Source organism: Streptomyces sp. NPDC059850 (genome assembly GCF_042731515.1).
GTDB lineage: Bacteria > Actinomycetota > Actinomycetes > Streptomycetales > Streptomycetaceae > Streptomyces.
In genome coordinates, this window is the sequence record NZ_JBHWJI010000077.1 from 1 (window position 1) to 40,941 (window position 40,941).

The 40,941-nt window shown below is 71.9% G+C and carries 38 protein-coding genes and 1 pseudogene; 24 read left to right on the forward strand and 15 right to left on the reverse strand.

Annotation, left to right across the window (positions count from 1 at the left end):
• Positions 1 to 523 precede the first annotated feature (523 nt).
• Positions 524 to 880 (forward strand): hypothetical protein, encoded by a 357-nt coding sequence (locus ACFV9T_RS38375; protein ID WP_385447352.1) that lies wholly within the window; start codon positions 524 to 526, stop codon positions 878 to 880.
• 114 nt (positions 881 to 994) lie between these two features.
• On the opposite strand, the gene ACFV9T_RS38380 is transcribed toward ACFV9T_RS38375, so the two are convergent.
• Complete coding sequence (locus ACFV9T_RS38380) at positions 995 to 1,291, reverse strand: GYD domain-containing protein (protein WP_385447354.1); 297 nt, start codon at positions 1,289 to 1,291, stop codon at positions 995 to 997.
• Between the two features lie 266 nt (positions 1,292 to 1,557).
• On the opposite strand from ACFV9T_RS38380, the gene ACFV9T_RS38385 reads away from it, so the two are divergent.
• The 3 genes from ACFV9T_RS38385 (at position 1,558) to ACFV9T_RS38395 (ending at position 4,570) form a co-directional block, all read left to right on the forward strand.
• Positions 1,558 to 1,764: a hypothetical protein gene (locus ACFV9T_RS38385; protein WP_385447356.1), complete on the forward strand. Its 207-nt coding sequence runs from the start codon at positions 1,558 to 1,560 to the stop codon at positions 1,762 to 1,764.
• 62 nt (positions 1,765 to 1,826) lie between these two features.
• Entirely contained in the window at positions 1,827 to 3,251 is a 1,425-nt protein-coding gene (locus tag ACFV9T_RS38390; protein WP_385447358.1) for a glycosyltransferase, read from the forward strand.
• Positions 3,248 to 4,570 (forward strand): UDP-glucose dehydrogenase family protein, encoded by a 1,323-nt coding sequence (locus ACFV9T_RS38395; protein WP_385447360.1) that lies wholly within the window; start codon positions 3,248 to 3,250, stop codon positions 4,568 to 4,570. The genes ACFV9T_RS38390 and ACFV9T_RS38395 overlap by 4 nt, the downstream gene beginning before the upstream one ends.
• Here ACFV9T_RS38395 and ACFV9T_RS38400 read toward each other — a convergent pair.
• Positions 4,558 to 5,025 (reverse strand): ATP-binding protein, encoded by a 468-nt coding sequence (locus ACFV9T_RS38400; RefSeq protein ID WP_385447362.1) that lies wholly within the window; start codon positions 5,023 to 5,025, stop codon positions 4,558 to 4,560. The two genes, ACFV9T_RS38395 and ACFV9T_RS38400, sit on opposite strands and share 13 nt — an antisense overlap.
• Here ACFV9T_RS38400 and ACFV9T_RS38405 point away from each other — a divergent pair.
• Positions 4,981 to 5,190: pseudogene (locus tag ACFV9T_RS38405) on the forward strand (helix-turn-helix domain-containing protein); the annotation flags it as partial. The gene ACFV9T_RS38400 and the pseudogene ACFV9T_RS38405 sit on opposite strands and share 45 nt — an antisense overlap.
• Positions 5,191 to 5,223: 33 nt before the next feature.
• Here the strand turns inward: ACFV9T_RS38405 and ACFV9T_RS38410 are convergent.
• Positions 5,224 to 6,423 (reverse strand): RNA-guided endonuclease InsQ/TnpB family protein, encoded by a 1,200-nt coding sequence (locus ACFV9T_RS38410; protein ID WP_385447364.1) that lies wholly within the window; start codon positions 6,421 to 6,423, stop codon positions 5,224 to 5,226.
• Positions 6,424 to 6,503: 80 nt separating this feature from the next.
• On the opposite strand from ACFV9T_RS38410, the gene tnpA reads away from it, so the two are divergent.
• The 4 genes from tnpA (at position 6,504) to ACFV9T_RS38430 (ending at position 8,577) form a co-directional block, all read left to right on the forward strand.
• The gene (gene tnpA / locus ACFV9T_RS38415) at positions 6,504 to 6,902 is read left to right on the forward strand and encodes an IS200/IS605 family transposase (RefSeq protein WP_385447419.1); all 399 of its coding nucleotides are present in this window, start codon (positions 6,504 to 6,506) and stop codon (positions 6,900 to 6,902) included.
• A gap of 102 nt (positions 6,903 to 7,004) precedes the next feature.
• Positions 7,005 to 7,325, forward strand: a complete 321-nt coding sequence (locus tag ACFV9T_RS38420) for a GNAT family N-acetyltransferase (protein WP_385447366.1) — start codon at positions 7,005 to 7,007, stop codon at positions 7,323 to 7,325.
• A 38-nt stretch (positions 7,326 to 7,363) separates the two neighbouring features.
• Complete coding sequence (locus ACFV9T_RS38425; protein ID WP_385447368.1) at positions 7,364 to 7,882, forward strand: proline dehydrogenase; 519 nt, start codon at positions 7,364 to 7,366, stop codon at positions 7,880 to 7,882.
• 38 nt (positions 7,883 to 7,920) lie between these two features.
• A complete protein-coding gene (locus ACFV9T_RS38430) occupies positions 7,921 to 8,577 on the forward strand; it encodes a hypothetical protein (protein WP_385447370.1) in 657 nt (218 codons plus the stop codon).
• Here the strand turns inward: ACFV9T_RS38430 and ACFV9T_RS38435 are convergent.
• From ACFV9T_RS38435 to ACFV9T_RS38445, 3 genes are all read right to left on the reverse strand, one after another.
• Positions 8,565 to 9,113 (reverse strand): hypothetical protein, encoded by a 549-nt coding sequence (locus tag ACFV9T_RS38435; RefSeq protein ID WP_385447372.1) that lies wholly within the window; start codon positions 9,111 to 9,113, stop codon positions 8,565 to 8,567. The two genes, ACFV9T_RS38430 and ACFV9T_RS38435, sit on opposite strands and share 13 nt — an antisense overlap.
• Before the next feature lie 32 nt (positions 9,114 to 9,145).
• Complete coding sequence (locus tag ACFV9T_RS38440) at positions 9,146 to 10,285, reverse strand: NucA/NucB deoxyribonuclease domain-containing protein (protein WP_385447374.1); 1,140 nt, start codon at positions 10,283 to 10,285, stop codon at positions 9,146 to 9,148.
• A 202-nt stretch (positions 10,286 to 10,487) separates the two neighbouring features.
• Positions 10,488 to 10,862 carry an NADase-type glycan-binding domain-containing protein gene (locus ACFV9T_RS38445; protein WP_385447376.1) on the reverse strand — a complete coding sequence of 125 codons (375 nt, stop codon included), beginning with the start codon at positions 10,860 to 10,862 and terminating at the stop codon, positions 10,488 to 10,490.
• A 728-nt stretch (positions 10,863 to 11,590) separates the two neighbouring features.
• On the opposite strand from ACFV9T_RS38445, the gene ACFV9T_RS38450 reads away from it, so the two are divergent.
• The 5 genes from ACFV9T_RS38450 (at position 11,591) to ACFV9T_RS38470 (ending at position 15,918) form a co-directional block, all read left to right on the forward strand.
• On the forward strand, positions 11,591 to 12,427 hold the full coding sequence (locus tag ACFV9T_RS38450) for a class I SAM-dependent methyltransferase (protein WP_385447378.1): 837 nt from the start codon (positions 11,591 to 11,593) through the stop codon (positions 12,425 to 12,427).
• A 149-nt stretch (positions 12,428 to 12,576) separates the two neighbouring features.
• Entirely contained in the window at positions 12,577 to 13,500 is a 924-nt protein-coding gene (locus tag ACFV9T_RS38455; protein WP_385447380.1) for a TetR family transcriptional regulator C-terminal domain-containing protein, read from the forward strand.
• A gap of 33 nt (positions 13,501 to 13,533) precedes the next feature.
• Entirely contained in the window at positions 13,534 to 14,427 is an 894-nt protein-coding gene (locus ACFV9T_RS38460) for a 3-keto-5-aminohexanoate cleavage protein (protein WP_385447382.1), read from the forward strand.
• 43 nt (positions 14,428 to 14,470) lie between these two features.
• On the forward strand, positions 14,471 to 15,448 hold the full coding sequence (locus ACFV9T_RS38465) for a 3-hydroxyacyl-CoA dehydrogenase NAD-binding domain-containing protein (RefSeq protein ID WP_385447384.1): 978 nt from the start codon (positions 14,471 to 14,473) through the stop codon (positions 15,446 to 15,448).
• Entirely contained in the window at positions 15,445 to 15,918 is a 474-nt protein-coding gene (locus tag ACFV9T_RS38470; RefSeq protein WP_385447386.1) for a thioesterase family protein, read from the forward strand. Before ACFV9T_RS38465 ends, ACFV9T_RS38470 begins: the two co-directional genes overlap by 4 nt.
• 79 nt (positions 15,919 to 15,997) lie before the next feature.
• Here the strand turns inward: ACFV9T_RS38470 and ACFV9T_RS38475 are convergent, their stop codons facing one another.
• Positions 15,998 to 17,170: an LCP family protein gene (locus tag ACFV9T_RS38475; protein ID WP_385447421.1), complete on the reverse strand. Its 1,173-nt coding sequence runs from the start codon at positions 17,168 to 17,170 to the stop codon at positions 15,998 to 16,000.
• A 158-nt stretch (positions 17,171 to 17,328) separates the two neighbouring features.
• On the opposite strand from ACFV9T_RS38475, the gene ACFV9T_RS38480 reads away from it, so the two are divergent.
• Entirely contained in the window at positions 17,329 to 18,285 is a 957-nt protein-coding gene (locus tag ACFV9T_RS38480) for a 1-aminocyclopropane-1-carboxylate deaminase/D-cysteine desulfhydrase (RefSeq protein ID WP_385447388.1), read from the forward strand.
• On the opposite strand, the gene ACFV9T_RS38485 is transcribed toward ACFV9T_RS38480, so the two are convergent.
• Both ACFV9T_RS38485 and ligD read right to left on the reverse strand, forming a co-directional pair.
• Entirely contained in the window at positions 18,260 to 19,192 is a 933-nt protein-coding gene (locus ACFV9T_RS38485; protein WP_385447390.1) for an ATP-dependent DNA ligase, read from the reverse strand. The genes ACFV9T_RS38480 and ACFV9T_RS38485 overlap by 26 nt on opposite strands.
• On the reverse strand, positions 19,189 to 20,097 hold the full coding sequence (gene ligD / locus ACFV9T_RS38490; RefSeq protein WP_385447391.1) for a non-homologous end-joining DNA ligase: 909 nt from the start codon (positions 20,095 to 20,097) through the stop codon (positions 19,189 to 19,191). Before ligD ends, ACFV9T_RS38485 begins: the two co-directional genes overlap by 4 nt.
• 30 nt (positions 20,098 to 20,127) lie before the next feature.
• Between ligD and ACFV9T_RS38495 the strand changes: the two genes are divergently transcribed.
• Positions 20,128 to 21,036 (forward strand): Ku protein, encoded by a 909-nt coding sequence (locus ACFV9T_RS38495; RefSeq protein WP_385447393.1) that lies wholly within the window; start codon positions 20,128 to 20,130, stop codon positions 21,034 to 21,036.
• 353 nt (positions 21,037 to 21,389) lie between these two features.
• Here ACFV9T_RS38495 and ACFV9T_RS38500 read toward each other — a convergent pair whose 3' ends face one another.
• The gene (locus ACFV9T_RS38500; protein WP_385447394.1) at positions 21,390 to 22,217 is read right to left on the reverse strand and encodes an NAD(P)H-binding protein; all 828 of its coding nucleotides are present in this window, start codon (positions 22,215 to 22,217) and stop codon (positions 21,390 to 21,392) included.
• Between the two features lie 128 nt (positions 22,218 to 22,345).
• On the opposite strand from ACFV9T_RS38500, the gene ACFV9T_RS38505 reads away from it, so the two are divergent.
• Entirely contained in the window at positions 22,346 to 22,945 is a 600-nt protein-coding gene (locus ACFV9T_RS38505) for a TetR family transcriptional regulator (RefSeq protein WP_385447396.1), read from the forward strand.
• Between the two features lie 3 nt (positions 22,946 to 22,948).
• Here ACFV9T_RS38505 and ACFV9T_RS38510 read toward each other — a convergent pair whose 3' ends face one another.
• The gene (locus ACFV9T_RS38510; protein ID WP_385447398.1) at positions 22,949 to 23,233 is read right to left on the reverse strand and encodes a DUF4157 domain-containing protein; all 285 of its coding nucleotides are present in this window, start codon (positions 23,231 to 23,233) and stop codon (positions 22,949 to 22,951) included.
• Between the two features lie 226 nt (positions 23,234 to 23,459).
• Positions 23,460 to 24,929: a glycoside hydrolase gene (locus tag ACFV9T_RS38515; RefSeq protein ID WP_385447399.1), complete on the reverse strand. Its 1,470-nt coding sequence runs from the start codon at positions 24,927 to 24,929 to the stop codon at positions 23,460 to 23,462.
• A 246-nt stretch (positions 24,930 to 25,175) separates the two neighbouring features.
• Here ACFV9T_RS38515 and otr(A) point away from each other — a divergent pair, with 246 nt between their 5' ends.
• Complete coding sequence (otr(A), locus tag ACFV9T_RS38520) at positions 25,176 to 27,107, forward strand: tetracycline resistance ribosomal protection protein Otr(A) (protein WP_385447401.1); 1,932 nt, start codon at positions 25,176 to 25,178, stop codon at positions 27,105 to 27,107.
• Here otr(A) and ACFV9T_RS38525 read toward each other — a convergent pair.
• Positions 27,104 to 28,687, reverse strand: coding sequence for a beta strand repeat-containing protein (locus ACFV9T_RS38525; protein ID WP_385447402.1), 1,584 nt, complete (start codon positions 28,685 to 28,687; stop codon positions 27,104 to 27,106). The genes otr(A) and ACFV9T_RS38525 overlap by 4 nt on opposite strands.
• Positions 28,688 to 28,723: 36 nt before the next feature.
• Positions 28,724 to 29,476, reverse strand: coding sequence for an IPT/TIG domain-containing protein (locus tag ACFV9T_RS38530; protein WP_385447404.1), 753 nt, complete (start codon positions 29,474 to 29,476; stop codon positions 28,724 to 28,726).
• A gap of 550 nt (positions 29,477 to 30,026) precedes the next feature.
• Here ACFV9T_RS38530 and ACFV9T_RS38535 point away from each other — a divergent pair.
• The 6 genes from ACFV9T_RS38535 to ACFV9T_RS38560 are packed head-to-tail and all read left to right on the forward strand — an operon-like array spanning position 30,027 to position 38,669.
• Positions 30,027 to 31,691: a trypsin-like peptidase domain-containing protein gene (locus ACFV9T_RS38535; protein ID WP_385447406.1), complete on the forward strand. Its 1,665-nt coding sequence runs from the start codon at positions 30,027 to 30,029 to the stop codon at positions 31,689 to 31,691.
• The gene (locus ACFV9T_RS38540; protein WP_385447408.1) at positions 31,688 to 32,239 is read left to right on the forward strand and encodes a hypothetical protein; all 552 of its coding nucleotides are present in this window, start codon (positions 31,688 to 31,690) and stop codon (positions 32,237 to 32,239) included. Before ACFV9T_RS38535 ends, ACFV9T_RS38540 begins: the two co-directional genes overlap by 4 nt.
• The gene (locus ACFV9T_RS38545; protein WP_385447410.1) at positions 32,236 to 34,950 is read left to right on the forward strand and encodes a tetratricopeptide repeat protein; all 2,715 of its coding nucleotides are present in this window, start codon (positions 32,236 to 32,238) and stop codon (positions 34,948 to 34,950) included. The genes ACFV9T_RS38540 and ACFV9T_RS38545 overlap by 4 nt, the downstream gene beginning before the upstream one ends.
• 25 nt (positions 34,951 to 34,975) lie before the next feature.
• Entirely contained in the window at positions 34,976 to 36,451 is a 1,476-nt protein-coding gene (locus ACFV9T_RS38550) for a VWA domain-containing protein (protein WP_385447412.1), read from the forward strand.
• Positions 36,448 to 37,380, forward strand: coding sequence for a hypothetical protein (locus ACFV9T_RS38555; RefSeq protein ID WP_385447414.1), 933 nt, complete (start codon positions 36,448 to 36,450; stop codon positions 37,378 to 37,380). Before ACFV9T_RS38550 ends, ACFV9T_RS38555 begins: the two co-directional genes overlap by 4 nt.
• Positions 37,377 to 38,669: an ABC transporter substrate-binding protein gene (locus ACFV9T_RS38560; protein ID WP_385447416.1), complete on the forward strand. Its 1,293-nt coding sequence runs from the start codon at positions 37,377 to 37,379 to the stop codon at positions 38,667 to 38,669. The genes ACFV9T_RS38555 and ACFV9T_RS38560 overlap by 4 nt, the downstream gene beginning before the upstream one ends.
• 42 nt (positions 38,670 to 38,711) lie before the next feature.
• Here the strand turns inward: ACFV9T_RS38560 and ACFV9T_RS38565 are convergent, their stop codons facing one another.
• On the reverse strand, positions 38,712 to 40,625 hold the full coding sequence (locus ACFV9T_RS38565; protein ID WP_385447417.1) for an MFS transporter: 1,914 nt from the start codon (positions 40,623 to 40,625) through the stop codon (positions 38,712 to 38,714).
• Positions 40,626 to 40,941 lie beyond the last annotated feature (316 nt).

Here is a 40,941-nt window from a genome sequence, read left to right on the forward strand (position 1 = left end):
GGCCGTGTGCTTCGTGGTGCAGACGTACTTGACGCTCACGTCGTCGTCCGCGGCAGCGGCGGCAGGCGCGAGCATCGCGCCTGTGGTCATGACGGCAGCCGCGATGGCCGCGATGGAGCCGGCTTTGCTCCTCATTCCGTTCCCCTCTAACAGCAGGGAAGGCAGGGGAGGGCCATTGACGCAGTCATCGCCGCAGTCATCGCCCTCCCTCAGAATCCCCCGTTTATTCACTCAGGCTTAAGCCCGAGCGTGGTCGCGGATCTTTTTACATGGGCATGTTCACCGGGCGCAAGGGGTTTGCGCCACCCAATCCCAGGAGCGACGAACTCCCGCCATATCGGGCAAAGTCCTGCCTTTGCGTTTTCCGCGCCCCTTGGGAATGCGACGGGCCGACGGACCGTCAAGTGCCGAGCAGAAGTACCTTGCTGACACCCTGACTTCGCCCATGACGTCTGCTAGCTTTCCCGCCAAGCACGATCACTTCGATCACGCGAAACGGGGAGCAATTTTGAGGTTCAAGACCATGGGCGTGGCAATTGTCGCGTCACTCGCGGTATTCGGGGGAACTCAATCGGCATCCGCTGCCGACTGGCTCACCGCGAAGGCACCCACCTACAAGTCCGGAAAGGTCACGGCAAAGGCGACCATGCTCGGCCCGCAGCCCGCGGGCACGAAACTGTGCGTATCCCTCCTGGTGGCCCACCCCTACTACCCCGACATCGAGGTGGCCCAGAAGTGCAAGACGATGCAGGCGGGGTCCGTGAGCGTCACCGCCAAGGTCGGCACCTGCGGTAAGTACTCGAGCTTCGCCAGCGCCAAGCGGGGCGGCTCGGGGAAGTCCTCCATCCGTAAGTCGAATGCGGCGATCTACTGCAAGTAAGCAGCAGCGGTCGGCAGGCCCCCGCCTCGGCGGGGGCCTGCCGCCGTGCGGCCAGCTCGCGCACCGGGACCGGGACCGGGACCGGAACCGGAACCGGGGCCGGAGCCGGAGCCGTCAGCTCGCCGCCTTGGCGATGATGCCGTCCATCTCCTGCCGGTCGAAGGCGCGCAGGGTCGTGCAGCGGACGTTGCCCAGGCCGCTGAGTTGCAGGGAAGCCGCGGTGGCGGTTTCGTCGTCGGGGGCGTCGATCGTGTAGATGATGTCGTACGGGCCGACGGTCCAGTGGAAGTCCAGGAGCTTCACCCCGAGCTTGTCCAGCGCCGCCCCGAAGGCCTCGTAGCGCTTCGCGGTGTCGCGGTAGGCCCGGACGCCCTGATCGGTCCAGTTCAGCATGGTGATGTAGGTGGGCATGGCCCTCACCTCCTTATGTCAATTCTGAGGAGGTCTGGGCGACGGCGCACCCCGCAGCGAAGTGGTCGGCATCGGTCGCTTTTTCGCACCGCAATGAGATCGCCGACCGCTTGCGATCGAATTGTTTCGCATAAGCGCCGCCTTCGCCTCGTTCTGCAATCCTTCATATCGGATGCATATCCCACGAAAAGCTGCACCCGTATCGCGCATCTCATATGCTTCCCGTCACCTCAGATACACCCGTTTACTTCTCTAGGGGGATCTTCATGTCCGGAAACGGTCAGCTCGCACAAACCGGAGTACCGGTCATCGTGGTGGGCGGGGCGGCCTATCCCATCGGGGGATGGATGCTGGCCGTCGCCGCCGCGCTCGTGTGCGTGGGGCTGCTGACCATACGGTTCGGGTACCGGCGCGGCCTGGCGGCGAGCCAGGGTTCGGCGCCGGTGGTTCATCCGCACCGGCGCCGCAGGTGAGCCGCGGCCGTCGCCAGCAGTCGGTGCTCACCGGTCATCAGCACCGGTCGAGCACCGTACTGATGGGCATTCTGGTTCTCCTGCTGGCCGCCGCCTGGGCAACACATCACGCGACCGTCGCCCTCGACGCGGACGCCGAGGCGGCCAGCCGTCTCAAGGTGGTCTGGATCAGCCTGTTCCTCGTCTTCCTGCTCCAGACCTTCATGTACCACCTGGAGCGGACTCCCCGGCTCACGGACCGGGTGGCACGTCAGCTGTCGGCGCTGCACGTATCGGTCCTCATGCCCGTCTACAACGAGGATCCGGGATATCTCAAGCTCGGCCTGGAGAGTTTCCTCCGGCAGACGCGGCTGCCGAATTCCGTCCACATCGTCGACGACGGTTCCACGAGCGGCGACTACGCCGACGTCAAAGCCTGGTGGGAGCGCGAGGCCAGGCACGCGGGGATCGCGACGACCTGGCGGCGCGTGCCGAACGGCGGGAAACGGCACGCGCAGGCGCATGGCGTACGCGTCAGCCCGGAGGCGGACATCTACATCACCTGCGATTCCGACTCCTGCTTCGCGCCACAAGCCATCGAGCAAGTCCTCCTCCCCTTCGCCCGGCCGCGGGTGCAGTCCGTCGCCGGAATCGTGATCGCGACGAACAACCGGGCCAACTGGCTGGTGCGGGTCACGGATCTGTGGTTCGTCGTATGCCAACTCGTGGACCGCTCCGGGCAGTCGGCCGTGGGCGCCGTCATGGTGAATTCCGGACCGCTGGCCGCCTATCGCGCGAACGTCATCCGGGACAACCTCGACTCGTATCTGAACGAGACGTTCATGGGCCGGACGGTGATGTTCTCCGACGACAGTCTGCTGACCCTGTACGCGCAGCAGCGGGGGCTGACCGTACAGCAGCCGCAGGCGATCTGCTTCACGGCCATGCCAGAGAAGTGGAGCCATTTCACGCGCATGTATCTGCGCTGGATGCGCGGTTCCACGATTCGTTCCGTATGGCGCATGCGGTATCTGTCGCCCGCGAGACCGGCCTATTGGCTGCACGCCGTGCGCTGGCTGCAGATGGTCCTCACCCAGATGGTCGTGCTGTGGCTGCTGGTGGTCGAGCCGGTGGCGTACGGAAAGATGCCGCCGAACAGCATGCTGATCATTCCCTTCCTCATCGGTTACGCACAGGGGCTCCGCTATCTCGGGATCATCCGCTCCGATGAACGCATTCGTTCGCGGGCGCTGACCTGGCTGACGATGCCCTTGGCGATCGTGCTGGCCTGGACGGTACTGCGCTTTCTGCGCTGGTACGGGATCTTCACGTGCGCGAGGACAGGGTGGGGGACGCGGCAGAACGGCGCGGAAGTCACCCTCGACGGCGGCTCGCCTTCCTCCCCTGCGCCGCAACCAGCACCGCCGCAGTACGTCCCGACGTACGACCCCTGGAACGACCCGTGGAACGAATCGCCCCTGGCCGCGCAAGGAGAAGAGCCGAAGTGACCCAACCACCCTCATCCGCCTGCCGCGTCGCCGTATTCGGCGCCGGGTATATCGGACTGGTCGCCGGGGCATGTTTCGCCGAACTCGGCCACTCCGTCACCATCCGCGACATCCAGCCCGAACGCATCGCCGCCTTACGGGCCGGTTCCGTGCCCATCTACGAACCGGGGCTCGCCGCCCTGATCGCCCGCAACACCTCCCGTCTGCATTTCACGCTGGACGCCGAGGAAGCGGTCCGCGACGCGGAAGTCGTCTTCGTATGCGTCGACACGCCGCCCATGCCCTCCGGCGACGCCGATCTGTCGCGGGTATGGGCCGTGGTCGAATCCCTCCGCGATGCCGCGCACTTGACCGCCGTCGTCATGAAAAGCACGGTCCCGGTCGGCACCGGGGCCCGCGTCCGAAAGGCCCTGGACGCCTCCGGCCTGGCGCATGTGCGGTACGCGTCCAATCCCGAATTCACCGCCGAGGGACGGGCGGTGGAAGACTTCCTGCGCCCCGATCGCATCGTCATCGGCACGGACGACGACACCGTGGCCAAACTCCTCGTGAACCTCCACCACGGAGTGGACGCACCGGCCGAAATCATGGACATCGCCTCGGCCGAAATGGTCAAACTGACCGCCAACGCGCTGCTGGCGACCAAGATTTCCTTCACCAACGAAATCGCCGCCCTGTGCGAGGCGACCGGCGCCGACATCACCAAAGTCACCCGGGCCACCGGAATGGACCACCGCCTCGGTCCGCATTTCATGCAGGCCGGTCTCGGATACGGCGGGAGCTGCTTCCCCAAAGACTCCCGAGCCCTCCGTGCCCTGGCCAGCAACGCCGGGCACACCTTCCCGTTGCTGAGCGCCGTCATCGACGTCAACGACCTCCAGCCCCGCCGGTCCGTCAAACGCCTCGCCCACGAACTCGGCGGCCTCTCCGGCCGGACCGTCGCCCTCCTCGGCATGACCTTCAAGCCGGGCACCGACGACATGCGCGAGGCACCCAGCACGGTCATCGCCTCGCGGCTGCTCGCGGAAGGCGCCCACGTACGGTGCTGGGATCCCGTCGCACCCCACCTCCACGACGAACCGTGGGCCTCCGCCGACCGCTGCACCGACCTCCACGCGGCCCTCGCCGACGCCGACGCCGCCCTCATCGCGACCGAGTGGCCCCACCTGCGCGAAGCCGACTGGCACCACTGCCACACGCTCATGCGCGCCCCGGTGCTCTTCGACGGCCGCAACCTCCTGGACCCCGACCACATGCGCGACCTCGGCTACACCTACCTCAGCGTCGGCCGCCCGCCGGTACGGCATCAGGTCCCGTGACGCCGCTCCTCCTCCGGAGCGCACTCCGCCCAGACGGTCTTGCCGACCGGTTCGCGGGGCTCCGTGCCCCAGTCCGTGGCCAGCAGCTCGACGAGGAGCAGGCCGCGGCCTGCCTCGTCATCGGGTGAGGTGGCCGACGGCTTGATCGGGAGCCGTTCTTCCCGGGAGTCCGAGACCTCGATGCGGATCGTCTGCGTCGGCTCTTCTCGCAGGGTGAGGCGGAGGCGGAAGTCCCGCCCGGGTACGCGCCCGTGGCGCACGGCGTTGGACGCCAGCTCCGCCACCAGCAGGGCCACCGTGCAGGACGTGTCCGACGCGGGCGGATAGCCCCACTCCGCCACCTGCTGTACGGCTCCCCGCCGCGCCAGCCGTGCGCCCCTGGGCGTCGACGGGAACTGCGAGGTGAGTACATGGCCGCCGGGCTGCCCCAGGCCGAGCTGGGCAAGAAGACTCATGTGGTCAGCGCGCGGATCACCCAGATCGAGCGGGCCTCCGGGGCGAAGCCGACAGAGTCGCTGTCCCGGGCGCTCGACGCGGCGCTCGGGGCGGACGAGTTGCTGGTCGACCTGTGGCCGTACGTGTACCGGGAGGCGTTCCCGGACTGGTCGCAGGCGTTCGTGACTCCTCCCCCTCGTAAACGAGGGGGCTTCTCGCTAAGCCGGTGCGGCTTCGCGACGGACCAGCCCGGCCCGTAGAACGTTCAGGGCGCCCACCGTGTCAGCGTGCGCGTTGTGGCCACACGAGACACAGTGGAACTTCTCCTGTGTGGGCCGGTTTTCCTTGGCGGTGTGCCCGCATGCGGGGCACCGCCGGGAGGTGTTGCGGGGGTCCACGGCGATCACTTCCCGTCCGGCGCTTTCAGCCTTGGCGTGCAGGATCGTCAGGAACACCCCCCATCCGGCATCAGCGATCGAGCGGTTCAATCCGGTCTTCGCGGCGCCCCCGTTGGGCAGGAAAGAACCCGGCCTGTCCGGGTCGGGCTTCGGCGCGGGGGCCCTGCTCATGTTGCGGATCTTGAGGTCTTCGTGCGCGATGAAGTCGTGTTCGCGCACAAGATCAAGCGCGGTCTTGTGTGCGTGGTCCAGACGCTGGCGGCGCGCCTTTCGGTGCAGCCGGGCCACGGACTCCACGGCTTTGCGGCGGCGCCTGCTGCCGCGCTTGCACCGGCTGAGGGACCGCTGGGCGGCTTCGAGTTTCGCGGCGATCTTCGCCCCGTGACGGGGGTTGGGTACGAAATCTCCGCCTGAGTCGGCGAGGAAGTGGGCGATACCCATGTCGATGCCGACCACGGCCCCAGTCGCTGGAAGCGGCTCGAGGGTGCCCTGTTCGACGGTGAGGACCACGTACCAGCGACGCCCTTCGCGCCTGACGCCGATCGTCTTGACCTTGCCGACGACAGGCCGGTGCTGGCACACCTTGACGTGCCCGACGCCTTGGAGGCGGACACGGGTGGCGGGATCGCGAGGGGTGGCATCCCAGCGACAGCCGTCGCCGTCCTTGGGGAACTCCACGGTGTCGAACCGGCTGCCTGACCGGAAACGGGGATAGCCCGGCTTTTCCCCGGCCTTGACCCGACGGAAGAACGCGGCGAACGCTTTGTCCAGACGCCGCAAGGTGGCCTGCTGGCTGGAGAACGACCAGCGGCCTTGACGCTCGGGGTCGAAGGCTCTGATGTCCTTGAGCTGCGCAGACTGCTGCCCGTACCGGATCGTGGTCTTCGAGGCGTGGCGGTAGGCGTCGCGGCGTTCCTGTAACGCCCCGTTGTAGAGCGAACAGTGATCACGCAGCATCTCGGTGAGCGCGCCCTGCTGACGCACGGTGGGCCGCATGAGGAACTTGTACGCACGAATCATCCGGCCCACCCCCTTCTTGGTAGCTCTCGAGAGCATACGACGCTTGGCGCGTGTCACCATATTGAGGATCAAACTCTGATATTCGTACTGGCCGCCACGTCACCTACAACCTTCACGCGCACTTGATGTTCGTCACGAGGTATCGGCGTGGTGTCTTCGATGACGCCATGCTCAAGCGGTGCGAGGAGACCATGCGAGAGGTGTGCGGCAGGTTCGAGGCAGAGCTGAGGGAGTTCCACGGCGAGGCCGACCATGTACACCTGTTGGTGTACTACCCGCCGAAAGTCGCCCTGTCGAAGCTGATCAACTCACTCAAGGGCGTCAGCTCCGGGTACCTGCATGCCGAGTACACCGGCCGGATCAACCAGATCGGGATGGGCTCCGTGTTCTGGTCCCGCTCCTATTTCGCAGGCTCGTGCGGTGGCGCACCACTCACCGTGATCCGGCAGTACATCGAAGGGCAGAAGCGGCCCGTCTGACCTCACCCCAGCGCCGAAGCGAACTCCGGCGCTTCGCGCCTCCGGGCCCAGGATGCACTTCCCTCCCCGGCTGAAGCCGGGGATACCTACGCAAGATCAGGGATGGACTTCGCCCTGGTCGTCGAGGACGAGACGCGTGACCTCGCCGGGCTCGCGGCCTACTCGTTCCTCTGGCCGGCCGCGGGTTCCTCCCACTCGCTGTTCCTCAAGGAGCTGTACGTCAGCGACACCCTGCGCCGCCAGGGCGTCGGCGCCCGGCTGATGGATGAACTCCGCGCTCTCGCCGCGGCGCGTCCCGAGTGCAGCCGCGTCGAGTGGATGACCGATCGCGACAACGCGGACGCGCGTTCCTTCTACAAGTCGCTCGGGTTCGCCGAGTTCGACGGGAAAATCATCTATCGGGCCGATACCAGCACCGCGTAAGCCTGTCGAAAGCGCCTGGCGCAGGCAGAATTGCGGGTATGGATGCGGGACTTGCGGCGCTGGTGGGGGCTGCCCTCGGGGCCGTTGCTTCGTTGGGGGCGGCTTCGGTCAGTGGGCGGGCCCAGGCGCATTCGCAGCATGAGCAGTGGCGGCGGCAGGTGCGGCGGGAGGCGTATACGCAGTACCTGGTCGCCCTCCACGACCGCGATGTGGCGATGGACGACGTGCTGCGTGCGCTTGGTGCGGAGGCTCCTGATCAGGCGGTCGTCGAGGGGCGGGTGGAGGCGTTCATCGGGCTGGCGCGCGAGGTGCACCGGGCTGCCGAGGTGGTGCTGCTGGAGGGGCCGTCGGGGGTGGGCAAGGCCGTAAGCGGGGTGGCGGAGGCGTCGGGTGCGCTCTCCGGTGTGATGCGGCGGATGGTGGACGACGCACGCCGCGGTGACGCCTCGCGCAGGGCGGCGGACTTGGCGCTCGCGGCGGAGCGGTCGGACGCGTTGTGGGAGGCGGTGAAGGGGTTCCGGGCGGTGGCAGGGGGTGTTCTGGGCGCCGGGGCCTGACCTGAGAATCGGCGTACGACATCTACATGAGGAACCTGATGAACGCCATAGACGCACTCGCCCAGCTCTGTCCGCCGCCGGACGATCCGCCGGGCCCGATCGACTGGGGCGCGGTCGAGACCGTCCTCGGCATGCGACTGCCCGCGGACTACAAGCGGCTCGCCGCCGTTTACGGGCCCGGTGATTTCGCCGATTTCATCAGCATCTGCCATCCCCACGGCTACACCGAGTACAGCAACCTCACCGGTCGCATGCCCGGCATTGTGCGCGAGTACGTCCAGCAGGACTACGACCAGGGCGAGGCGCCTGTCCCCTGTCATCCGCAGCACCTGTTCTCCATGGGTGGTATCGGCAACGGCGAAAAGCTCTTCTGGATCACCGATCCCCTGGACGCCCCCGACACCTGGCGCATCGCCGGGAGCGAGGACCGCGGGCTCCGCTGGTTCACCTTCGACGGCACGCTGAGCGAGTTCCTCGTCTCGGTGCTGAGCCGCGAGACGGCGGTGTCCCAGGGACCGGTGGGGTTCGCGCCTGCCGTTCCCGGGCCCTGGGTGCCTGTCAATGTGAGGACGAGGCCGCCCGTCGACACCGAGAGCATTCGGGAGTGGGGGCGGGCTCAGGGGTATGACGTGCCCTTCCGGGGGCGGGTGCCCTTGGTGGTTCTGGAGGCATGGGAGCGGGCTCATCCCCTCTGAGGGTGGAGGTCTTCGGGGGGTGTGGGGGGTTGGGGCCATAGTTGGATGAGGTGGTCCTCGTAGGGCTCGGGGGGTGGCTGGTCCGTGCGGCCGTGGATTCTGGCGCGGAACCAGCGGGGGGTGGTGTCGGGGCAGGGGAGCTTGGGTTCGGCGTGGAGGTCTGCGCCCTTTTCGCCGAAGCTCCATACCTCGGCGAGGGCGGTGTGGGGGTCGTGCTGGTCGGGCTCGGGGTCGTCCTCGTCCGGGGGCGGGCCGGTGCCGCCGGGTTCGGCCAGGAGGCTGACCTCTCTGATCCAGGACCACGGCGTGGTGTCCAGGGGCGGGGCCGTGTCGTGGACGCTGGTCGTCAGCGTGATCTCGTCCCATTCGGTGAGGGTGAGGACTTGCAGGCCGCGTGCGTCGTCGTAGGGCACGACGTTGCCGCCGACCGCCTTGTTGGGGTCGATCTGGAGGAAGACGTCGGTGACCTCCTCCACCGCGCCGGTGATCACGTCGTAGCTGTGCTCTACGTCGACCCGGAAACGCTCCTCGGGCATGCGGGCTCCTCGGGGGACGGCGGTCGGTGCGCTCAGCCCATGTTGACGTAGTACGGGTCGCCCACGAGGACGCGGTACTTGGTGTAGAAGCTGTTCAGGATCTGCCCCTGCAGCGTGTTCTCCCAGCGCGGGACCCACTTGATGGCACGGTTCGGCGGTGCGTACGTGGTGCCGCCCTGGTGGGTGCTGGCGAAGGGGTACTCGTCGCAGGAGGGTGAGGTCGGGTTGTAGGTCTGGCCCGGCGTCGAGGGCACGACCACCCAGGTGACGTCGCCCCGGCCGGGCTTCCGGCCCCCGCACACCGCTTGCCGGTTCTTCTTCCTGGTGGCCTCACCGGCGCGGGTCAGCGGGACGCCGGAGCCGGGGCGGCCGATGTGCAGCGGGGCGGCCTGCACCTTGCGGATGTTGCTCGCGATGCCCGGCAGGAAGGCCATGCCGGAGGGGTCGGTCCCGTCGTCGGTCGCGGCGTGCTTCGGGAAGACGCATCCGGCGGCCGCCGTCCGCCGCGTCTTCGACTCGTTCCACAGCGTGTCGTCGCAGCGGTAGCGCTCCGACGCGTACGACATCCGGCCGGGCAGATAGCCGGGCTTGGTCATCTCGAACACGTACGTCGTGGCCGTCGTGCGCTTCTTCAGCTTGGCGACCGGCATCCGGTAGTCGATACCGCCGGACGGTGCCGAGCCGCCGAGGGTGAACGGCTTCGCGAGCGCGCCGGTCGTCTTGGCCGTGGCGCCGGGGGCGGTGGGGCGGAGGACGGTACGGATGCCGCTCGCGCGGCCGGTGACGCGGGCCTTGGACACCGAGATCTTCTCGCTCCACTTGGTGCCGCGCAGCTTGAGGCCGATCTCGTGCTCGATCGTGAACCGGGCCGTGCCCTGCGGGTGGGGCACGCCGTTCACGATCTTCAGCACGGTCACCGTGGCCTGCACGGTCTTGCAGGCGTGGGTACGGATGAACGCCTGGGTCACGACGACCGGCGTTGAGCACAGCTTGCCCGGGGCGGCAGCCCTGGTGGTGTGGTGGGGCGTGCTGTAGGTGACCTTCAGGTGGTGGGTGACCTGGGGCTTCTGCTCCGGCGCGGCGTGGGCTGTGCCCATGCAGGTCGACAGGAGGGCCAGTGCCGTCAGCCCGGCTGCGGTGATGAGGTGTTGCGGTGATTTCGGATGATTCACGCCCTCACGTTAGGGAGGACCAAGGGGATTGAGAACGGTGCTTCCGATCGCCCGGAGGGGCGGATGTGGCGCGGGGTGCGGCAGCTGGGCGCAGTGGTCCCATGGGACCCACCCGCCCCGCTGGTCTCGCTCTGCTGCGAGTGGCCTTCGAGGGAGACTCAAGCGGGGCGGGAGTGTTCGTCGTACGGGGTTACGAACGGGGTTACGAACGGCCCGCCTTGGAGGGGCCGAAGAACTCGATCTCGGCGATGGCCACCTGCTTCTTCCCGTCGGCTCCGTACGCCGACTGGATGGTGAAGCGGACGGCGGTGACGTTCTGCGCGCGGAACTTGTGGCGCTGGAAGCCCGCGCCCTGGTCGAGGTTGAGTTGGCGGACGGTGGTCTTGCCGTCGTCCGTGGTGATGCTGGCCTCGATGCGGTGCGGGAGGGCGGACTTGGTGAGGGTTTCACCGCGGCCGGACTGGCCGGGCGTGATGCCGATGTCCAGCAGGCGGACCGGGTCCCGGAAGCGGGCCTCCAGCCACTCCCCCTGCGCGGACTGGGTGACGCCCGGTCCCCACCAGGGGTTGCTGACCACGTCGAACGCCTTCAGCCCAGCCCACCAGGGCCAGCACCGCCGCGAGCGCCATCCAGCGCAGGATGCGGCCGATCTGGTGGCGCAGACGGGGGCGGTTGGCGACATGACACCAGGGGCATGCGACGCCACCGTGGTTGTCCGGCGCGACCGGGGCGCGGACCTCGGGGCGGGCGGGTTCCGGGCGGCCCGGGAGGACCGGGGCCACGGCCGGGGGGCGCTGCGGTTCGCCCTGCGGGTCGGCCACGGGGACGAGCAGGGCCCGCGCCCGGTCCGCGTCGCTTTGGGGGGGGCGGGCTCCAGTTCCCGTCCGTGGGCGGGTTGGGCACGGGGGGCTGTCGCCCGGGGTACGGGGCGAGTTGGGTCGGCGTCGCCGGTGGGGTTGCCGATACGGGGCCAGTTGCCGCCCGACGAGGCGGTACGGACGCTCTGAGCCGAGCCGGACGGGGCGCCCGCGCCGGTCCCCCCGGGCCAGTCGGGGCAGGCGCGTCGGCCCGGCCATCGGCGTGTGGTGCCGGTGCGGAGGCCTGGCGCGGGTCCGGCGCGCCGGGCGGCCAGGGCTCGTGGTCGCCTCGTGGCGACGGGTTCGTCCCCTGGGCCGCGCGGGCCGCTGGGCCGCTGTCCGGGCCAGACGCCCCGGTGCGGTCCTGGTGGGCGCGCGGATCATGGTCGCGGAGCGCAGGCGGGGACGGGCCGGGCAGAGCACGTGCCACGGGTGTTCAATGGACCGCATGGCGGACGACAACGGGTGGCGCGTCGAGCTGAGCGGGGTCCCCGAGACCCTGCTGTGGAACCTGTACATGCGCGCGTACGAGGCGCGCGGGCCGCGGCCGGTGCTGGCGGACCCCAAGGCCGTTGAGCTGGCCGACCGCATCGACTATCCCTTCGAGGAGACCTTCGGCCCGCCGAGCCCGCTGCTCGCGCAGGGGCACGCGCTGCGGGTCCGTACCTTCGACGACGCCGTACGGGACTTCCTCGCCGCCCACCCGGACGGCACCGTCGTCGCGCTCGCCGAGGGTCTGGAGACCCAGTACTGGCGGGTGGACAACGGACGGGCCCGCTGGCTGTGCGTGGAGCTGCCGGAGACCGCCGCCGTGCGGCGCGCGCTGCTGCCGGACGACGGGCGGCGGCGCACCCTCGCCGGGTCGGCGCTCGACCTGTCCTGGCGAAACGAGGTCGACACCTCGTGCGGGGTGCTGATCACCGCGCAGGGGCTGCTGATGTATCTGCGGCCCACCGAGGTGCGGGACCTGATCGCCGGGTGCGCGGAGGGATTTCCGGGCGGGGCGCTGGTCTTCGACGCGGTGCCGCGCTGGTTCAGCGCGCGCACGCTGCGCGGCGAGCTGCGCACCGCGCGGGGGTACCGGCCGCCGCCCATGCCGTGGGGCATGAACGCGGGGGAGCTGGCGAAGGTCCGTACCGCCCATCCGAGGATCTCCGAGGTGCGGGAGCTGCCGCCGCCGCGCGGGCGGGGGCTGTACCACGGGGCGCTGGTGCCGGTGGCGCGGCGGCTGCCGGGTATACGGAATCTGCGGCCCACGATGACCGCGTTCGCACGCTTCGGCTGAGTGGCTGGTTTCCTACCGATCTCCACTGATCACCGAGTCAGTCCACGGCGCATCCCCCGGGTGAAATTCCGGTGCGTAGCAGCCCATAAGGAGTCAACCCTCACCAGCATCCGTTGCGCTTATCTCAACACCTCCGTACGGTGTCGGCCATGCGGCAAAAGTTCGACGTCGCGGCACGTGTCCGTCAGGTGATCGACGAAGCGGGCTGCAGCCAGCGGGAGTTCGCGCGGCGCGTGGTCATGGACCCCTCCAAGCTGTCCCGCTCGCTCGGCGGCACCCGCCGTTTCACCGTGGCCGAACTGGCCCGGATCGCCGACGCGGGCCGGGTCGACGCCGGGTGGCTGCTCGGCACCACCGGCCCCGGCGAACCCGACGCCGACACCCCTGAACCGGCCGCCCGCACCTCTCCCCCCGAGGGCGGGCGGCCTCTCCAGATCGTGCGGGAGACGGTCCGGCTGATCGCCGAGCACGGCTTCCACTCCGTACGCGTCGCCGACATCGCCGCCGCCTGCGACACCAGCACCGCCGCCATCCACTACCACTTCCCCGGCCGCGCCGAATTACTGGAAGCCGCCGTGCGGTGGTGCATGGACGAGGACACCGTCCGCCGCGCCACCCGCCTCGCCGAGGCCGACGACGCCCTGGAGGAGCTGCGCCAGCTCATCGACCTCCAGGTCCCGGACAGCACCCAGCAGCGCGACCAGTGGCTGGTGTGGATGGACCTGTGGTCCGAGGCCGCGCGCTCGACCGCCATCGGGCGGCTGCACGCCGAGTTCTACCGGGAGTGGCGGCGGACGATCGCCGAGGTGATCCGGCGCGGCATCGCCCAGGGCGTCTTCCGCGACGTCGACCCCGAGTTCAGCGCGCTGCGGCTCACCGCGCTGATCGACGGCTTCGCCACCCAGGTGGTGGCCACCGCGCCCGGCGAGGGCGGCACGAGCGCGGAGCACATGCGCGCCGCCTGCCTCGCCCACCTCGACGCGGAGCTGTCCGCACAGCCCCCTCACCGTCCCGACGAGCACCGTCCCGACGAGCACCGTCCCGACGAAGCCTGTTCATCCCCGTTCCCGTAGCTACGGAGCAGTCGCAGAAGACGGAGAAACGCCATGCCCATGAACGACAGCGTCATCATCACCTGCGCCCTCACTGGGGCCGGTGACACCGTGGGCCGCAGCCCCCACGTCCCCGTCACCCCCGAGCAGATAGCCCGTTCCGCGGTCGAGGCCGCGGAGGCCGGGGCGGCCGTGGTCCACATCCACGTACGCGACCCCGAGACCGGCGCCCCCTCCCGCGATCCGCGGCTCTACCGCGAGGTCGTGGAGCGGGTGAAGGAGACCGGGACCGACGTCGTCATCAACCTCACCGCGGGCATGGGCGGCGACCTCGTCATCGACCCCGAGGCACCGCTGACCCACCTCCCCGGCACCGACCTGGTCAGCGGCCTGGACCGGCTCCCGCACGTCGAGGACCTGCTGCCCGACATCTGCACCCTGGACTGCGGCTCGCTCAACTTCGGCGACGGCAGCAACCTCTACGTCTCCACCCCCGACATGCTGCGCACCGGCGCGAAGCGCATCCAGGACCTGGGCGTCCGCCCCGAGCTGGAGATCTTCGACACCGGACAGCTGTGGTTCGCCAAGCAGCTGCTGGCCGAGGGCCTGCTGGACGACCCGACCGTCTTCCAGCTGTGCATGGGCATCCCGTGGGGCGCCCCCGCCGAGCCGGGCGTCCTCAAGGCCATGGTCGACATCCTGCCCGAGGGCGCGCAGTGGGCCAGCTTCGCGCTGGGCCGCATGCAGATGCCGTGGGTCGCCCAGTCCATCCTGCTCGGCGGCAACGTACGGGTCGGCCTGGAGGACAACCTCTACCTCAGCCGGGGCGTCAAGGCCACCAACGGCCAGCTGGTCGAGCGCGCCGTCCAGATCACCGAGCTGCTGGGCGCAGCCGTCGCCACGCCGGACGAGGCCCGCCAGCGGCTCGGCCTCAAGCCCCGCTCGTAACGCCCCTCCGCCTTCCTCAGGACCCTCCTCCCTTAGGACCCCCATGCCCTCACCCCCTTGCGCACCCGACCGTGTCCGCCGCGTCGCCTGTATCGGCGCGGGCGTCATCGGCGGCGGCTGGGTCGCCCACTTCCTCGCCCGCGGCTACGACGTCACCGCCTGGGACCCGGCGCCGGACGCCGAGACCAAGCTGCGCCGCCTCGTCGACGCCGCCTGGCCCGCCCTGGAGCAGCTCGGCCTGGCCGAGGGCGCCTCACCGGACCGGCTCACCCTCGCCCCGACCCTCGAAGAGGCCGTCGCCGACGCGGAGTTCGTCCAGGAGAGCGCCCCCGAGAAGCTGGATCTGAAGCGGAGCCTGCTGGCCCAGCTGGACGCGGCCGCCCCGGCGGGCGCCGTCATCGCGTCCTCCACCTCCGGCTACCCGATGACCGACATGCAGACGGAGGCCACCGACCCCGGCCGCCTCCTCGTCGGCCACCCGTTCAACCCGCCGTACCTGATCCCCCTGGTCGAGGTCGTCGGCGGCGAGAAGACCGACCCGGCCGCCGTGGAATGGGCCTCCGCCTTCTACAAGGCGGCCGGGAAGTCCGTCATCACCATGGACCGCGAACTGCCCGGCTTCATCGCCAACCGCCTCCAGGAGGCGCTGTGGCGCGAGGCCCTGCACATGGTGGCGAGCGGTGAGGCCACCGTGCGGGACATCGACGACTCGATCACCGAGGGACCCGGTCTGCGCTGGGCCTTCATGGGCCCGTGCCTGACGTTCGCCCTGGCGGGTGGCGAGGGCGGCATGGGGCATATGCTCGATCACTTCGGACCGTCACTGAAATCGCCATGGACGCGTCTCGAAGCCCCTGAGCTGGACGACTCGTTGCGTACGGCCATGGTCGACGGATGTGACGAGGCGGCGGCCGGGCGGAGTATCGCCCAGCTCGTCGCGGAAAGGGACCAGGGCGTGATCAACGTCCTGCGGGCGACCGGCCGGTTGCCCGAGCAGCGCAACGAGGGAGGCGACAAGTGAGCGACCAGCTCCCCCACTACCACCAGACCGTCCGACCGGAATGGATCGACTACAACGGTCATATGAGCGAGGCGTTCTACGTCCTCGTCTTCGGACACAGCACGGACGAGATGATGGTCGAGACCGGTCTCGACTCCGGATACCGGGTGAAGACCGGCTGCTCCCTCTACACCGTCGAGACGCACATCCGCTATCTCCACGAAGTCGAGGAAGGCGCCGAGCTGACCATCCGCACCCGGGTGCTGGGTGTGGACGAGAAGAAGGTGCGGTTCTCCCACGAGATGTACGTGGGCGACCCGGAGAGCGGCGATCCGGTGGCCACCACCGAACTCCTCGCCCTCCACATCGACCAGAAGGCGGGCGGTTCGGCACCGTTCCCCGAGGAGATCCGCGAGCGGCTCACCTCCCTGGTCGAGAAGGCACCCGACTGGGCGGGCCGCTCCATAGGCGCCGTCCCCACCGCCGCCTAGGCGCGGCGCACGCAGAGACGAGGGGGTCACCGGGTCGCTTATGAGCGCCCGGTGCCCCCCTCGACGCGTCAGGCCCGGCTCACGGTGTGTCGGAGACGGTGACCGGCTCGTCGTTGTTGAGCTGCCGTACGAGCTGCTTGAGCTTGCCCTCGTCCCACTGGAGGTTGCCGCCGGTGCTGCCCGAGGTCGGCATGTTCATGGACTTGCCGCCGCTGCTGGTGACGTCCTTCATCGCGAAGAACATCTCGGCCAGCAGATACGGGTTCATGTCCTTGTCGACGATCAGCGTGTCCAGCCCGGCCCCCATGGTGGGGTAGAGCGCGAACGGGTTCAGCAGCGTGCTGGGCGTCGCCGTCTGAGCGGCCAGGGCGGACAGGAACTTCTGCTGGTTCTTCGTCCGGTCCAGGTCGCTGGCGGCGAACGCGTGGCGGCTGCGGACGAACGCGAGCGCCTGCTGCCCGTTCATCGTCTGCTGACCCGCCTCGAAGTCCGCGCCCGCCTGCTTGTCCTTGAACCCCTTGTCGAGGTTCATGTCGACGCCGCCGATGGCGTCCACGATGTCGGCGAAGCCGGAGAACCCGATCTCCGCGTAGTGGTCGATGTGCAGACCAGTGTTGGCCTCGACGGTGCGGACGAGCAGCTGCGGACCGTCGATGGAGTACGCGGCGTTCAGCTTGTTGGCCCCCATGGGCCCCTTGATCTCCCCGGACTCCGATCCGCGGAACTTCGGGATGGTCACGTTCGAGTCGCGCGGCAGCGATATGAGCGTCGGGCCGGAAGCGCCGTCGTGCAGGATCATCATCGAGTCCGTGCGCTTGCCGTCGGCCGAGCCGGTATGCAGGTCCTTCTTCTGCTGGTCCGACATGCCCTCACGGCTGTCGGACCCGACGATCAGGTAGTTGGTGCCGTCCCCCGCCTCGGGACGGTCGATCACCTGGCTGAGATCGACTTCCTTGCGCAGCTTGGAATCGGCCCAGAAATACGTGGCGACCGAGGCGACCAGCAGCACGACGACCACGGTGACCAGCACGCGCTTCACCGTCCGGCCCCGCCGCCGGCGCGGCACCTCTGGCTGACCGCCGTAATCTCCCCGCTGCGGCGGAATGCCAGGATGCCCACCCGGCGGCGGCGCATACGCGGGGTCGTGGAAATCGGGGTTTCTACTGCCGGTCCATTCGCTCATGCCCGGCAGTGTGCATTCTTCATGGGGCGAAAAGCCAAATCGAGTTCCCGTCCGTTCTCTCCGTACCATCCTCAGCGCCGGAGGGCCGGAGAGTGTTACGCGAATCGCCAGCCGCACAAGATCGAATGCCTTCACATTCATTTCACAGCAATGTCCTCGGCGCGTTATCAATTCCGCAGCGGAGGGGCGAGATGATCGCATCGGAGTTGTCGCGTCAGAATGGACGGGTGAGACCGCCGACAGACCCCGCCGACCCCCTGCACCGGGCACCGTCGCCGCTGCACGACCTGCACGACGAGTGGCTTGCCGGGCGGGGCCTGGAGCTGCGGCTGAAGCGGGACGATCTGATCCATCCCACCGTCCCCGGCAACAAGTGGCGCAAGCTCACGCCCAACCTGCGGGCCGCCGTCGAGCAGGGGCACACCCGGCTGCTCACCTTCGGCGGGGCCTACTCCAACCACATCCGGGCCGTCGCCGCGGCCGGGGCCGCCTGGGGGCTGTCCACCGTCGGGGTCATCCGGGGCGACGAACTCGCCGACGCCCCGCGCAACTGGTCGCTCGCCCTCGCCGCGTCGTACGGCATGGAGCTGTCCTTCCTCGACCGGTCCGGCTACCGGCAGACCCTGCGCTCCCTGGACGACCCGGGGACGCTGCGGGAGCTGGGGGCGCGGTGGGGGCGGGCCTACGTGCTGCCGGAGGGCGGGACGAACGCGCTCGCCGCGCGCGGGACCGCCGACCTCGTCGCGGAGCTGCCCGGCCTGGGCCCGCGCGACATCGTGTGCTGCGCCGTCGGCACCGGCGGCACACTGGCCGGGATCGCCGCCGCCCTGCCGGAGGGCGCGCGGGCGGTGGGGTTCGCCGTGCTGAAGGGGGCGGACGGGTATCTGGAGGACGAGGTCGCGGGGCTGCACCGGCAGGGGTGGGGGCGGGCGTTCGGCAACTGGCGCGTCGAGCACGGCTGGCACGGCGGCGGATACGGACGGGTCCCGGCCGGGCTGGAGGCGTTCGCGGCCGGGTTCGAGGAGCGGCACGGGGTGCGGGTGGAGCGGCGGTACGTGGCGAAGATGCTGTGGGGCGTGTACGGCCTGGCCGAGGCCGGGGCCCTGCCCCGGGGCTGCCGGGTGACGGCGGTCGTCACCGGCCCGCCGGACCCTGTGGTCACTCCGGGGTCCGCAGGCGGATGACCGCCGTCGCGGCGTGGCGGACCGTGCTCTCCTGGCGCACCTCCACCGTCAGCTCCGGTGGGATCGGCTGGTAGGTGATCCACGCGCCGACCGTGTCGATCGCCGTGGGCGGGTCGCTGGGCGCGGGTTCGGGGGGCAGGTCCCGCAGGGCCGGGGTGAGCTGGGCGCGGACCGCCGGGGAGAGGGGGCCGGAGACGACCGGGGTGTCGTCGCTCGGCAGGACGAGGGCCAGGGCGCGGGGGCGGAAGCGGGGGCCCACGACGCCGACGACCAGGGCGTCCCGGGTCTCCGAGTGCCGCAGCTTCCGCCAGTGCCGCCCGGACCGGTACGGCTGATCGGGGCTCTTGACGACCAGCCCCTCGACGCCGATGGCCGGGAACGCCTCGTACCAGGTGGCGGCCAGCTCCGGGTCCATGGTCATCGGGACGGCCTGGAGGGGCGGGCCGAGCGGTTCGAGGAGCGTCGTCAAAAGGGCGCGGCGTTCGGCGTACGGCCGGGGGCGCAGGTCGTCCGTACCGCTCGCGAGGAGGTCGAACGCGGCGTAGGAGGCGGGGAGCTGGCGGGCCAGCCGCTCCGCGCGGGCCTCGCTCGCGGCAGTGGCGCGCTTCTGGACGGCGGCGAAGTCGGTACGGCCGCCGACCCACACCACCACCTCGCCGTCCAGCACCGTGCCCACCGGGAGCCGTCGCGCGGCGGCCGCGAGGTCCGGGAAGGAGCGGGTGACGATGCGGCCGGAGCGGGCCTGCAGCTGGACCCCGTCCGCCAGCCGGAAGATCAGCAGCCGGTGGCCGTCGAACTTCGGCTCGTAGGCCAGCCGCCGCCCGGGCTCGGCGACCGGCAGGGTCTGGATCGGCCGGGCCAGCGCCACCGGCACGGGTGGCAGCAGAGGCGGCGGCGCGGGGGTCATGGGGTGGCGGGCAGCGGGCGCGCCCGCGCCGGGTCGAGGAGCGGGGCCAGCAGGTCGCCGTGGCGGTCGAGACGTTCGGGGAGGTCGTCGATCCGGAAGACCAGCCGCCCGGGGTCGTCGCACGCCTCCACCTCGTCCCAGGTCACGGGCGTGGAGACGGTCGGCTCCCGGCGGGCGCGGGGTGTGTAGGGGGCGGCGGTGGTCTTGGCGGCGGCGTTCTGGCTGAAGTCGACGAACACCTTCCCGGGCCGCAGCGAGCGCGTCATCTTCTGGATCGCCAGCCCCGGCAGCGCGGCGGCGGCCTCCGCCGCGAGCCGCCGGGCGTAGTGGGTGACCTGCCGGGACGGGGCCGGTTCCAGCGGGGTCAGCAGATGCAGGCCCTTGGAGCCGCTGGTCTTGGCGTACGCGGCCAGCCCGTCCGTACGCAGCCGCTCCCGCAGCCATACGGCGACGGCGCAGCAGTCCACGATCGTGGCGGGCGGGCCGGGGTCGAGGTCGAAGACGAGGCGGTCGGCGAGGCCCGCCCCCGCGTCGGTCCGCTCGTCGACCCGCCACATGGGCGCGTGGAACTCCACCACCAGGTTCGCCGCCCACATCAGCGACGCCAGGTCCTGCACCAGCACCTGCCGCGCGGTCTCCCCCGCATGGCGGCTGACCTCGGCGGTCGTCACCCAGGAGGGCGTGCCGGGCGGCGGATTCTTGGTGAAGAACAGCTGCCCGTCCGGCCCGTCCGGATACCGCAGGAACGCGAGCGGCCGCCCCCGCAGATGGCCCAGCATCGCGTCCGCCGCGGACGCCAGGTAGTGCAGCAGCTCGCCCTTGGTGGTGCCGGTGGCCGGATGGATGACCTTGTCGAGGTTCCTGAGCGCGATCCGTCGCCCCTCCACCTCCGTGATCGGGGACATACGATAAGAATCTCACGAAAGGGATCAAGCATGCGATCTATCTGGAATGGGAACATTTCGTTCGGACTGGTGAGCATCCCGATCAAGATGTATCCGGCGACCGAGGACCACTCGGTGTCCTTCCGGCAGATCCACACCTCCGACGGCGGCCGCATCCGGTATCGCAAGGTCTGCGAGCTGGAGGACAAGCAGGTCGACGCGGAGGAGATCGGCAAGGCGTACGAGGACGCCGACGGTGCCCTGATCCCGATCACCGACGAGGACCTGGCGGCGCTTCCGCTGCCGACGACCCGTGCCCTGGAGATCGAGGCGTTCGTGAACGCCTCGGACATCGATCCGCTGCAGATGGGCGACGCGTACTACCTCGGCGCCAACGGTACGGCCGCCGCCAAGCCGTACGCGCTCCTCCGCGAGGCCCTCAAGCGCAGCGAGAAGGTCGCCATCACCAAGTACGCGCACCGCGGGCGCGAGCGGCTCGGGATGCTGCGCGTCGTCGGCGACGCCATCGCCATGCACCGGCTGCTGTGGCCGGACGAGGTCCGTGAACCGGCGGGAGTGGCGCCCAAGGAGAAGGTCACGGTGAAACCGGCCGAGCTGGACCTCGCCGACACCCTGATGGCCACGCTCGGCGAGGTGAACCTGAGCGAGCTGCACGACGAGTACCACGAGGCCCTGGAGGCCATGGTGGCCGCGAAGGTCTCCGGCGCGACCCCGACCGCCGAACCGGGCGAGCGGCCGAGCGGTGCGCAGGTGGTGGACCTGATGGCCGCGCTGAAGGACAGCGTGCGCAGCGCGAAGGAGGCGCGCGGCGAGGCGGCCTCAGTCACGGACCTGAGCGACCGCAAGAAGCCCCCCGCGAAGAAGACGGCGAAGAAGGCCGCAGCGGCGAAGAAGTCGACCGCGAAGAAGAAGACGCCCCCCAAGAAGCGGGGCGCCTGAGGCCGGTGGCCGCTGCGCGGCGGCTCTCCCCTGACCCGCCCCTTCCCGAAACCGGGGACACCCCGGGCCCCGGGCTGGTTGGGGGTTTCGCGGGCGGGTGCGGGCCGGTGGGTGGGTTGTGCCCACCCGTTCCGCCCCGGCGGAACGATTGCCCACAACGGAGGGGCTGGGTCACCGGCGGGAGGGGGTGGGGTCGCAGGGGTGGGGGCCTGGACGACGACGTGTATTTGTGGCGCCTACTCCCGGCCCACCCCACGTTCTTCGGCGGTGGCGCCAAAAATATACGCGTCCAGGCCCCTGCCCCGGAGGCCCCGCCCCCGGCACCACCCACCCAGCAACCACGCCCCCACCGGTCAGCTGAAGGCGTCCGCGTGGTCCGCCACCCACTGCGCGAACGTCCGCCCCGGGCGGCCCGTGATGCGCTCCACCTCCGGCGAGATCGCCTGCGGCCGCCCCACCATCTTCGCGAAGACGCGCAGCAGCGAATCGGCGACGTCCGGCGTCATGAAGCCCCCGACCATCTTCTCGCGCGCCACCTCCGCCGGAATCTCCTCGTACCGCAGCGGCCGCCCGATCACCTCGCCGATGACCCGCACCTGATCGGCGAAGGTCAGCGACTCGGGGCCGGTCAGCTCGGGCGTCTGGCCGAGCAGGTCGTCGGTGAGGAGGGCGCGGGCGGCGACGGCGCCCATGTCGGCCTCGTGGATGGGGGCCATGTGCGCCCCGGCGTACGCGCCGTACACCACGTCCCCGGCCTTGATCTGGTCCGCCCAGTCCAGGGCGTTCGCGGCGAAGGCACCCGGGCGGATGTGGGTCCACTCCAGGCCCGACTGCCGGACCTGCTCCTCCAGGCCTCGGTGGAGGGCGCCGATCGGGTTGGCCTGCGGGTCGGTGTCGTCGAGGACGGAGGACGAGGAGAGCATCACGACGCGTCGCAGCCCGCTCTCCTTGGCCCGCTCCAGCAGCTTGTCGGCGCCCAGCTGCCACACCACGGCCGGGTTGAGGAACAGCGCGGAGGCGCCGTCCAGCGGCAGGTCCTCGGTGCGGGCCGCCTCGACGCCGTCGGGGAAGCGCGCGGCCCGGGGGTCGCGGGTGAGGGCGCGGACCTCCGCGCCCGCGTCGGCCAGCTCCTTCACCACGTGCGCGCCGACGTTTCCGGTGGCTCCGGTTACCACGATCATGACGAATCTCCCCTGACTGTCCTGTGCGGTCAGCTCCAGGTTCATCCAACCGGATGAAGTTGTCAAACATATAGATGGATGAAGAGGGGCGGTAGCCTGGTGCGGTCGAGCACGGAGGAGTTGACGACATGGAGGGGACGCCGAAGAGGCCCCGCCGCGCCCCCGCCCCCGAGGAGCGCAAGCTGTGCCCGGAGCGCTCCCGGCGGCTGCTGCTGGAGGCGGCCCGGGACGAGTTCGCGCAGAAGGGGTTCGCGGGCGCCCGGGTGCAGGACATCGCGGACCGGGCGGGCGTCAACAAGCAGCTGATCGCGTACCACTTCGGCGGCAAGGAGGGCCTGTACCGGGAGCTGGGCCGCGAGTGGCTGAAGCGCGAGGAGAGCTTCAACGACCCCGCGATCCCGCTGGACGAGTTGGTGATCCGCTATCTGAGGGAGGCGTTCGCCGACCCGCGGGCGACCCGGTTCAACGCCTGGTGCGGCCTCGACGACGCCGCGCCGGAGGGGGACCCGGAAGACCTGTCCGACCTGCGGCGCCGCCAGGCGGAGGGCGAGATCGCGGAGGACATCGACCCCGCCATGGCGATGCTGCTGTACGTCAGCCTGGTGACGGCGCCGATCGCGCTGCCGCACGCGGTGCGCCAGCTTTTCGGCACCGACCCGGAGTCGCCGGAGTTCCGCGAGCACTACGCGGAGCAGGTGCGGAGGGTCGTCCGCCACCTGGCGACGTGAGGTTCACCGCTGGGACGTGACGGAGGGGGCGGTCGCCTGGCCCGTGGCGTAGGCGTGGCCGTCCTGCTCGGCCGCCTGCTCGGACTCGTCGCCCGAGGTCCCGGCGGAGAGGAAGATGTGGTTGCCGATGGTCATGGCCTGGGCGCCCATCGCCGCCGTGGCGCGCTGCGCCACCGCGTCACGGTGGAGGCGGGTGGAGGAGAGCTGGTCGTTCTGGTAGAACGCCCCGGCCTTGGCCACGACCGAGGAGGGCAGCGACTCGCTGGACGAGTTCATGGCGGCGGCCACGAGGGCGCTCTGGCCTTCCGGCGGAGGCGGGTGTCGCTCGCGGCCGCTGAGGGGCCCGCCCTTCACCCTTCTTGGTGTTCTCGTCACGGGCCAGTCCCATAGGTCTTCCTCCGGGCGATCAAAGGCGAGTCGACCCGCCTCACGCTCGCAGGAATGGTGGGCGCCTTCCCAGAGGCGCAGGGGCAGACCTGCCGCCCTATGGGGCAGCGGCACCCACCACGCCCCGCTACTCCGTGACGCCGTCGATCTGGAACGTCTGCACCGACTGCGCGGCGAACGGCACGCTCAGCCGCTTGCCGTCCAGCACGGTGTCCCGGCGCGCCGCGTACAGATCGCCGCCGCCCGCCGTCTGCGTCGACCAGCGCGGTACGAGACCGCCCGTACCGCCGCTGACCTGGCCGAACCGCGACAGGTCGAAGGTGAGGGTCTGCGCGGCGCCGGGGTTGACGGCGACGAGCACGAGGCGGCGGGCGGCCGGGTCGTACGCGGCGACCGCGTGGTCCGAGCCGGTGGCCAGGACGCGCATGCCGGGGCGGATGTGCCGGGTGAACTGGGCGAGCACGTAGTACTTGGTCTGGACGGCACCGGGCTGCCCGGTGTTCGGGTCGTAGTGGATGAGCGCCCAGCCCGCGCTGGGGTCCATGACCTGCCAGTAGCACCACGCGGTGGGGTGCAGCCAGCGGAAGTCCAGGCAGAGGTTGGTGGCGAGGGAGAGGCCGGTGCCGTCCTTGTCGCCGGTCTCGGAGTTCCACAGCTTCTTGCCCGCGGCGCGCACGTCCGCGTACAGCAGGTCGCGGCGGCCGCCCGAGCCCTGGTAGCCGTGGACGTTGACCTGGTCGACGAGGGCGCGGGTGGGCGCGTCGAAGGAGCCCCAGGTGGTGCGGGCCAGGTCGTAGCTGGTCTCGTCGGAGGCGGAGATGCGGGCGGCGGACAGGCCCCGGCGGTCCAGCTCGGTGCGGAGGTGGCCGAGGACGGTGCGCTGGACGCCCGCGTCCATGTGGCAGCCCTCCTGGGTGCCGTCCGCCTTCCACCAGGTGGAGGAGGGTTCGTTGAACGGCTCGACGGTGGCGAAGCGGACGCCCCAGTGGTCCTGGGCGTAGCGGGCGGTGGTGGCGAGGTAGACGGCGAACTGCCGGTAGTTCCAGGACTGGAGGTTGTTGCCGCCGTCCGCCGCGCCGGAGGGGTTGTGGTTGAGGCACATCCACCACATGGGCGCGTTGGAGAACAGTTCGGTGACGGCGCCGCGCTGGACGGCCTTGGTGAGCGCCGCGCGCTGGGGCGCGTCGGCGGTCCAGCGCCAGGCGGCGGAGGCCGGGTCCTCGCTGGACCAGTCGTGCCAGAAGCCCTCGATCTGCTTGAAGCGCGGGATGTTGGGCGAGACGGCCATGGACTGGCCGCCCACGCTGGTCCAGGCGCAGCCGCCGACGTTGTAGCGGGCGATGTTCAGGCCGAGGCCGGGGAGGGTGGTTCCGGCGTACGGGGTGTTCTTGGTGGTGAAGAAGGCGTCGGCGAAGTCGTCCCGCTGCCCGAAGAGGTTGGCCCACCAGGCGAGCGAGGTGCCCCAGCCCTCCCAGCCGCCGTAGTCGGTGCCCGGGTCGACGGTCACGGCTTCGTCGGCGTGGGCCGTGCCGGTGGTCAGTGCGGTGCCGAGCAGGGTAGCGCTTGCTGCGGTGAGGAGCGTTCTTCGGCGCACCATGTGTCCCTTCTGCCGCTTGAGCCCCCGTGGTGTGAAGCGTCGGGCGCGCGGGGGGAGTTGTCGAGAGGTCTGACAGCGCTTTCTGCCCTCGCGTCAGACCGCGCGTAAATCGGTTGCCCGCAGGGCCCCGCCGCGCTCAGGATGTCGGCGACATTCCGCCCACGCGACAGGAGCATGCGATGCGCCGATTCCTCGGAACGACTCAGCGCCCCCACCGGACGACCGTCTTCGAGGACATCACCCCGCATGCACCAGACCATCAACATCGGCGTACTCGCCCATGTCGACGCCGGTAAGACCAGCCTCACCGAGCGGCTGCTGTTCGACGCGGGCGTCACCGACCGCCTCGGCAGCGTCGACGCCGGGGACACCCAGACCGATACGGGCGCCATCGAGCGGGAGCGCGGCATCACCGTGCGGTCGGCCGTGGCGTCCTTCCGCGCGGGCGGCACCCAGGTCAATCTGATCGACACCCCCGGCCACTCCGACTTCATCGCCGAGGTCGAGCGGGCGCTCGGCGTGCTGGACGGGGCCGTGCTCGTGCTGTCCGCCGTCGAGGGCGTCCAGGCCCAGACCCGGGTGCTGATGAAGACGCTGCGGCGGCTGCGGCTGCCGGTGCTGCTCTTCGTCAACAAGATCGACCGGGCGGGCGCCCGGCACGCGGAGCTGCTGGCCGACATCCGGCGGCTGCTGGCGCCGCACATCGTGCCCATGACGGACGTACGGGAACTGGGCACCCGGGCCGCGCGCGCCCGGCCGCGCTCGCTCGACGACGTCGGCGTACGCACCGAGCTGGCCGAGGCGCTGGCCGAGACCGACGACGCGCTGCTCGCCCGGCTCGTGGACGGCCCGCTTCCCTCCCCCGCCGAGGTGCGCGCGGCGCTGGCCTCGGGGACGGCGGAGGGGCGGGCGCACCCGGTGTACTGCGGTTCGGCGCTGAGCGGGGAGGGCGTCGCGGCCCTGGTCGACGGCGTCGTACGGTGCGTACCGCCCAGCCCGGACGGCGGCGACGGCGGCGACCGTACGGGGCCCCGGGGCGCCGTCTTCGCCGTCGAGCGGGCGGCGGGCTCCGCCACGAAGACCGCCTATCTGCGGCTCTTCTCGGGCGAGCTGACCGTACGGCAGCACCTCACCCTGCACCGGCCCGGCGGCCGACACGGCGACGGGCACAGCGGGCAGATCACCGCGCTGGAGGTGGTGGGCCGTCCCAGGGCGCGGGCGCTGACCGCCGGGGAGATCGCGCGGATCAAGGGGCTGCCCGAGGTCCGCGTCGGCGACCGGCTCGGGGACAGCGCCGCTGGAGACGGACAGCGGCACTTCGCCGCGCCCACCCTCCACACCCTCGTCCACGCCCGCGAACCCGGCCCCGCTGCCGCCGCCCGGCTGCACACCGCGCTGCTCGCCCTCGCCGACCAGGACCCGCTGATCCAAGCCCGCGCGATGCCCGGCGGCGCCACGTCGGTGCTGCTGTACGGGGAGGTGCAGAAGCAGATCATCGCGGCGACGCTCGCGCAGGACTACGGCATCGAGGCCGACTTCGAGCCGAGCCGCCCGGTCCTGGTGGAGCGGCCGGTGGGGGTCGGCGAGGCGTGCTACGAGATGGCGAAGCGCGGCCATACGGGGCCGTGGGCGACGGTCGGGCTGCGCGTCGAGCCCGCCGCGACCGGGTCCGGCGCCGGGTTCGGCTACGAGACCGAACTGGGCGCCCTGCCACGGGCGTTCCACACCGCGATCGAGCAGACCGTGTACGACGCCCTGCGGCAGGGTCCGCGCGGGCGCGCGGTCACGGATTGCCGGGTCACCCTGATCCGCTCGGGGTTCGACGCCCCGGTCAGCACCGCCGCCGACTTCCGGGGCGTCACCCCGGGGGTGCTGTGGGAGGCGCTGGAGCGGGCGGGGTGGCGGGTGTACGAGCCGTATCACGCCTTCGAGCTGGAGATTCCGTCCGATGTGCTGACAGCCGTCACCGCCCGGCTCGCCGCGGTCGGGGCGGACCTCGCGGAGAGCGCGGGCGGCGGGTCGGGGTGGCTGCTCACCGGGGAGATCCCGGTGCGGTCTGTGCACGAGTTCGAGCACGCGCTGCCGGGGCTGTCGCGGGGCGAGGCGGTGTGGCTGACCCGCCCGTCCGGCGACCGGCCGCTCCCCGGCGGCGCCCTGCAGGAGCCCGACAGGCCCTAGATATCGGGCCCGGCGACACGGGCGTACGTCACGGCGTTGCTCGTGCCGCCTACGGTCGTCACGGTGACGTTGACCGCCCCGGCCGACCCAGCCGGGGCGGTCGCCGTCACCCAGCTGTCCGACACGACCGTGAACGCGGCGAGCGTGGAGCCGAAATGGACCGCGCTCGTCGTGGTCAGGCCGCTGCCGAACAGGGTGACCGTGTTGCCGCCGCCCAGCGGGCCCTGACCGGGGACCGCGCTGGTGAGTACGGGGACGGCGGCGTAGACATAGGTGACGCCGTTGCTGGTGCCACCGGGCGTGGTCACCGTCACCTGCACCGCCCCGGCGGTCCCCGGCGGCGCCACCGCGGTGATCTGGATGGCGGAGACGACCGTGAAGGACGTGGCGGGGACGCCGCCGAAGGTGACGGCCGTCGCGCCCAGCAGGTTCGTGCCCGTCAGGGTGACGGCCGTACCGCCGGAGACCGGGCCGGAGGCGGGGGTGATGTCGCCGAGGGTGGGGACGCCGACGTAGAAGTAGGTGACGCCGTTGCTCACCCCGCCCGGACCGGTCACCGTGATCTGCACCGGTCCCGCGGTCCCCGGCGGGGCCACCGCCGTGATCTGCGTCGCCGACACCACGGTGAACGACACCGCGGGCACGGAGCCGAAGTGCACCGCCGTGACGCCGGTGAGGCCGCTGCCGGTCAGCGTCACCGTATTGCCGCCGCCGACCGGGCCCTGGCCGGGCGAGACCGCGCTCAGTACCGGACCTGCCGCGTACGTATAGGTGATGCCGTTGCTCGTACCGCCCGGACCGGTCACGGTCACCTGCACCGGACCGGCGCTGCCGGGCGGCGCGACCGCCGAGATCTGGGTGTTCGACACGACCGTGAACGACGTCGCGTTGACCGACCCGAAGCGGACGGCCGTCGCCCCGGTGAAGCCGCTGCCGGTGATCGTCACCGTGTTGCCCCCGGCGGCCGGGCCCCCGTTCGGCGAGACGCTGCCCAGCACCGGGCTCGCCACATACGTATAGGTGAGGCCGTTGCTCGTACCGCCCGGACCGGTCACCGTGATCTGCACCGGACCGGCGCTCCCGGGCGGCGCGACGGCGGTGATCTGCGACGGTGAGACCACGGTGAACGACGTCGCGTTGACCGAGCCGAAGCGCACCGCCGTGACCCCGGCGAGACCGCTGCCGGTCAGTGTCACCGTATTGCCCCCGGCGGCCGGGCCCTGGTTCGGCGAGGCCCCGCTCAGCACGGGGGCGGGGGTGGACGCGTAGGAGAAGGCCACCCCGTTGCTCGTGCCGCCCGGGGTGGTCACCGTGACCAGCACGTTGCCGGAGCCCGCCGGGGAGGTGGCGGTGATCTGGTTGGCGGACACGACGGTGAAGGCGGGGGCGAGGGTGGTGCCGAAGCGGACCGCCGTCGCCTGGTTGAAGTTGCTGCCGGTGATGGTCACGGCGGTCCCGCCTCCGGGTGATCCGGAGGCGGGACTGACGGAGCTGATCACCGGAGGGGACGCCGCCGTGGCCGCGGGCGCGGCGGTTGCCGTGGAAACTCTCTCCTGGCCTGCGGCGTGAGGGATGCTCAACGTACTGCTCCTTCCAGCGGAACGTCCCAGGGGTGATCAGATACCGGGCCCGGCGAGGTACTGGAACTGCGTCGCGGCGGTCGCGCTGCCCGCGGGGTTGGTGACCGTGACGTCGGCGGGGCCGGGCTGTCCGTCCGCCGTGGGCGGGGTGACCGCGGACACGGTGGTGGAGTTGACGACGCTGAACGGCGCCGCGATGCCGCCGAAGGTGACCGACTGCGTGGTGCCCAGGTTGGTGCCGGTGATGGTCACCGCGGTGCCGCCGGAGGCCGGACCGGAGGTGGGCGTGAAGCCGGTGACGGTGGGCACGTCCACGTAGGTGTAGGACAGGCCGTTGTTGGTGCCGCCCGCCGTGGTGACGCTGACTCCGACGGACCCGGCTGCCGCGCCCGCGGGCACAGCGACAGTGATGACGCTGTCGGAGACGACCGTGGGGGTGGCGTTGTTGGCACCGAAGGCCACGGAGGTGGCGGTCGAGAGCCCGGTGCCGGTGATGGTGACGGTGTTGCCGCCCGCGAGCGGGCCGGAGCTGTCGCTCAGGCCGGACTTGAAGGGCGCGCCGACGTAGAAGAACGTCAGCGGGTTGCTGGTGCCGCCCGGCGTGGTCACGGTCACCGGGACCGCGCCGGTGCCGGACGGCGAGGTCACCGTGACGGAGGTGGGCGTGTTGGCGGTGATGGTGGCGTTCTTGCTGCCGAACTTCACCGCGGAGGCGTTGGCGAGGTTCGTACCGGTGATGACGACGGTCGTACCGCCGCCGGTCGACCCCTGGTTCGGAGAGATGGGCATGGCGTGTGCTCCCTGCTGAAGACCGAGCGGTACCGGACCGGGAAGCCCGAAGACGGCTCAGAGGACGGAAGGAGAGAGGGACGGGACGGGCCGGGCGGGTCGGACCCGCTCGCGCTCGCAGGAGAATGCGATGTGCGCCGGCCGGGTCGTTGGGGACGCCCGCCCGGCCCCCTCGCTCGGTACGCCTGGCGCCCGGGACCGACGAGGATGCGGGGGGCCTGGTTCGTCGGAAATACCGACGGAGGCCATACCGCACGTTTTCAGTAATCCATCGGAATGAGTCCGTCCACAAGAAGTGTGACGCCGCATCACTCGAATGGCGGGGCGTGCGACCGCCGCAGGTCGTCGCCGCCTCCGCGCCGGGCCCGCTGGGGCCGCGCGGGAGCGCGCGGCGAGAGGCGGTGGTTCCCATTCCGGCGGCCTCTCACCCGATCCCGTGACCCATCGGACGAAGGGGTCACTTCCGCACCCGGCGGGCGTATCCTCTTGCCGCATGGGGGAGGACACGGGCATTCCCGTCAATGGGTGCTCCGCCGGGGGGTGTTGGCGGGTGCGGATCCGTAGTACGACCGGCGAGATCCTGGGCGCCGGAATCCTGCTGGGCGGCGACACCGTGCTGACGTGCGCCCATGTCATCCCGGACGACGGGCGCCCGGTGCCCGCCACGCCCGTCCTCGTCGATCTGGTCCAGGTACCCGACGCCGCCCCCGTGACCGCGCGGGTCGCCGCGGGCTGCTGGGTGCCCCGGCGCTCCGACGGATGCGGCGACATCGCCCTGCTGACGCTGGACCGGCCGCAGCCCGCCGAGCACGCCGCGCCCCTGTACCGGCTCTCGCCCGAGCCGCTGGGGCAGGTCCGCAACCTCGGCTTCCCGCTCCACAACGACGACGGCACCTGGTTCTACGCGAAGATCGCGGGCACCGTCGGCCCGCGCGCGGAGTGGCTGGAGCTGATCCCGGACTCCCCCGGGGACGTGGTGCGGCGCGGCTGCAGCGGCGCCGGGGTGGAGGACGTGAAGACCGGCCATGTCATCGGGATGATCGTCAACCGCTACGACGACGCCCCCGGCATCCCCGCCGACGAGCGCCGGCTGCGGTCGAACATGATCCACATCGAGACGATCCTGCGGCACCTCCCGCTCGTCCACCGCTTCGTGGGCGGCGACCCGGTGGTCGACGCCCGGCTCGTCTCCCGGCTCACCTCCGGCGAACGGGGCGTGCTGGACATCCCGTTCGCGCAGCGGCTCGCCCTGTGGCTGCGCCGCGCGTCCCTGGCCGGACGGGCGGACGGCGTCGCGGACGTGGAGACGGTCGTCATCGCGCACGACGACAGCGGCCGCTACGAGGCGCTCAGCCGCGCCGTGACCCTCGCCGACCGCGAGCTGTCCGGGGGCGGCGACGACGAGGCGGTGTCCGCCGCCCCGCACGGCACGGTGCCGCCGCTGGGCAGCGTGGACCTGGCCCTCGACGTCACCGGCCGCACCGACACCGAGGTGGCCCGCCGGGTCGCCGACCGCCTGGACCTGCGCTCCCCCGGCGACACCTCCCCGCTCAGCCGCGTCCGGGCCAACGCCGTCCCGCTGACCGTCGTGGCCGTCGGGCTCGACCACGCGAGCGAACCGGAAGCGCTGATCCGCTTCATGAAGCTCCTCGCCGACCAGGGTGCCCGGCTGATGCTGGTCTTCCGCGACCCGCACGCCCCCGGACTGCGGCTGGCCGAGCGGCTGTTCCGCCCCGACCCGGAGCGGATCGACGCCTGGCTCGACGAACTGGCCGCCGAGGTCGCCGAGGCCACCGGCCTGGAGCGGGAGGCCACCGAATCCGGGGCCCGCGCCGCGTCGGACCCGGCGGAGGCCCCGGCCCTGCGCATCAACCTGACCCGGCTGCGCGGCGACCCCGAGCTGCGCACCCACCACATCGTGGCCAAGCTGGCCGCGTTCGAGCACGCGGTCCGGGCGGTACGGGACCGCGCCGAGGCGGCCCTGCGCCGGGCCGACGCCCAGCGCGACGAGGTCAAGGAGCTGAAGGGCCTGCTGAACGCGTACGCGGCACTGCTCGGCGCGAAGGCCGCGTCGGAGCGCCGCGAACTGTTCCCCCTCCAACGTGCCGCCCACCGCGAGCTGACCGCCCTGCCCTGCGACGTAGCGGCGGCCCGCCGAGCCGTGGACCGCTTCGTCCAGGCGGTGCACGCGGCCCCGGAAGCGGAGGCCCCATGACGCCCCCCGCAAGGTGCCCCCGCCCCGACTGCCCCGGCGTCGGCCACGCCCAGACCAACACCCGCGGCTTCTGCACGGACTGCGGCCGCAGACCCGCCGCGCGCCCGGCCGGGGACCTTGGCCGGGCGCCGAGCGCGGCCCCGGAAGCGGCCCAGGGCCCGCGCCCGGCCGCATCCGGCGCGGGCGCGGGCGTAGGTGCCCGCACCGGGCGCGGCCTCGGCACCGCTGCCGACCCGGCCTCGCCCCCGGTCCGGGCCCCCGGCGCGGCCACGCAAGCGGCGGCCTCGGGCCCGGGCCCCGGTACGCCCTCGGGTCAGGCTGAGAGCCCAGGCCCAACCGCGCCCGGCAGCGCCACCGAACCCGCCACCGGCACGGGGCTCGGCCCCGCCAGGGGCACACGCCCCGGCGCAGGCCCCAGCCCCGCCGCCGCCCACCGCGAACTGGCCGCGGTGCCGTGCGTCGTAGCTGCGGCGCGCCGCCGTTACGAACGCTTCGCCCTCGCCGCGCACGCGTCGCCCGGCGCCTCGCCGCACGGGGAGGCACCGTGACGGCCACCACGGCGTGCACCCGCGCGGACTGCCCCGGCGGGGGCCGCGGCCGGATCAACGACCGCGGCTTCTGCACGGAGTGCGGCCGCAGACCCAGCCCCGACGCCCCGGCCCCGGCCTCGCCCCCGGGCCCTGCCGCGCGCCCGCCCTGGGACCCGGGCCGGGCCCCGGAAGCGGCAGCCTCGGTTCCGGCCCAAGGCCAGGGCACGGGCCCGGCCGCATCCGGCCCCACCGCGCGCCCGGCCGGGGCCCCGGGCCGGGCTCCGGGCGCGGCCCCGGAAGCGGCCCAGGGCCAAGGCCCGGACCCGGCCGCGTCCGGCACCGATACCGGACCCGCCACCGGCGCGGGCGTGGGTGCCCGTATGGGCGCACAGCCCGACGCCCGCGCAGGGCGCGGCCTCGGCGCCGCTGCCGACCCGGGCTCGGGCCCCGCCGCGGCCGGTCCCGGCGTGTCTCCCGACGCCCGCGCAGGGCGCGGCCCCTGGGCCGCCACCGGGCCCAGCACCGCCAACCGCAGCGGCAGCGCGACCGGCATCGGCTCCGGGGTGACCACCGCCACCGATCGGGTTCGGCGGCGCGACGCCGCGCGGAAGTTCTCGCTGGGGCCCGCCGGGGACGGGCTGCTGGATCTGCCGTGGGTCGAACTGCCCTCGCTCACCGACCTCGTGCTCGACGATCCCCGGCCGCCGTCCCGGGGACAGATCTGCGGGCGGCCGGGGTGCGAGGAGACCGTGGGCGCGCCGTACAACGGGGAGCCCGCGCTGGCGGCGGGGGTCTGTCCACGGTGCCGCCATCCGTTCGACTTCACCCCGCGGCTGCGCCCCGGCGATCTGCTGGGCGAGCAGTACAAAGTCATCGGCTGCGTCGCGTACGGCGGGCTCGGCTGGGTGTATCTCGCCGAGGACACCCAGCTGGACCGGCAGCCCGTCGCCATCAAGGGGCTGATCAACAACGAGGACGAGGCGGCGCTGCGGGCGGCGGTCGAGGAGCGGCGCTATCTGACGATGCTCGACCACCCCGGCATCGTCCGCATCATCAACTACGTCACCCAGCCCGAAGAGCCCGGCAGCGGCAGCGGCAACGGCGGCGACCGGCTCACCGGCTACATCGTGATGGAGTTCGTCGGCGGCATGACGCTCGCCCAGATACGGGACGCCATCGCGGACGCGATGCCGCCGTACGACGGGCCACGCCTGTACGAGCACATCCTGGCGTACGGCTGTCTGGTGCTGCGCGCGGTCGGCTATCTGCACGGCGAGCGGCTGCTGTACTGCGACCTCAAGCCGAGCAACGTGATGCATTACGAGAGCCGGGTCAAGGTGATCGACCTGGGCGCGGTCCGCCGCCTCGGGCAGCGGGGCGGCGATCCGCCGGTGATCACCGAGGGGTTCGCCTCGCCCGAGTCGCTGCGCGGGGGCCCGCTGACGGAGCGCCACGATCTGTACGGCGTCGGCGCGACGCTGCGGTCGCTGTCCGACAAGGCGCGGCGGCCCGCGCAGGCCCCGCCGGGCCTGGGCGCCGAATCGTACCGGCGGGTGCTGGCCCGCGCCACCGCCCACGATCCACGGCGCCGGTTCCCTTCGGCGGCGGAGATGTCCGAGCAGCTGTGGGGCGTGCTGCGGGAGATCCACGCGCTGCGGCTGCGAGAGGAGCAGCCCGCGCCGTCCACGCTGTTCGCCCCGACCGCCGCGCTGCTGGACGCGGGGCTCGGCCGGATCCCCGGGCTCGAACACTGGCTGGACGGCGACCCGCGCCGCGCCCTCGCGCACGGGCTGCCGTCGCCTCGGCAGGTGCCGCCGGGGCTGCCGGTGCCGTTCCCGGACGCGGCGGACCCGGGCGCCGCCCTGCTCAACACCCCGACGGACAGCAGCTCGCGGCGGCTGATCGAGCAGCTGGGCGCGTTCCCGTACCCGTCGGCGGAGATCCGCTTCCGCAGCTGCCGCGCCTACCTCGACCTGGGGATGCGGGGCCGCGCGGACGCGGAGCTGACGGCCGCCGAGGAGATCATCGGCAGCGGTGCGGCGTACGACTGGCGACCCGCCTGGCACCGCGCGCTGCTGCGGCTCGCGGGCGGCGCGGTGGCCGAGGCGCGGCGCGCGTTCGACGCGGTGTACAGCGCGCTGCCCGGCGAGTACGCGCCCAAGCTGGCGCTGGGCTACTGCGCCGAGCACCTGGGCGACCACGAGGCGGCCAAGCGGTTCTACGAGGCGGTGTGGGAGCGCAACCGCTCCCAGGGCAGCGCCGCCTTCGGCCTGGCCCGGCTGCGGCTCGCCGCGGGCGACCGGGGCGGGGCGGCCGCCGTCCTCGACGGGGTCCCGAAGGTCTCGCGCCACTACGACGCCGCCCGGATCGCGACCGTACGGGTGCTGGCGGGGCGGCTCGGCGAGCAGCCCCACGACCGGCCCACCGGAGAGGACCTGGTGGAGGTGCTGACCCGGCTGCCACGGCTGTATCTGGACGACGGGCGCGCCCATGGGCAGGCCCGGGACCGGCTCACCGCGGAGGTGCTGGAGGCCGCGCTCGACTGGGCGCCGCGCCCGGGGCAAGCGGCCGACCCCGGGCTGCTGTTCGGCGAGGGGGACGACGAGCTGTCGGTGCGGTCCCGGCTGGAGGCGGTGCTGCGGCGGCTGGCCCGGCAGGCCGACAGCCCGGAGGCGCTGGGGGTGCTGGTCGACCGCGCCAACGCCATCCGGCCCATGACCGGCGTCTGACAGAGCGGGGGGACAAGGGGATCACATGAGCCAGGAACGGTACGGGGACGACGCGGGCGACGGCCCCGCCATCACGCTGCGCGTGCACCAGAACAAGTACCTCCCGGCCGCCGCGGGCCCCGCCGAGATGCACGCCGTCGTCAGCGTCGAGACCCGGGGGCTCGGCCCGGCGGCGGCCCGTACCGCCGCCTCCGAGGTCATCGTCATCGACTGCTCCGGCTCGATGGGCTGGCCCCCGACGAAGATCGCGGCGGCCCGCCGGGCGACCGCGACCGCCGTGGGGATACTGCGCGACGGCACCCACTTCGCGATCATCGAGGGCACCGAACAGGCCCAGGTCGTCTACCCGTTCGCGGGCGGCATGGCCGTCGCGGGCCCTGACACCCGGGCCGCCGCCGCCCGCGTCGCGGCCCGGCTGCCCGCCATCGGCGGCACAGCCATCGGCGCCTGGCTGGACCTCGCCCGCCGCCTCCACCTCAGCCGCCCCGCCGCGATCCGGCACACCCTGCTGCTCACCGACGGCCGCAACGAGCACGACGCCGCCGGGTATCTGGACAAGGTGCTGGACGGCTGCGCCCCGCACTTCACCTGCGACGCGCGCGGCATCGGCGACGGCTGGGACGCCACCGAACTGAAGGAGATCACGCGGCGGCTGCACGGCCGCGCCGACGCGGTCCTCGACGACGCGGCGCTCACCGCCGAGTTCGAGGCGATGACCCGCGCCTCCATGGCCAAGGCGCTCTCCGGGGTACGGATCCGGGTCCGTACCCGGGCGGGCGGCCGGATCGCCTTCGTCAAGCAGGTGCACCCCACCCGGTCCGACCTCACCGCCGAGGGCACCCGGCCCGACGACCGCACCTGGGAATGCCGCACCGGCGCGTGGGGCGACGAGTCCCGCGAGTTCCATCTGTGCGTCCTCGCCGACCCCGGCAGCGACCCGATGGACGAGGACGTCGAACTGGCCGCCGTCGACCTCACCCTGGACGGCGATACGGACGGCGATACGGACCTTCCGCCGCCGCCCGCCCGGTCCGTACTCGTCCAGTGGACCGACGACCTCCTGCTGTCCTCCCGCGTCGACCCCCGGCTGGCGCACTACGGCGCCGACTCCGACCTCGGCCTCGCCATCACCGCGGGCTGCGACGCGTACGAGGCGGGCGACCGCGAGGAGGCCCGGCGGCAGTGGGGGCAGGCCGTGCGGCTCGCGCACGGGCTGGGCAGCGCCAAGATGCTGGCGCGGCTGGGCGGGCTGGTCCACATCACCGACGCGGCCACCGGCGAGGTGCGGATCAGGGAGCCGATCCGGCCGCTGGACCTCAACTCGGCGATGATCGTGACCGAGGAGAGCGTCCGCTTCACCGGGCCCCGCCTCACCGAAGCCCCCGCCGCCTCCCCCACCGGCCCCGACCAGGTCTGCCCGTCCTGCCGCCGCACCGCGCCCGCCACCGCCGCGTACTGCCAGAAGTGCGACACCCCGCTGCGCCCGGAGGGCGTCTCATGAGGGGGACCCGTACCTTTTTGGTGCGGCGGCTGACCGCGCTGCTCGTCGTCACGGCGGCGGCGGTGACCGCGCTGTTCGCCGCGTACTACGGCGTCAGCCGCAACACCACGGCGGTCAGCGACCGGTCGACCCCCGCGATCCTCCAGGTGGCCGCCGCGATCGACGCCCTCCACGCCGCCGACGCCCGGGCCAGGCTGAGCCTCGACGGCCCCACCACGGACGTCGAGGGGCTCGGCGAGGACTACCGCAACGAACTGTCCACGGCCAACCAGTCCCTGGCCCAGGCCGTCAAGAGCACCACCGGCGGCAAGGCGGCCCGCCAGTCGCTGCTCACCATCGCCGGACTGGTCTCCTCGTACAGCGACATCATCGAGCAGGCGTATGTGAACCGCGGCAACGAGGATCTGCGCGACGCCTATCTCGGCTACGCCACCACCATGCTCGTCCGGGACCACGACGGCATCCTGGCCCGGCTGGACACCGTGCAGGACGGGCAGCGGCAGGTGCTGCGCGCGCAGACCTCGTTCGGCTGGCTGCTGACGTTCGCCTGGTGGGTGCTGGTGCCCGCGCTGTTCCTCGCCCTCGGGACGCTGCTGTGGCTCACCCAGCGCTATCTGCGGCACCGCTTCCGCAGGCTGGTCAACCCGTGGCTGGCCGCGGCGTCCGTGCTGCTGATCGCGGTGATACCGCTGGGCCTCTTCACGGCGCAGACCCAGCAGCGGCTGGGCGAGGCGGGCTCCATCCTCCACCACACCAACATCGGCTCCAGCGGCGGCGAGACCGCCGACAAGGTGGCCGAGACCATGCGCGGCACCCACTGGCGGGCGGGGGCGGTCGGCTGGATCCCGCTGGGCGGCGCGGTCCTCGCGGCGCTGATCCTCATCGGGCTCCAGCCGCGCATCGACGAGTACCGGTTCCAGCCGCGATGAGCGCCCGCACCCGCTCCTTCCACGTGACCGCGGCCGTCCTCGGGCTGTGGCTGCTGGTGCTGACCGCGGTCGGCGCGGGCGACACCGGCGGGCAGCGGTCCCGCGGCAGCGTCAGCGTGCTGGCCACCTGGACCGGCGACGAGGCCGCGGCCTTCCGCGACCTGCTCAAGTCGTTCACCGACGAGTCCGGCATCCGGGTCGACTACCAGGGCACCACCGCGCTGCGCGAGGTGCTGTCCTCGGAGGTGAAGGCGGGCACCCCGCCCGACATCGCCGTCCTGCCGAGCCCCGGCGAACTCGCCACCTACGCGGACGCCCCGCTCGTACCGCTGCAGAAGGTGCTGCCCGCGCGCACCCTCGCCGCCTACGGACCGCTGTGGAAGCCCGCACCGCACGGGGACGGCGCGGTCTACGGCATCGCGGTCAAGGCCGACCTGAAGAGCATCGTCTGGTACGACAAGAGGCGCCACGGCGAGGACGAGCTGCCCGCCCTGGCCGCGAGGGACGGCCAGTGGTGCGCCGGGATGGGCGGCGACGCCACCTCCGGCTGGCCGGGCACCGACTGGATCGAGGACATCTTGCTCCAGCAGCAGGGCAAGGCCGTCTACGAGGCGTGGGCGACCGGCGGCCTGGAGTGGACGGACCCCCGGATCGGGCGGGCCTGGCGGACCTGGGGCTCCCTGTTCGGGAAGGGCGCGGCGCGCACCGCGCTGCTCACCGACTTCCGGGACGCGGGCGGGAAGCTGTTCGCCGCGCGGCCCACGTGCGCGCTGGAGCACCAGGGCTCGTTCATCCGCGGCGGCTACCCGCCGAAGGCCCGCGCCCGGGCCTCGTTCACCTTCTCCACCGGGCTGATCCCCGGGGCCGACCCGGACTCCACCGCCCGGGAGGTGTCGGCGGACTTCGCCGCGATGTTCCACGAGACCCCGCAGTCGCGCCGCCTGCTGGCGTATCTCGCCTCGGCGGAGGCCCAGACCGCCTGGGCGGAGAACACCCCGGACGGCCGCACCCGCCCCTTCTTCGCCAACGGCGAGGTGCCCGTGGAGGCGCAGCCCGACGACGAGGTGGCCCGGCCGATCGCCGAAGCGCTGAAGGATTCCCGCTCGCTGTGCCTGGACGCGTCCGACGCCATGCCGACCCGGATGCGGCTGGCCTTCCAGCGCGCCGCCCTCGCCTACCTCAGCGACGTCGGCAAGGGCCCGGGCGCGCTGCTGACCAGCCTGGAGAAGGTCCGTACCGATCTGCACCGGGAACGCGGAAGGCCCTGGCTGTCCACCGTGTGCGGGTGACAGCCAGGGCCCGGCGGGTCGCTGTACGGCCTTGCGGCGTCGTTACGGAGCCATCTCCTTCGGGCAGGGCGTGCCGCGCGGCAGCTTGTACTTGCCCGCTATCCGGTAGGTCCCGGGCTTCGGGGCCTGCAGCACGGTCCACTCGTCCTCCGGCTGGCCCTCCACGGCCGCCTCGGTCCGCGTGGTCAGACAGCCCTGGCGGTTGACCGGCAGCTCCTCGTGCTCCTCGGCCTTCGGCGCCTTGACGCTGCGCCCCTTGGCGTCCACCAGGCCCAGCCACGGCGAGTACGGGATGCGGATCAGGACCGGCCCGCGCTCCCGCACCTTCAGGACCAGCTGGTCCGCGCCCGCCCGCTCCACGGTGGCGGGCGGGTCGGCGACCTGCGTCGGGTTCTCGACCTCGTACAGCTTCCAGTTGTCGTCCGACCACACCTGCCGCAGATACGAGAGCTTGGTGCTCAGCAGCAGCTGGGACTCCTTCTCGGCCCCCTTGTCCGGGTCGTCGTTGGGGAGCACCACGTAGTGCACCGCCCAGCGCTTGAGCCACTCGTGGTAAGTCGCGGGGGTGAGGGTGTTCTCGCCGTAGAAGATCGGGTTGCGGTCCAGGTCCCGCTGCCGGTTCCAGCCGCGCGCCAGGTTGACGTACGGGACGAACGCGGAGGACTCGCGGTGGCTGCGCACCGGCACCACCTCGACCCGGCCCTGGTCGGTGTTCACCCGCTTCAGCTGGTCGACCAGCGGCGCCAGCTCACGGGCCCAGGACGCCGAGGGGGTGGTGTGGATGACGTCGTCGCCGGTCTTGACGACCTGCCACACCGTGACCGTCGCGAGCGACAGCACCACCGCGATCCACCGCTGCCCGGCCCGCGTGGTGCGCAGCTCGGCGCGGGCGGGCTTGATGCCGGGGGCGGTCAAGGCGGCGATCACCACCACACCGCCGAAGATCATGCCCAGCCGGGAGATGTTGGTGCCGATCTGCGAGGGGATCAGCCAGGTGAGCACCACACCGAGCGAGTACAGCGCCGCGCTGACCCGCACCGTGCGCCACTCGTGCGGGGACAGCAGCCACCCCGCGAGCCCGGCGGTCAGCGGCAGGATCACCGAGCCGATGGACATCGGCTGCTCACCGGAGAACGGGAACAGCCACGCGGACAGCGCGACCACCAGCACCGGCGTGACGCCGAGCGCGTACGCGGCCGGGCGCCGCTTGGTCAGCCACAGCGCGGCCGCCACGATCCCCACGAACAGGCCCGCCACCGGGCTGGCCATGGTCGCCACCCCGGACAGCAGCGCGGCCAGCAGGAACCGCCCGGTCCGGTGATGCCAGTGCCGGGACCGCCAGCGCACCGGCCACGCGAAGATCACCGCCACCGCGGCGAGGCCGAACATCGCGCCGAGCCCGAAGGTCACCCGGCCCGAGATCGCGTTGCAGACCAGCGCGAACGCGCCGTACAGCGCGGGCCACATCGGCCGCGCCACCGAGCGGCTGCGGACCAGCAGCAGGGCGAGCAGCCCCGCGGACAGCGTCCCGGCGATCACCATGGTCGACCGCACGCCGAGGATGGCCATCAGATATGGCGAGATGACGCTGTACGACACCGGGTGCATGCCGCCGTACCACGCCAGGTTGTACGCCGAGTCCGGGTGCTGCAGCGCGAACTCCGCCCAGGCGTCCTGCGCGGCCAGGTCGCCGCCGCTGTTCGCGAGCAGCGCCACCCACAGCAGGTGCAGCACCCCGGCGGCGGCCAGCGCGGCGGGCACCGGGCGGCGCAGCACGCCCCAGACACGCTGGACCACCCCGGTCCGCGCGGTGGTCCCCTCACCCCCGCGGGTCGCCTGCGCTGCGGAATCGTCCGGTTCGGCGGGCCAGCGCTGCGCGGGCAGGCGTATTCGCGCCGCGGTGCTCTCCTCCGAGCTGCCGTTCTTGTCGGCCCGTGTCGGATCCACGGTGGTCACTGTGGCTCTCCCCGTCTTCCCCCGAGGTCTGCCCCTGTCATCTTCTCAACCCTGTACCGGTTCCCCACGGTTCGCCTCGGGTTCACCTCGGCGAGTCAGGTCAAGGGACATTCAGGCGACGCTAGCACGCGGAGGTGGTTCGTCAGCGGTTACGGACACGGGCACCGGCGCGGCTCGCGCCGGTGCCCCTGGAGGACGCTCTCGTCCCCAGGGGGTGTCTCGCCGATCATGCCGGGCTCCCGACGCCTGGCACGGCACCTCGCGGCCCCGCGCTCGTCGCACGCAGCGCCGCTGCGCTCTCCTCACGCGGGTTGCG

What these genes read in the sequence shown, in the direction of transcription:
- ACFV9T_RS38375 (WP_385447352.1), top strand. Translation starts at nt 524, where the DNA reads ATGGGCGTGGCAATTGTCGCGTCACTCGCGGTATTCGGGGGAACTCAA.
- ACFV9T_RS38380 (WP_385447354.1), bottom strand. Translation starts at nt 1,291, where the DNA reads ATGCCCACCTACATCACCATGCTGAACTGGACCGATCAGGGCGTCCGG.
- ACFV9T_RS38385 (WP_385447356.1), top strand. Translation starts at nt 1,558, where the DNA reads ATGTCCGGAAACGGTCAGCTCGCACAAACCGGAGTACCGGTCATCGTG.
- ACFV9T_RS38390 (WP_385447358.1), top strand. Translation starts at nt 1,827, where the DNA reads ATGGGCATTCTGGTTCTCCTGCTGGCCGCCGCCTGGGCAACACATCAC.
- ACFV9T_RS38400 (WP_385447362.1), bottom strand. Translation starts at nt 5,025, where the DNA reads ATGAGTCTTCTTGCCCAGCTCGGCCTGGGGCAGCCCGGCGGCCATGTA.
- ACFV9T_RS38410 (WP_385447364.1), bottom strand. Translation starts at nt 6,423, where the DNA reads ATGATTCGTGCGTACAAGTTCCTCATGCGGCCCACCGTGCGTCAGCAG.
- ACFV9T_RS38420 (WP_385447366.1), top strand. Translation starts at nt 7,005, where the DNA reads ATGGACTTCGCCCTGGTCGTCGAGGACGAGACGCGTGACCTCGCCGGG.
- ACFV9T_RS38425 (WP_385447368.1), top strand. Translation starts at nt 7,364, where the DNA reads ATGGATGCGGGACTTGCGGCGCTGGTGGGGGCTGCCCTCGGGGCCGTT.
- ACFV9T_RS38430 (WP_385447370.1), top strand. Translation starts at nt 7,921, where the DNA reads ATGAACGCCATAGACGCACTCGCCCAGCTCTGTCCGCCGCCGGACGAT.
- ACFV9T_RS38435 (WP_385447372.1), bottom strand. Translation starts at nt 9,113, where the DNA reads ATGCCCGAGGAGCGTTTCCGGGTCGACGTAGAGCACAGCTACGACGTG.
- ACFV9T_RS38450 (WP_385447378.1), top strand. Translation starts at nt 11,591, where the DNA reads ATGGCGGACGACAACGGGTGGCGCGTCGAGCTGAGCGGGGTCCCCGAG.
- ACFV9T_RS38455 (WP_385447380.1), top strand. Translation starts at nt 12,577, where the DNA reads ATGCGGCAAAAGTTCGACGTCGCGGCACGTGTCCGTCAGGTGATCGAC.
- ACFV9T_RS38460 (WP_385447382.1), top strand. Translation starts at nt 13,534, where the DNA reads ATGCCCATGAACGACAGCGTCATCATCACCTGCGCCCTCACTGGGGCC.
- ACFV9T_RS38465 (WP_385447384.1), top strand. Translation starts at nt 14,471, where the DNA reads ATGCCCTCACCCCCTTGCGCACCCGACCGTGTCCGCCGCGTCGCCTGT.
- ACFV9T_RS38475 (WP_385447421.1), bottom strand. Translation starts at nt 17,170, where the DNA reads ATGGTACGGAGAGAACGGACGGGAACTCGATTTGGCTTTTCGCCCCAT.
- ACFV9T_RS38485 (WP_385447390.1), bottom strand. Translation starts at nt 19,192, where the DNA reads ATGACCCCCGCGCCGCCGCCTCTGCTGCCACCCGTGCCGGTGGCGCTG.
- ligD (WP_385447391.1), bottom strand. Translation starts at nt 20,097, where the DNA reads ATGTCCCCGATCACGGAGGTGGAGGGGCGACGGATCGCGCTCAGGAAC.
- ACFV9T_RS38495 (WP_385447393.1), top strand. Translation starts at nt 20,128, where the DNA reads ATGCGATCTATCTGGAATGGGAACATTTCGTTCGGACTGGTGAGCATC.
- ACFV9T_RS38500 (WP_385447394.1), bottom strand. Translation starts at nt 22,217, where the DNA reads ATGATCGTGGTAACCGGAGCCACCGGAAACGTCGGCGCGCACGTGGTG.
- ACFV9T_RS38505 (WP_385447396.1), top strand. Translation starts at nt 22,346, where the DNA reads ATGGAGGGGACGCCGAAGAGGCCCCGCCGCGCCCCCGCCCCCGAGGAG.
- ACFV9T_RS38515 (WP_385447399.1), bottom strand. Translation starts at nt 24,929, where the DNA reads ATGGTGCGCCGAAGAACGCTCCTCACCGCAGCAAGCGCTACCCTGCTC.
- ACFV9T_RS38530 (WP_385447404.1), bottom strand. Translation starts at nt 29,476, where the DNA reads ATGCCCATCTCTCCGAACCAGGGGTCGACCGGCGGCGGTACGACCGTC.
- ACFV9T_RS38540 (WP_385447408.1), top strand. Translation starts at nt 31,688, where the DNA reads ATGACGCCCCCCGCAAGGTGCCCCCGCCCCGACTGCCCCGGCGTCGGC.
- ACFV9T_RS38550 (WP_385447412.1), top strand. Translation starts at nt 34,976, where the DNA reads ATGAGCCAGGAACGGTACGGGGACGACGCGGGCGACGGCCCCGCCATC.
- ACFV9T_RS38555 (WP_385447414.1), top strand. Translation starts at nt 36,448, where the DNA reads ATGAGGGGGACCCGTACCTTTTTGGTGCGGCGGCTGACCGCGCTGCTC.
- ACFV9T_RS38560 (WP_385447416.1), top strand. Translation starts at nt 37,377, where the DNA reads ATGAGCGCCCGCACCCGCTCCTTCCACGTGACCGCGGCCGTCCTCGGG.